Annotated in this window: 47 protein-coding genes and 2 rRNA genes (2 of these 49 cut by a window edge); 24 read left to right on the top strand and 25 right to left on the bottom strand. The window is 31.6% G+C overall.

The annotated features are described in order from the left end of the window. From VCM48_RS15110 to VCM48_RS15085, 6 genes are all read left to right on the top strand, one after another. Positions 1-261, top strand: partial view of an ABC transporter permease gene (locus VCM48_RS15110; protein WP_274641205.1) — the 3' portion only. The gene continues 588 nt to the left of window position 1, outside the view; only the last 261 of its 849 coding nucleotides appear in the window; its start codon lies beyond the left edge, outside the window; the stop codon is at positions 259-261. A 50-nt stretch (positions 262-311) separates the two neighbouring features. Continuing rightward, a complete protein-coding gene (locus tag VCM48_RS15105) occupies positions 312-3,161 on the top strand; it encodes a T9SS type B sorting domain-containing protein (RefSeq protein WP_482271047.1) in 2,850 nt (949 codons plus the stop codon). 10 nt (positions 3,162-3,171) lie between these two features. Continuing rightward, positions 3,172-5,784, top strand: a complete 2,613-nt coding sequence (locus VCM48_RS15100; protein ID WP_482271046.1) for a T9SS type B sorting domain-containing protein — start codon at positions 3,172-3,174, stop codon at positions 5,782-5,784. Between the two features lie 81 nt (positions 5,785-5,865). Continuing rightward, positions 5,866-8,583 carry a T9SS type B sorting domain-containing protein gene (locus VCM48_RS15095; protein ID WP_482271045.1) on the top strand — a complete coding sequence of 906 codons (2,718 nt, stop codon included), beginning with the start codon at positions 5,866-5,868 and terminating at the stop codon, positions 8,581-8,583. Positions 8,584-8,620: 37 nt separating this feature from the next. Next, complete coding sequence (gene uvrB, locus VCM48_RS15090; RefSeq protein ID WP_482271044.1) at positions 8,621-10,609, top strand: excinuclease ABC subunit UvrB; 1,989 nt, start codon at positions 8,621-8,623, stop codon at positions 10,607-10,609. A 99-nt stretch (positions 10,610-10,708) separates the two neighbouring features. Then, entirely contained in the window at positions 10,709-11,461 is a 753-nt protein-coding gene (locus VCM48_RS15085; protein ID WP_482271043.1) for a hypothetical protein, read from the top strand. 213 nt (positions 11,462-11,674) lie between these two features. On the opposite strand, the gene sucC is transcribed toward VCM48_RS15085, so the two are convergent. Further along, positions 11,675-12,871 (bottom strand): ADP-forming succinate--CoA ligase subunit beta, encoded by a 1,197-nt coding sequence (sucC, locus tag VCM48_RS15080; RefSeq protein WP_099216529.1) that lies wholly within the window; start codon positions 12,869-12,871, stop codon positions 11,675-11,677. A gap of 243 nt (positions 12,872-13,114) precedes the next feature. Here sucC and VCM48_RS15075 point away from each other — a divergent pair, with 243 nt between their 5' ends. The 6 genes from VCM48_RS15075 (at position 13,115) to VCM48_RS15050 (ending at position 18,751) form a co-directional block, all read left to right on the top strand. Next, the gene (locus VCM48_RS15075) at positions 13,115-15,649 is read left to right on the top strand and encodes a DUF5916 domain-containing protein (protein ID WP_482271042.1); all 2,535 of its coding nucleotides are present in this window, start codon (positions 13,115-13,117) and stop codon (positions 15,647-15,649) included. 89 nt (positions 15,650-15,738) lie between these two features. Beyond that, positions 15,739-16,401, top strand: coding sequence for an ABC transporter ATP-binding protein (locus VCM48_RS15070; RefSeq protein WP_121147041.1), 663 nt, complete (start codon positions 15,739-15,741; stop codon positions 16,399-16,401). Positions 16,402-16,446: 45 nt separating this feature from the next. After that, entirely contained in the window at positions 16,447-16,998 is a 552-nt protein-coding gene (locus VCM48_RS15065; protein ID WP_482271041.1) for a CPBP family intramembrane glutamic endopeptidase, read from the top strand. Between the two features lies 1 nt (position 16,999). Continuing rightward, complete coding sequence (locus VCM48_RS15060; protein WP_482271040.1) at positions 17,000-17,764, top strand: TIGR02757 family protein; 765 nt, start codon at positions 17,000-17,002, stop codon at positions 17,762-17,764. Positions 17,765-17,795: 31 nt separating this feature from the next. After that, positions 17,796-18,356: a PAS domain-containing protein gene (locus VCM48_RS15055; RefSeq protein WP_482271039.1), complete on the top strand. Its 561-nt coding sequence runs from the start codon at positions 17,796-17,798 to the stop codon at positions 18,354-18,356. A gap of 11 nt (positions 18,357-18,367) precedes the next feature. Further along, positions 18,368-18,751: a DUF6122 family protein gene (locus VCM48_RS15050; protein ID WP_482271038.1), complete on the top strand. Its 384-nt coding sequence runs from the start codon at positions 18,368-18,370 to the stop codon at positions 18,749-18,751. On the opposite strand, the gene VCM48_RS15045 is transcribed toward VCM48_RS15050, so the two are convergent. Together VCM48_RS15045 and rimO are read right to left on the bottom strand one after the other, a co-directional pair. Then, positions 18,740-19,498, bottom strand: a complete 759-nt coding sequence (locus VCM48_RS15045; protein ID WP_482271037.1) for a Dph6-related ATP pyrophosphatase — start codon at positions 19,496-19,498, stop codon at positions 18,740-18,742. The genes VCM48_RS15050 and VCM48_RS15045 overlap by 12 nt on opposite strands. 44 nt (positions 19,499-19,542) lie before the next feature. After that, positions 19,543-20,895, bottom strand: coding sequence for a 30S ribosomal protein S12 methylthiotransferase RimO (gene rimO / locus VCM48_RS15040; RefSeq protein ID WP_482271036.1), 1,353 nt, complete (start codon positions 20,893-20,895; stop codon positions 19,543-19,545). A gap of 128 nt (positions 20,896-21,023) precedes the next feature. Here rimO and VCM48_RS15035 point away from each other — a divergent pair, with 128 nt between their 5' ends. Both VCM48_RS15035 and VCM48_RS15030 read left to right on the top strand, forming a co-directional pair. Beyond that, positions 21,024-21,599: a Crp/Fnr family transcriptional regulator gene (locus VCM48_RS15035; protein WP_482271035.1), complete on the top strand. Its 576-nt coding sequence runs from the start codon at positions 21,024-21,026 to the stop codon at positions 21,597-21,599. 67 nt (positions 21,600-21,666) lie between these two features. After that, entirely contained in the window at positions 21,667-22,770 is a 1,104-nt protein-coding gene (locus VCM48_RS15030) for an SMP-30/gluconolactonase/LRE family protein (protein WP_482271034.1), read from the top strand. A gap of 45 nt (positions 22,771-22,815) precedes the next feature. On the opposite strand, the gene VCM48_RS15025 is transcribed toward VCM48_RS15030, so the two are convergent. Continuing rightward, positions 22,816-24,462, bottom strand: coding sequence for an amidase family protein (locus tag VCM48_RS15025; RefSeq protein WP_482271033.1), 1,647 nt, complete (start codon positions 24,460-24,462; stop codon positions 22,816-22,818). A gap of 111 nt (positions 24,463-24,573) precedes the next feature. Beyond that, a complete protein-coding gene (locus VCM48_RS15020) occupies positions 24,574-24,930 on the bottom strand; it encodes a winged helix-turn-helix transcriptional regulator (RefSeq protein ID WP_274641188.1) in 357 nt (118 codons plus the stop codon). Positions 24,931-25,025: 95 nt separating this feature from the next. Here VCM48_RS15020 and VCM48_RS15015 point away from each other — a divergent pair, with 95 nt between their 5' ends. Next, the gene (locus VCM48_RS15015; protein WP_482271032.1) at positions 25,026-25,625 is read left to right on the top strand and encodes a nitroreductase family protein; all 600 of its coding nucleotides are present in this window, start codon (positions 25,026-25,028) and stop codon (positions 25,623-25,625) included. Between the two features lie 65 nt (positions 25,626-25,690). Here the strand turns inward: VCM48_RS15015 and ftsY are convergent, their stop codons facing one another. The 7 genes from ftsY to VCM48_RS14980 all read right to left on the bottom strand — a co-directional run bounded on the left by ftsY (position 25,691) and on the right by VCM48_RS14980 (position 30,529). After that, positions 25,691-26,644: a signal recognition particle-docking protein FtsY gene (ftsY, locus tag VCM48_RS15010; protein ID WP_482271031.1), complete on the bottom strand. Its 954-nt coding sequence runs from the start codon at positions 26,642-26,644 to the stop codon at positions 25,691-25,693. 253 nt (positions 26,645-26,897) lie between these two features. Continuing rightward, positions 26,898-27,050, bottom strand: a complete 153-nt coding sequence (locus VCM48_RS15005; protein WP_274641185.1) for a DUF4295 domain-containing protein — start codon at positions 27,048-27,050, stop codon at positions 26,898-26,900. A gap of 28 nt (positions 27,051-27,078) precedes the next feature. Further along, positions 27,079-27,261 carry a 50S ribosomal protein L33 gene (gene rpmG, locus VCM48_RS15000; RefSeq protein WP_013070733.1) on the bottom strand — a complete coding sequence of 61 codons (183 nt, stop codon included), beginning with the start codon at positions 27,259-27,261 and terminating at the stop codon, positions 27,079-27,081. Positions 27,262-27,288: 27 nt separating this feature from the next. Beyond that, a complete protein-coding gene (gene rpmB / locus VCM48_RS14995; protein WP_047790661.1) occupies positions 27,289-27,528 on the bottom strand; it encodes a 50S ribosomal protein L28 in 240 nt (79 codons plus the stop codon). 166 nt (positions 27,529-27,694) lie between these two features. After that, entirely contained in the window at positions 27,695-28,939 is a 1,245-nt protein-coding gene (locus VCM48_RS14990) for a competence/damage-inducible protein A (RefSeq protein WP_482271030.1), read from the bottom strand. A gap of 41 nt (positions 28,940-28,980) precedes the next feature. Further along, positions 28,981-29,589, bottom strand: coding sequence for a fumarylacetoacetate hydrolase family protein (locus VCM48_RS14985; RefSeq protein WP_274641183.1), 609 nt, complete (start codon positions 29,587-29,589; stop codon positions 28,981-28,983). A 100-nt stretch (positions 29,590-29,689) separates the two neighbouring features. After that, positions 29,690-30,529, bottom strand: coding sequence for a 1,4-dihydroxy-2-naphthoyl-CoA synthase (locus VCM48_RS14980; protein WP_047790629.1), 840 nt, complete (start codon positions 30,527-30,529; stop codon positions 29,690-29,692). A 94-nt stretch (positions 30,530-30,623) separates the two neighbouring features. Here VCM48_RS14980 and VCM48_RS14975 point away from each other — a divergent pair, with 94 nt between their 5' ends. Continuing rightward, the gene (locus VCM48_RS14975; RefSeq protein ID WP_482271029.1) at positions 30,624-31,862 is read left to right on the top strand and encodes an alpha/beta hydrolase-fold protein; all 1,239 of its coding nucleotides are present in this window, start codon (positions 30,624-30,626) and stop codon (positions 31,860-31,862) included. Between the two features lies 1 nt (position 31,863). On the opposite strand, the gene VCM48_RS14970 is transcribed toward VCM48_RS14975, so the two are convergent. The 4 genes from VCM48_RS14970 to VCM48_RS14955 all read right to left on the bottom strand — a co-directional run bounded on the left by VCM48_RS14970 (position 31,864) and on the right by VCM48_RS14955 (position 35,617). Beyond that, positions 31,864-32,274 (bottom strand): S1 RNA-binding domain-containing protein, encoded by a 411-nt coding sequence (locus VCM48_RS14970; RefSeq protein WP_274641181.1) that lies wholly within the window; start codon positions 32,272-32,274, stop codon positions 31,864-31,866. Between the two features lies 1 nt (position 32,275). Further along, a complete protein-coding gene (menD, locus tag VCM48_RS14965; protein ID WP_482271028.1) occupies positions 32,276-33,928 on the bottom strand; it encodes a 2-succinyl-5-enolpyruvyl-6-hydroxy-3-cyclohexene-1-carboxylic-acid synthase in 1,653 nt (550 codons plus the stop codon). A 109-nt stretch (positions 33,929-34,037) separates the two neighbouring features. After that, the gene (fsa, locus tag VCM48_RS14960; protein ID WP_440121116.1) at positions 34,038-34,691 is read right to left on the bottom strand and encodes a fructose-6-phosphate aldolase; all 654 of its coding nucleotides are present in this window, start codon (positions 34,689-34,691) and stop codon (positions 34,038-34,040) included. 125 nt (positions 34,692-34,816) lie between these two features. Beyond that, the gene (locus VCM48_RS14955) at positions 34,817-35,617 is read right to left on the bottom strand and encodes an SDR family oxidoreductase (protein ID WP_482271027.1); all 801 of its coding nucleotides are present in this window, start codon (positions 35,615-35,617) and stop codon (positions 34,817-34,819) included. Positions 35,618-35,708: 91 nt separating this feature from the next. Between VCM48_RS14955 and VCM48_RS14950 the strand changes: the two genes are divergently transcribed. Both VCM48_RS14950 and VCM48_RS14945 read left to right on the top strand, forming a co-directional pair. Continuing rightward, positions 35,709-37,379: a M1 family metallopeptidase gene (locus VCM48_RS14950; protein ID WP_482271026.1), complete on the top strand. Its 1,671-nt coding sequence runs from the start codon at positions 35,709-35,711 to the stop codon at positions 37,377-37,379. A gap of 20 nt (positions 37,380-37,399) precedes the next feature. Then, positions 37,400-37,807, top strand: coding sequence for a hypothetical protein (locus VCM48_RS14945; protein ID WP_482271025.1), 408 nt, complete (start codon positions 37,400-37,402; stop codon positions 37,805-37,807). A gap of 56 nt (positions 37,808-37,863) precedes the next feature. On the opposite strand, the gene VCM48_RS14940 is transcribed toward VCM48_RS14945, so the two are convergent. The 5 genes from VCM48_RS14940 to VCM48_RS14920 all read right to left on the bottom strand — a co-directional run bounded on the left by VCM48_RS14940 (position 37,864) and on the right by VCM48_RS14920 (position 46,897). Continuing rightward, complete coding sequence (locus VCM48_RS14940; protein ID WP_440121112.1) at positions 37,864-39,708, bottom strand: DUF349 domain-containing protein; 1,845 nt, start codon at positions 39,706-39,708, stop codon at positions 37,864-37,866. 81 nt (positions 39,709-39,789) lie between these two features. Continuing rightward, positions 39,790-40,551: a shikimate dehydrogenase family protein gene (locus VCM48_RS14935; protein WP_482271024.1), complete on the bottom strand. Its 762-nt coding sequence runs from the start codon at positions 40,549-40,551 to the stop codon at positions 39,790-39,792. Then, the gene (locus tag VCM48_RS14930; RefSeq protein WP_274641173.1) at positions 40,532-41,539 is read right to left on the bottom strand and encodes a DUF368 domain-containing protein; all 1,008 of its coding nucleotides are present in this window, start codon (positions 41,537-41,539) and stop codon (positions 40,532-40,534) included. Before VCM48_RS14930 ends, VCM48_RS14935 begins: the two co-directional genes overlap by 20 nt. A gap of 33 nt (positions 41,540-41,572) precedes the next feature. Further along, positions 41,573-42,496, bottom strand: coding sequence for a polyprenyl-phosphate transporter (locus VCM48_RS14925; protein ID WP_482271023.1), 924 nt, complete (start codon positions 42,494-42,496; stop codon positions 41,573-41,575). 12 nt (positions 42,497-42,508) lie between these two features. Next, positions 42,509-46,897, bottom strand: coding sequence for a translocation/assembly module TamB domain-containing protein (locus VCM48_RS14920; protein ID WP_482271022.1), 4,389 nt, complete (start codon positions 46,895-46,897; stop codon positions 42,509-42,511). 196 nt (positions 46,898-47,093) lie between these two features. On the opposite strand from VCM48_RS14920, the gene tsaD reads away from it, so the two are divergent. From tsaD to VCM48_RS14890, 6 genes are all read left to right on the top strand, one after another. Further along, positions 47,094-48,122 carry a tRNA (adenosine(37)-N6)-threonylcarbamoyltransferase complex transferase subunit TsaD gene (tsaD, locus tag VCM48_RS14915; protein WP_482271021.1) on the top strand — a complete coding sequence of 343 codons (1,029 nt, stop codon included), beginning with the start codon at positions 47,094-47,096 and terminating at the stop codon, positions 48,120-48,122. A gap of 66 nt (positions 48,123-48,188) precedes the next feature. Beyond that, positions 48,189-49,994, top strand: coding sequence for an LTA synthase family protein (locus tag VCM48_RS14910; RefSeq protein WP_482271020.1), 1,806 nt, complete (start codon positions 48,189-48,191; stop codon positions 49,992-49,994). Between the two features lie 57 nt (positions 49,995-50,051). After that, positions 50,052-50,717 carry a M15 family metallopeptidase gene (locus VCM48_RS14905; RefSeq protein WP_482271019.1) on the top strand — a complete coding sequence of 222 codons (666 nt, stop codon included), beginning with the start codon at positions 50,052-50,054 and terminating at the stop codon, positions 50,715-50,717. 67 nt (positions 50,718-50,784) lie between these two features. Beyond that, the gene (locus VCM48_RS14900; RefSeq protein ID WP_482271018.1) at positions 50,785-51,459 is read left to right on the top strand and encodes a hypothetical protein; all 675 of its coding nucleotides are present in this window, start codon (positions 50,785-50,787) and stop codon (positions 51,457-51,459) included. 142 nt (positions 51,460-51,601) lie between these two features. Continuing rightward, positions 51,602-52,597, top strand: coding sequence for a pyruvate dehydrogenase (acetyl-transferring) E1 component subunit alpha (pdhA, locus tag VCM48_RS14895; protein WP_099216561.1), 996 nt, complete (start codon positions 51,602-51,604; stop codon positions 52,595-52,597). A 3-nt stretch (positions 52,598-52,600) separates the two neighbouring features. After that, entirely contained in the window at positions 52,601-54,229 is a 1,629-nt protein-coding gene (locus tag VCM48_RS14890; RefSeq protein WP_482271017.1) for a pyruvate dehydrogenase complex dihydrolipoamide acetyltransferase, read from the top strand. A 74-nt stretch (positions 54,230-54,303) separates the two neighbouring features. On the opposite strand, the gene VCM48_RS14885 is transcribed toward VCM48_RS14890, so the two are convergent. From VCM48_RS14885 to VCM48_RS14870, 4 genes are all read right to left on the bottom strand, one after another. Beyond that, positions 54,304-55,557, bottom strand: coding sequence for a nuclear transport factor 2 family protein (locus VCM48_RS14885; protein WP_482271016.1), 1,254 nt, complete (start codon positions 55,555-55,557; stop codon positions 54,304-54,306). 101 nt (positions 55,558-55,658) lie between these two features. Continuing rightward, positions 55,659-56,714, bottom strand: coding sequence for a helix-turn-helix domain-containing protein (locus VCM48_RS14880; protein WP_482271015.1), 1,056 nt, complete (start codon positions 56,712-56,714; stop codon positions 55,659-55,661). Positions 56,715-57,034: 320 nt separating this feature from the next. After that, positions 57,035-57,143: ribosomal RNA gene (gene rrf, locus VCM48_RS14875) — 5S ribosomal RNA — on the bottom strand. A 99-nt stretch (positions 57,144-57,242) separates the two neighbouring features. Beyond that, positions 57,243-57,671, bottom strand: a 23S ribosomal RNA gene (locus VCM48_RS14870); it runs 2,444 nt beyond the window's last position.

Genomic DNA, 57,671 nt, shown 5'->3' with positions numbered 1-57,671 from the left:
TACTGGACATTTAGAAATGTAAAGACTGGTATTGATGAAGCTGTAAACTCAATCATGCAATTTTTTCCTCTAGAATCTATGGCTAATTTAATTAAAGAACCATTTACACGGTTAGGAGCAGTAAAATCAGTTGCTAACCAAATAGGAGAAAACTTTACTAAGGATTATTCAGTTAGTCTCTTTAACATAGCAATCGTGTTAATTTGGACAGCTATTTTTATTTATTCATCATATGCTTTGTTAAAAAAACGTGATTTATAGAGGGTTTTATGTAGTTTAGTTGTTTTATTTGTATAAATAATTTCATTTGAATGAAGAAACAACTACTTCTAGCGTTTTTTATTATTGTCTCTATATCTCTTTATAGTCAAAAAGAAGCAAATGTTTGGTATTTTGGGAACAATGCAGGGTTAGACTTTAACTCAGGTAATCCGGTAGCTTTAAATGACGGTTTATTAAGAACCGATGAAGGTTGTTCTTCCATTTCAGATGAAAATGGTAATCTATTGTTTTATTCAGACGGAATTAATGTTTGGACAAAAAACCATGAACTAATGCATTACTCTAACGGTAGTTTAGCTAATAATCTAGAAGGAAATCCATCAAGTTCACAATCTGGTTTAATTGTTCCAAACCCAGAAAATAAAAACATTTACTACATTTTTACAGTAGGTACAGATTTTATAGGTAACCTTCCTTACCCTGATAACCCAGGATTTAAGTTTTACACCATCGACATTTCTAAAGGAAATGGAGGCGAAGTTATTTCTGGACCTATTAACCTGTCTAATGGACGAGATAGAGAATGGTCTGAAAAAGTAACAGCTGTTCAAGGAAAGGACTGTAAAGAAATATGGATTTTATCTATCGTACAAGACACTTTTTATACCTATAAAATTGATATAAACGGAGTAGACTTTACAAATCCTGTCACATCATCTTCATCTTATTTTTTAAGAGATAAAAGAGGGTATTTAAAAGTATCTCCTGATGGAAAAAAAATAGCTTTAGCTGACTTTACAAATGACGAAAGTGGAAGATTAGTTTTATACGATTTTGATAATGCTACAGGTAAAGTATCTTCTAACGGACTAATTCTTACAGATGGCCCAACTGATGGTTCTCCTTATGGTGTTGAGTTCTCTCAAGAGTCTACAAAACTGTACGCTTCTTTATATCATGAAAATAGTAACTCTTTCAGAATTTTTCAATATAATCTATTAGATGCTAACATTGCACAAACCAAAACCCAGGTTCATCAAGAACAAGGCTACAGAGGTGCTTTACAACTAGCTCCTAATGGAAAAATTTATGCTTCTATTCCAGATAGGCGTTATTTAGGAGCCATAGAAAACCCAGAAGGTAATGCTGTTGACATTCAATTTACTTCAAATGCTGTAGATTTAGGAGGAGCAATATCTTCACAAGGGTTACCACCTTTTATTCAATCTTTTTTTGCTCCTGTAAAGTTAATCGACTTAAGTTCTAACGAAGTCTTAAACAATACTAATCAAGTTTTTTGTATTGGGGAAACGTATAATATAGTACCAGAAAAGAACAACCCTAACGACACGTATACTTGGTTTAAAGATGGAAAAGTAATAGCGAATACTAGGGCTCTAACAGTTGATTATACTAATTATGGTAGTGGTTTATATGAAATACAAATAGAATCAAACTCCTATTGTAAAAAAACATTCACTGGTAAAGTCCAAATAACATTTGAACCAAAACCAACAATTAATACGATTCAACCATACATACAATGTGATTTTGATAATACACCTATTGATGGTTTTACAACTTTTAACCTTGAAGTACTAGAAAATGCTTTAGTAAATAACCTTTCCGAAGTTACAATTGAGTTTTTTGAAACATCTGACACTAATTTTTCTTCACCTATTAACAAAAATAACTACACAAATTTAGTGGCTATAAATCACTCTATTATAGTTAGAGTTACTAATAACACAACAAAATGTTATCAAACTGACTTAATTAACTTACAGGTAAACCCTACTGGGTTAACTAGATATAGTGATGAATACATTCATGAATTAGATCAAAACGCATCTAACCCTGATGCTAAATTTAGCATTGGTACTAATAACGATTTTCTTGACTTCTCTTTGAAGACACAACAAATAATTAATAATTCAGGAGGTTCGTTATCTGAAGTTACTCACGATTTTCAATATTATAGAACAACAGAAGATGCTGCCCTACAAACAAACCAAATTATACCTCCTTACGAAGATGATTTATTTACCAATAATTCGGATGTATATGTTAGAATTTCAAATAAGGGAGCTGCATCTTGTGAATCTGTTGGTAACTTTAAAATTTTTGTAGAAAAAATTCCAGTTCCTCAAGGAAACCTTAATGACATTATTTTATGTGTTGATAACCCAAGGTTAAATCCTCAACCAAATACAGTTGCATTAAATGCCGATACAGGAAATGCTATAGACACTTACAAATGGTATCTAAACGGAAGTATAATTTCAGGTGAAAACTCTTCAGTTCTAAACGCAAGCTCTACAGGTGAATATAAAGTTGAAGCCTATAGAACTCATCCAAACATCAATTCCCCTTTTATGGGATATAATACATTTTTTGTTAAAGAATCTAACCAAGCATTGATTGTAAATATTAAATCAGTAGACGATCAAGATAATCCAGACAGTAATAGAATTGAAATTACTGTTGATGGGTTAGGAGACTACGAATACGCTTTAAATAGTACAAATCTCAGTGATTTTGTCAAAGGAGATGAAAACCTTACATACACTTTTGCTAATATTCCACCTGGACTAAACTCAATTTCTATTAGAGACAGAAATGGATGTGGAGTTACTACATCTAACAAAATTTCAATTATCTATTTTCAACGTCATTTTACTCCAAATGGAGATGGACATTTTGATACTTGGAAAGTTTTAGGAGTTAATAATGATTATTATGATGTTATTAAAGTTCAAATTTTTAATCGCTTTGGAAAAATAATTAGTGAAATTACCGACAAAAATCATCCAGGATGGAATGGCATATATAATGGAACTACATTACCTTCAAACGACTATTGGTATAATGCTGAGTTAATTGATTCTAATGGAAAAGTGAGAAAAAAAACAGGGCATTTCTCTTTACTAAAAAAATAAATTACACGCTATGAAAAAGTTAATCATACTAAGTTTATTATTTGCTTGTGCACCAGTATTTACTCAAAATGATTGTTCTGATGCAATTGTTGTATGTGGTAATAGTGGCTTTCAAAACTTAAATGCTACTGGGGTAGGTGTTCAAGAACTTTCAGGTTCTAATACCTGTTCTAGTCAGGAAAATAATAGTTTATGGATTAAAATTAAAATTGACCAAGGAGGAACATTAGGCTTCACCTTAACTCCAACTAACCCTGATGGCAGTCATAATACTGATATTAACATCGATTTTGACTTTTTTATCTTTGGCCCAAATGTAAGTTGTGGAAACATCGGTCAAGCCATACGCTGTTCTACTACAAACCCAGCAGCAAGTAACCAAGGAAATAACCTAACAGGTATTAAAGCATCTGAAACAGATGTCTCTGAAGGTCCAGGTGCACTAGGTAATAGTTTTGTTAGTTCTTTAAACGTTAATGATAATGATTCTTATTTTCTTGTTATTGATAGACCTATAGGCAGCAGTAGTTTTAAAATTGATTGGACTGGTAGTGCTACTTTTAACAAGCCTCCAACAATCAATCTTCCGACAGTTGGTCAATCGTACGATTTGCAAGAATGTGACAGTGATGGTACTTTCGATAATAGTACTAATTTTGACCTAACTGCCAATGACAACCTAATATTAAATAGTCAAACAGATATTAAAATTAGCTATCATTTGAGTAATAATGATGCTCAAACTAACACAAACCCTATTCCAAATCCAAATACCTTTAAAAACACAAGTAATCCTCAAAAAATTTTTATACGGTTAACAAATATAAGCTCTGAATGTTTTTCTGTAACCGATTTTAATGTTATCGTAAATAATAATGTAAACATCACTCAACCTATTAACTATATTGTCTGTGACGATATCAATAGTGGAAGTAACACAGATGGTTTATACAGTTCTTTTCTACTATCTTCTAAAGACAATGAAGTTTTAGGAACTTTAGATCCAAATACACATACTGTGAATTACTATTTAAGCCTTAATGAGGCTCAAAATAATTTAAACTCTATAAACAAAAACACTTTTTTTACTAATACTAAAAAAAACTCTCAAGAAATTTTTATTAGAGTAGAAAACAACTTCGGATGCCTAAATACCTCTACTAGTTTTAATTTAGAGATAAATCCTACTCCTGATTTTATTCCAATACAGCCATATCAACAATGTGATTTTGATAGCAATCCTACTGACGGAATTACGACATTTAATTTGGAAAGTAAAGTAGCTGAAATATCAAATAACAATACAAATGTGACTGTTCTCTTTTTTAAAAATCAAACTGATTTTGACAATAACATATCAATAACATCACCACAAAACTACACTAACACTTCACCTTTCAACCAAACACTACTTGTAAAAATTATAAATAATACAACACAGTGTTTTAATACAGGAAGCATAGATTTAACTGTTAATTCATCTGGTCTAGATACTTTTGACGACATGTATTCATGTGAATTAGACATTAATGCCTCAAATCCTAATGCTATCCAAAGTATAGGCAGTCAAAATGCTTTTTTTGATTTTGATACAAAAAGAAGTGATATTATTACTAAATCTAATGGAGCTTTAACAACCGCTACACATTCTATTGAATTTTACAAAACAGCTAGCGACGCTTCTTTACAAATAAATAAAATTCTACCTCCATACGACGACGATTTATTTACTAATGATTCAGAAATATTTGTAAGAATTATATCCAAAACCAATAATGCTTGTGAAAGTGTAGGAAAATTTAACCTACATGTTGAAAATCTTCCTATACCTCAAGGCAATTTAAACGATATCATTTTATGTATAGACAACCCAAGATCTAGCCCTCAACCACATACAGTTCCTTTAAATGCCTATACTGGAAATCCAACAGATACTTACAAGTGGTATTTAAACGGTAGTTTACTCGCTGGAGAAACATTAGCAATTCACAACGCTAATACTGAAGGAGAATACAAAGTTGAAGTTTATAGGAGTCACCTTAATATCTCTGAAGATTGTATGGGGTATAATACCTTTTTTGTAAAAGAATCGAATCACGCATTAATTGTTAACATACAATCTGTCGATGATCAAGATAACCCTCTTAACAATAAAATTGATATTGTAATAGACGGAATAGGCGACTATGAATATGCTTTAAACAGTATCGATCTTAGCGATTTTGTGAAAGGCACTAAAAACCTCTCATATACTTTTACGGATATTCCTCCAGGACTAAACACCATTTCAATTAGAGATAGAAATGGTTGTGGTGTCGTTACTTCTGATAAAATTTCTACCATATATTTTCAACGTCACTTTACTCCTAACGGAGACGGACATTTTGATACTTGGAAAGTTTTAGGGATTGATAACGATTATTATGATGTTGTTAAAGTTCAAATTTTTAATCGTTTTGGAAAACTAATTAATGAAATTACAAATAAAAACAACTCTGGATGGAATGGGCTTTACAATGGTACTATTCTACCTTCAAACGATTATTGGTACAATGCTAAATTAATTGATAAAAATGGTAGAACCCGAAAAAAGACAGGGCATTTTTCTTTACTGAGGAAATAACTCCCTTCTTTTAAAAAAAACTTTAACATATAAATTCCATAGTTTTCCCTAAATTGCAGGTTAAGAAACAATTAACTAGCTATGGATAAATTATTCTTTTTACTGTTATGTTTTTTCTCCTTTTTTTGTTTTTCCCAAAGAGAAGCAGATAACTGGTTATTCGGAAACAATGCAGGACTCACCTTTAATAAAGGTATAGTTAACATTCGTGAAGATAGTCAAATGGTAACTCCAGCTGGATGTACGTCTATCTCTGACTCACAAGGAAAACTCCTGTTTTATTCAGACGGTAAAACAATTTGGAATAAAAAACATCAAATCATAGAAGGAGGAGATAGTTTAGGTGATAAAAAAGAATTGTTTCAAAACTCCTTAATAATACCTAAACCAAACTCTAATGAAGTTTATTACTTTTTATACATGAAAAGTACTTTACCAAAAGGAACCTTTGCTCTTTTTTTAGCAGAGATAGAAATATCTGTAAACTTTCCTGATGGAGTTGTCAAACGAAAAAATGCTTTAGTTAAAAACCTTACTACAGAAAGGTTAACCGCTGTTCATCACAAAGATGGAAAGTCAATTTGGGTTATAACCTTGAATAGAGGCTCTTCACTTGATTCTCCTATAGAGAATATTTCTGCTTTTAAAATTGATGAGACAGGATTAATTAGACCTCAAGTAAACAATACTATTGAAGAGCCTATCAATGCTATTGGTGCTATGAAGGTTTCACCTGATGGTAGCAAACTAGCTATTACAGATTATAACAGCTCTTATATTTATGTTTATAACTTTGATAATTCAACAGGTAATGTTAGTTTCTTACAAAGAATTTTTACAGATATAGCTCTTTTATCACCAACTTACCCATATGGTGTTGAATTCTCTCCAAACTCTAAAATACTATATTATACTGCAAGACAAAGAACTGACTCCAGTATTTTAGTTCAATACCTTTTTGAAAGCCCTTTTCCTTCCAACCCCATATATGATAAAAAGACTCCTATTTTTGAATCGTATGACTATTCTTTTGGTTCTTTACAGTTGGCTAGTAATGGAAAAATATATGTTACTACATATGATAAAAAAAATCCCGTAGATGAAATTAACAACTTATCCCCTCTTAAAAACATTGGTTTTATAAACTCTCCCAATAAATATAAACTTGAATCTGATTATAAAAACATGGCTATTCAACTTAATCAAAGTGAATCTATTAAAGGCCTTCCTATTTTTATTCAATCTTACTTTAGAAATAGAATTATTACTGAAAATCAATGTGTTTTTGACTCGTTTGACTTTAATCTAGATTCTTACGCTCCTATAAACAGCGTAGTGTGGGATTTTGGAGACGGGAACTCTAGTACTGAAATAGCTCCTAAACATACATACACAATTTCTGGTGAATATACTGTAACAGCTACGATCAATATTAATAACAAAAATATTCCCCTCTACAAAAGAGTTACTGTATTTCCAGCACCTAAATTAATCCCCAATCAAGAAATTGTTCAGTGTGATGATGATAATGATGGTGTAAATTTATTTAATTTATATACTATTACTGATAAGATATCTAATGACAATACACATACCTATAAATTTTATAGAAGTTTAATCGACGCTCAAAATAACACAAATCAAATATCTGATCCTGAAAACTTCTATAACGAAACTAATCCACAAACTATTTACACAAAGGCCACTTCTATAAATGGTTGCTCTGATATCGAAAGCTTTTCTATTGAAGCATTATTTAGACCTGCACTTATTATTAATCCTATAACTGTTTGTAGAGATTCTGAAAATAGTACAGATGAAAATAAGGGGTCATTTGATTTAAGAGTTAAAAGAAGTCAAATAATAAGTGATTTAGGTTTAAGTAAACTTGAAAAAGTATCTTTTTTCTCTTCCTTAGATAACGCTAAAAAATCAATTGCTCCTCTTCCTTTTGAATATATTTCAGGTTCTACTACTATTTGGGTAAAAATAGAAAATGAAAACGGATGCTTTGGTATATCTCCTATTGATTTAATTGTTAATCATCCTCAAATTAATTTACAAGACAATTATACTATTTGCATTAGTCCTTCTGAGCATCCTCCTGTTGTCTTAAATGCAGATGCTTCAAACGATCGGTTTGAATGGAAAGATGAAAATAATAATACCATTAGCACCAGTAATAATTTTCCCTTAACTAGAGAAGGAACGTTTTCTTTAACCACATACAAAACAGTAAACAGTGTAGAATGTGCTAACACTAAAAAATTTACCGTTAACTACCCTCCCCCTCCTAATATTTTAAACGTCGAAGTAAATGTTCAAAGCGAAACCGACAACAGTGTTTATATTAGTATTGATGGTGATAGTAGTTATGAATTTTCTTTAGATGATACTACTTATGTTGGAAGTGGGACTTATCACTCTTTTAACAATGTACAACCTGGTATTGCCACTATTTACATAAGAGACCTTAACAAATGCGAAAGTCCTACTAAAGCCTCTGCTAGCATAATTGGCTACCCTAAGTTTTTAACTCCCAATGCCGATGGATTCAACGATTATTGGAAAGTTTATGGAGTTAGCTCTAACTTCTTTAAAGAAATAGATATTAAAATATTTAATCGCTTTGGTAAAATTCTATACGTCATAAACGATAATAACTCAGAATTTGGTTGGGATGGAACTTATAACAATATTAAACTTCCTTCTAACGACTACTGGTTCCATGCCAAACTAAAAGATCTTAACGATAATATAATTGATAAAAAAGGGCATTTTACACTCAGAAGAAATTAAAATTCATCACATAAATAACTATCCGTATTTTTGTTGAATGAACTTTGAATTAAACTCAGAATTTAAACCAACGGGGGATCAACCTCAAGCAATTAAGCAACTCTCAAATGGTATTTTAGCAGATGAAAAGTACCAAACACTTTTGGGTGTTACAGGGTCTGGTAAAACGTTTTCAGTTGCCAATGTTGTAGCTGAAGTTAACCGTCCAACATTAGTATTGGCTCATAACAAAACCTTAGCTGCTCAATTGTATTCTGAGTTCAAGCAGTTCTTCCCAAACAATGCTGTAGAGTATTTCGTTTCATATTATGATTACTACCAACCGGAAGCTTATATTCCTGTAACAGGAACGTATATTGAGAAAGATTTATCCATAAATGATGAAATAGAACGTTTACGAATTAGCACCTCTTCTTCCCTACTTTCAGGACGTCGAGATGTGTTAGTAGTAGCCTCGGTATCTTGTTTGTATGGTATTGGAAATCCGACTGAGTTCAAAAAAAATGTCATCACCATTGAAGTTGATCAACAAATTTCTCGTACCAAATTTTTACATCGCTTAGTAACAAGTTTATATGCACGTACTGAAGTTGAAGTAAAAAGCGGAACGTTTAAAGTAAAAGGTGATGTAGTTACAATTTATCCATCTTATGGAGATAACGGATATAGAGTTCACTTTTTTGGAGATGAAATAGAAGAGATAGAAACCTTCGATATTGAAACTAACGAAGTTATTACCCGATTAGAAAAACTCAATATTTATCCTGCAAACCTTTTTGTAACCTCTCCAGATATACTACAAAACGCCATTCATCAAATTCAGGAGGATATGGTAAAACAGGTAGATTATTTTAAAGAAATAGGAAAACATTTAGAAGCAAAACGTTTACAAGAGCGCACTGAGTTTGACTTAGAGATGATTCGTGAGTTAGGCTATTGCTCTGGAATTGAAAACTACTCTCGTTATTTAGACGGACGAGAAGCAGGTACGCGTCCTTTCTGTTTGTTAGATTATTTTCCTGATGACTACTTGATGGTGATTGATGAAAGTCATGTTACTGTACCACAAGTTCACGCGATGTATGGCGGAGATAGAAGTCGTAAAGAAAACTTGGTAGAGTACGGATTCCGTTTACCTGCTGCAATGGATAACCGTCCATTAAAATTTGAAGAGTTCGAAGCTTTACAAAACCAAGTAATCTACGTTTCTGCAACACCAGCAGACTACGAGCTACAAAAAACAGAAGGTTTATTTGTAGAACAAGTTATTAGACCAACAGGACTATTAGATCCTGAAATTGAAATCCGTCCGAGTTTAAATCAAATAGATGATTTAATTGAAGAAATTCAAGTGCGTGTAGAAAAAGATGAACGTACTTTAGTTACAACCTTAACAAAACGTATGGCTGAAGAATTAGCTAAATACTTAACTAGAATTCAAGTACGTTGCCGTTATATACACTCAGATGTAGACACCTTAGAACGCGTAGAAATTATGCAAGATTTACGTAAAGGATTGTTTGATGTATTGATTGGAGTAAATCTACTTCGTGAAGGATTAGACTTACCAGAAGTTTCCTTAGTCGCTATTTTAGATGCTGACAAAGAAGGTTTTTTACGTTCACACCGTTCGTTAACACAAACCGTAGGTCGTGCTGCACGTAACGTAAATGGTAAGGCAATTATGTATGCGGACAAAATTACGAATAGCATGCAACTCACTATTGATGAGACCAATCGCAGACGTGAAAAGCAAATTAATTACAATACTGCTCATGGAATTACTCCAACACAGATCAATAAAAAGATAGACAATACGCTTTCTAAAAATGCAATTACCTCCTATCATTATGATAATGTGGCGCAAAAAGCTGCCGAACAAGAGTTGGAATACCTACCTAAGCAAGAAATAGAAAAACGTATTCGTACCAAACGTAAGCAAATGGAAGAAGCTGCCAAAGCTTTAGACTTTTTAGTTGCAGCACAATTACGTGATGAGATTGAAGTTTTGAAAGAAAATTTGTAATTTACAAGTATTTATTATCATAATAATTCAAAAACATTGTAAAAAGCCAAAAACTGTTTGGTGTAATTTATGAAAAATAAAATACGATACTTTACATTAATGGCAATAATGCTTGGAACTATATTAATTAATCAAGCTATTATACAATATTTTCTTTTTGATAAAAAAAATGACTCTCATTTAATAGATATCGGTGGTAAACAAAGAATGTTAAGCCAACGTATTAATCAACTTTCTTTTCGAAATGTTATCTTACAAAATGACAATCGTGATCAGTTAATTTCAACTTTAAATAATTGGAAAACTGCTCAATTAGCTATCATGAATGGAAGTGAAGACTTAAAAACTTCAAAAATTACTAATAGAGATACATATTCAAAATTAAATACTGGACTTAAAATAATTAACAACACCGATTCTATTATTAGAAAAGGAAATCTAAACAATGCTTCATTAATACTTATAAATAAAAATGTCGATGAGTTTTTACCTTTAATGGAAAGTATTGTTGTTGATTTAACAGAAATAACAGATCAAAAACTTTCAAATATTGTCATAATAGAAATCGTATTAGCTCTTATAACTATAATTATAATTTTTGTAGAGTTTCAATTGATTATAAAACCCTCTTATAATAAAATAGTATCTCAAAATAACAGATTACGAGAAATTGCTTGGAAACAATCTCATGAAGTACGAAAACCAATTGCTACTATACTAGGAATCTCAAATGCTATACAAAATAACGCATCGATGTCTGCTGAAGAAAAAAATAAATGTTTAAGCTATTTATTTGAAGCAACAGACGAATTAGACCAAGTTATTAATGAAATAGTAAATAAAACAAATTAAACAATTAATAGAAGCTACAAGAGTTTTAAACTTTTTTAGTTGCTGCCCAAATGCGAAATGAAATTATTTTTTTTTAAAGAAAAACTAAATTCGTTACCGAACTATATCAATCATTAAAACAAAGGATACTCTAACCAATAGTGAAACAAAAAAACCTCACTGTAACAGTGAGGTTTTTTTAAATATATTACTAAGAATTAATTAAAAAAAGTTTTAAGCGCTTAAAACTTCTCCTACTTTATCAGCAGCTTCTTGGAACTCAGTAGCTGAGATAATTTCCATTCCGCTGTTGTCAATTAATTCTTTTGCTTCTTTAGCGTTTGTTCCTTGTAAACGACAAATAATAGGCACATTAATTTTATCTCCCATATTTTTATAAGCATCTACAACACCTTGAGCAACACGGTCACAACGAACGATTCCTCCAAAAATGTTTACTAAGATAGCTTTTACGTTAGGATCTTTTAAGATAATTCCGAAAGCAGTTTCAACACGTTGTGCATCTGCAGTACCACCAACATCTAAGAAGTTAGCTGGATCACCACCTGCTTGCTTAATTAAATCCATAGTTCCCATTGCTAAACCAGCTCCGTTTACCATACATCCAACGTTACCATCTAAATCTACATAGTTTAATCCTGCAGCTTTAGCCTCTACCTCAATTGGGTTTTCTTCACGTAAATCACGCATTGCAGCATAATCTTTATGACGGTATAATGCATTCTCATCTAACGATACTTTAGCATCTACTGCCATAATTTTATCATCAGATGTTTTTAATACTGGGTTAATTTCAAACATCGAAGAATCAGACTTGATGTATGCTGTATATAAAGCAGTAACAAACTTTACCATTTCTTTTAAAGCCCCACCGCTTAAACCTAAGTTAAAAGCAATTTTACGAGCTTGGAAAGGTAATAATCCTGTTCCTGGATCAATTTCTTCTGTAAAAATTAAGTGTGGAGTTTCTTCTGCCACAGTTTCAATATCCATACCTCCTTCAGTAGAGTACATAATCATGTTTCTACCTGTAGCACGGTTTAATAAAACTGACATATAAAATTCATCTGGCTCACTATCACCAGGATAATATACATCCTCAGCAATTAACACTTGGTTAACTAACTTACCTTCTGCCGAAGTTTGAGGAGTTACTAACATCATTCCTAAAATGTCATCAGCAATACTTTTTACCTCATCTAAGTTTTTAGCTAACTTAACACCACCACCTTTTCCACGACCACCTGCGTGTACTTGAGCTTTGATTACATGCCAACCAGTACCTGTTTCTTCTGTTAATTTCTTCGCTGCTTCAACAGCTTCTTCTGGAGTATTTGCAACAATTCCACGTTGAATACGAACGCCAAAACTGCTTAATATTTCTTTACCTTGATATTCGTGTAAGTTCATTAGATATGAATTTTTAAAGTCGAACAAAAATACAAATTCAATTTATAATACCTTATAAATTGTACTTTAATTTATGATTAAAATCAATTTTATTATAATTTTCATTTTTGCATTTTTTTAACATTTTAACGTGTCACATTCTTTTTTTTAACAGGTCTTTACCGTAATTAACATGATTTTGTGATTTATTTATCCTAATCATAATAATTTAGCCCAACAACTAATACTATATCTCAATCAACTATGCTTAAAGTTTTAGCATTTATTACAACCTGTTTCTTCTTTATAGGAGTTACAAATGCCCAAACAATTAACCAAAATAGAAAAAAACTAGACGTAATACGTGTAGATTCACCTCCAAAAATTGACGGAAAATTAGATGATGCTGCTTGGAAAAATGTTCCTACCGCAAAAGACTTTGTAATGATGCGTCCTGATAACGGAAAAGCAGAACCTGACACCCATAAAACAGTAGTAAAATTAGTGTACGATGATAATGCTATTTACATCAGTGCTAAAATGTACGATCCTGAACCATCTAAAATACCTGCTGAGTATACTAACAGAGACAATATTGGTAACAGTGATTTCTTTTTAATAACCATTAACCCTAACGATGATGGACAAAATCCTTTTGAATTTATTGTAACCAGTTCTGGTGCGCAAGCAGATTCAAAAGTATCAAACGGAAATGAAGATTTTAACTGGAGTGCTGTATGGGATAGTGATTTTAGTATTAATGAAGACTCTTGGGTTGTAGAAATGAAGATTCCTTACAGAGCTTTACGTTTTGCCAATGTTCCGGTTCAATCATGGGGAATTAACTTCCACAGAAAAGCATTGAATTTAAATGCTCAATTTACATGGAATCATATTGATAACCAACAAGGAAACTGGACACAATATGATGGTTTATATGAAAACTTCACCAACATAAAACCTCCTACTCGATTAAACTTTTACCCATACGCATCCGCTACTACCACCACTAAAGATGGTAATACTGATTTTGACTGGAGTGTAGGTATGGATGTAAAATATGGAATTACCGAAAACTTTACTTTAGACGCTACTTTAATTCCTGATTTTAGCCAAGTAGGTTTTGATAATGTTACCTTAAACCTTGGTCCTTTTGAACAACAATTTACAGAACAACGTCAGTTTTTTACTGAAGGAACTGAACTATTTAGTAAAGGACGCCTATTTTATTCAAGAAGAATTGGAGGAAGACCAATAGATCAATTTTCTGGTGAACGAAGAGACGATGAAGAATTTACTGATGGGAAAAAAGTTAACGATGAAGTTATAGATGTTCCTGATAAAGTTCAAATGCTAAACGCCATAAAAATATCTGGAAGAACCAAAGGAGGTTTAGGTGTAGGTTTTTTTAACGCTATTACCGAAAAAACAGAAGCTACTGTTGAAAGAACTGAGCAAACAATTAATGGATTAGACACTATTACGAATGTTAGTACCTATAAAACTACAGTAAACCCTTTTTCTAACTACAATATTATGGTACTAGATCAGCAATTTAATCAAAACTCTGCGATAACCTTAATCAATACCAATGTAACTCGTGATGGAAGGTTTAGAGATGCAAATGTTACTGGATTGATTTGGCATGTTGAAGACAAAGAAAGTAAGTATAATATAGATGGTAGCTTTAAAATGAGTAATATTTCTGATGATGAAGACAACCCTAATACAGGATACGCTTTTGATACCAGTATAGGTAAACAATCTGGAAATTGGCGTGGAGAAATTGGATACAATTTTGAAAACAAAGACTACAACCCTAATGATATGGGGATTCTTTTTAGTAATAATGAACAAACTATTTATGGTTTTGTTGGTTACCGTTTATTAAAACCTAAAGGAATATTTAATAATTACGGGGCCAACATATACTATAACTTTAACTTTTTGCACAACCCAGGAACTTATGTTGGTACCAATGCTGGCCTATCTTTTTGGGCTGATACCAAAAATCGATTCAGCTTTGGAGGAAACTTAAATTATAGCACAGAACGAAAAGACTTTTTTGAACCAAGACAAGGAACAACAAGTGGCATCTACTTTAACAAACCTGAAAGGCTGAATGTGAACCATTGGGGTTCTACCGATTATAGAAAAAAGTTTGCAATAGATTATAATTGGTATTATACCTTTTATAACTACAACCCTAAAGAAGACTACGGATTCAGAATTTCACCAAGATATCGTTTTACAAACAAATTTTCTTTAATTTATGGTTTCAGGTACGGAAAAACCAATAACGATCAAGGATATGTTACAAAAGTTAGTGAAGACGATGTGCAAGAAAAACCTTCTTTAGCACCATTAAAAGATCATATTATTTTTGGTCAACGAGATTGGGCTACATACGACAATTCTTTAACAGGAAAATATACCTTTAGTACAAAATCTGCAGTATCATTATCATTTAGACATAACTGGAGTAAAGTTCCATATCAAGGAAAGTATTTTAGTTTAAATGAAGAAAATGGAGAACTTACAGAAAACAACTACCAAGGAGAGCACGATAAAAACTTTAATAGTTGGAACTTAGATCTAAACTATCAATGGCAATTTGCTCCGGGTAGCCAATTAATATTTTTTTACAGAAATTCTATAAGGCCAGATCATGATTTTGCTCCTGCAAACATTGATTTTAAAAACAACATCTCAAAACTTTTTGATCAAAGTATGCAGCATAGGTTTTCAGTTCGATTAGTTTATTTTATCGATTACAACAACATTAAAAACATAATTTAAATACACGTTTATGTATTGTTTGAAATCAGATAAGCATTAAAGCTTATCTGATTTCTTTTTTATACTTTCGTTACTTAGAAAATAATACTATGATTGTTGCTAAAAACATCCACAAACATTACGGAGAGGTAGAAATATTAAAAGGCGTTGATCTTCATATAAAAAAAGGAGAAATTGTAGCTATTGTTGGTCCTTCAGGAGCAGGAAAAACAACCTTACTGCAAATTTTAGGAACCTTAGATAAACCATTAAAAGATCAGAGCTACGAATTATTGGTAGATGGTGTTTCTATCAAAGATTTAAACGACACAAAAGTTTCTGCGTTCCGAAATAAACACATCGGATTCATTTTTCAATTTCATCAGTTATTACCAGAGTTTACAGCCTTAGAAAACGTTTGTATTCCTGCATTTATAGGAGGAAAAGGAAAAGTAGAAACCGAAAAAAGAGCCAAAGAATTACTAGCCTTTTTAGGATTATCGCATAGAGAAAATCATAAACCTAACGAGCTTTCTGGAGGAGAACAACAACGTGTTGCTGTTGCCAGAGCTTTAATTAATGAGCCTTCTGTTATTTTTGCTGACGAACCTTCAGGAAACCTAGATTCTACCTCAGCAAAAAACTTACATGAATTGTTTTTTAAATTACGTGATGAGTTTGGACAAACGTTTGTATTAGTTACACACAACAAAGAATTAGCAAAAATGGCTGATAGAACGCTTACAATGAAAGACGGAATTATTGTTGAATGATGTAACTATTTAAAGTTTCTTGCTACTAATTAATAAATCACTCCCATGAAAGAAACTTTTCAAGAACTTGTTACCTATTTAAAAAATCCTGTTTTAGAAGAAGATACCAACCAAGATATTTCATATCGGTTTCAAAAATTCTTTCACCTCCTTTTCATAAGCATTATTACAGGTGCAATATTATCACCTCTTTTTCTTCTTGTTCAAGAATTAGGTTTGATAAACATGAATGAACATGCTATGGAAGAATTACTAAAAGCGCATACCAAATGGTTTATTGCTTTTCTTACAATCATTTTAGCTCCTTTGTTTGAAGAGTTATTTTTTAGAGCACCAATTACTTTATTTCATGGTAAAAAAACTTTTAAAGTAGCCTTTTATGTATTTGCGCTACTTTTTGGTTTGGTACATTTAACTAACTTTAATATTACCACCAACGTACTTTTATTAGCTCCAATACTAGTAGCTCCGCAAACTATTTTAGGTGGTTATTTAGGGTTTATCAGGGTTCGTTTTGGTTTACAATGGAGCATCTTATTACACGCTTGTTACAATGCTTTTTTTGTTTTGCTTAGTTTTGCAGGAGATTTAGCATAAAATGAACAAAAAGGAGCTCAAAGAATTTTTAGACGAAAAAGTAATACAATACAATAATCCAGATTTTATTGATAGTGACCCCATTCAAATTCCACACCAATTTTCGGTAAAAGAAGATATTGAAATCGCTGGTTTTTTAGCTGCAACTATTGCTTGGGGAAACCGTAAAATGATTATTAACAACTCCCATAAAATGATGGATTTAATGGGAAATTCTCCGTACGATTTTGTCCTCAATCATTCTGAAGAAGATTTAGTTAATTTTGACGGATTTGTACACAGAACGTTTAATGCTGATGATTTTAAACTCTTTGTTCAATCGTTAAAAAACATCTACCAAAATCATGGCGGATTAGAGGCTGTGTTACAACCAAAAGATAATGCCGATAATTATCAGCATGCTATTCATAACTTTAAACAAGTGTTTTTTGAAATTCCACACCAATCAAGAACTTTAAAACATGTTTCTGACCCTTTAAAAGGTTCTGCATCCAAAAGAATTAACATGTTTTTACGTTGGATGGTTCGTAACAATACAACTGGAGTCGATTTAGGTATTTGGAAAACACATTCTCCAGCACATTTACATTGTCCGCTAGATGTACATACAGGAAATATTGCTCGAAAATTAAAAATTCTTACTAGAAAGCAAAACGATTGGAAAGCCATTCAAGAACTTGATGTAACTCTAAGAAAGTTTGATAAAAAAGATCCTGTTAAATATGATTTTGCCTTATTTGGTCTAGGTGTTTTTGAAAAATTTTAGTTTTACTAAAAAAAGTAGTTATTTAGTAGATATGAAAAATAGTTTTGATAAAATGATGTCTTTAGATATTTATGTATCAAATTTAGACAAAGAAGAATACGTTAAAATTGCTGATGACCTTAATCCTTCATCTAAAAAAAGTATAAATCTTTTAAGTTGGGGAATTCAAGACTTGTTTATTGAAAAAGAACTATACAGTGACTTAAAACTTATAAAAACATTTTCAAAAAGCTTCAACTGGAAAAATAACATTACATCTATTATAAAAGAAAACGATTATGAATCGTTAGTTCTTACCGATATACAAAAGAAAATAATTTGGGTAAGTGATGGTTTTACCAAAATGACGGGCTACAAAAAAGAATTTGCATTAAACAAAACCCCACGCTTTTTACAAGGAGAAAAAACAAAGGAAACTACTAGAAAAAGGATTCAAACAAAACTTTTAAAGGGAAAACCATTTAAAGATGTAATCATTAATTACAGAAAAGATAAATCTACCTATAAATGTGAACTATACATAATCCCACTACATAACAATAACAACTCGGAAATCACACATTTTTTAGCTTTAGAAAAAGAAGTGGTTTAAGCTTTAAGCAAATGCAAACATTTATTCACTACTTTTTACATTTTGGTTTCCCTGTAATTATAGCCTATCTATTTTTTAAAAATAACTGGAAAAAAATTGCACTATTACTACTTGCTACCATGTTGGTAGATGTAGATCACTTATTAGCAAGTCCTATATTTGACCCCAATCGATGTAGTTTTGGTTTTCATATATTCCACTCTTACTATGCAATAGGACTGTATATTATCTTACTTTTTTTGAAAAGACCTTATAACATTATCGGTTTAGGACTCTTACTACACATGCTAACCGATTTTATCGACTGCTTATTTATGTACAATACATGTAGCTCTTGCTTAGAAAATTCCCCAGCAAAAAATTTATTAGAACCAATAAGCAAATTACTTTTTTAACAGTAAATCACAGTACCAAAAACTTCTATCATAGTTTTTAGTGGAGCTTTCCTCTGTTTTCTTAGTTTTCTTTGAATCTTGATAACAATTGTCATCATCACTTTTATGCAAAGTATACGATTTCAACACCTTCTCTCCTATTTCAAACTCCACAGGTTTCTTAAAAATAGGTCCGTCATAACAAAAGGTATGAAACTCACCATTTTCTCCGCAAACATCTACCCCTTCAGGAAGTTCATTAATAAAATCTTCATCAATAACTCTCCCTACAAATTCTTCTCCTAACAATTTTGCATTCACACAAACAGTTATTGTTTTAAAACCTAGGGCTAAAAACTCACGAAGTAACTCTTTTGTATCTTGTTTCCATAACGGATACACACCTGTAATTCCTACTTCTTGCAGTTTCGAATCACGATAAGCTCTTAAATCCTCCAAAAAAATATCTCCAAAAATACCATTTACAAGCCCTGCTTCTTTTAACTCAGCTGTTTTCTCCTTCATTCTCTGATTGTACAAATCCATTGTAACCTCAGCAGGAAAATATATTTTTTCTAAAGGAATCCCTATACTTTCAGCCTGTGCATCTAACAAATCTTCATGCAAACCATGCATTGAAACACGTTGATAGTCTTGATTTACATTCGTTATCAACTTTTGCACATCGTATTCTTTTTGCTGTAATATTTTGTATAATGCTAATGAAGAGTCTTTTCCAGAACTCCAGTTAAAATAAGCTTTTTTCATACAGCAAATATGCATAAAAAAACCTGCTTTTAGCAGGTTTGATTTTATTTCTTCTTTTGATTTAAAGGAACTGGCCTTTCTTGTTTTACTACTGGTTTTCCGTGTAAATCAAAATCACCAGCATCAAAAATTTCAACATCTATAAATTCTCCTAATTTGATATAATGCTCGCGAGCATCCACAATTACATCATTATCTACATCTGGAGAATCAAACTCAGTACGTCCGTAATAGTATTCTCCATCTTTTCTATCGAATAAACATTTGAACGTCTTTCCTATTTTCTCTTGATTCAATTCCCAAGAAATTTGAGACTGTACTTCCATAATTTCGTTTACACGTCTGAACTTTACATCAGCAGGAACATCATCTTCTAAAACATACGCTCCAGTATTTTCTTCATGCGAATATTCAAAAGCACCTAAACGCTCAAAACGCATCTCTTCTACCCAATCTTTCAATTCTTGAAACTGTTCTTCAGTTTCTCCTGGATATCCAACAATTAACGTTGTACGAATTGCCATATTTGGCACTGCTTCTCGGAATTTGTGAATCAATGAAGTCGTTTTTTCATGCGTTGTACCACGCTTCATCGATTTTAAAATCTCCGTATTGATATGCTGTAATGGAATGTCTAAATAATTACAAACTTTTGGCTCATCCTTCATTACTTCTAACACATCCATTGGAAAACCAGTTGGAAAGGCATAGTGTAAACGAATCCATTCAATTCCATCAACTCTTGCCAATTCTTTTAATAAATCTGCTAAAGCGCGCTTTTTATAGATATCCAATCCGTAATAAGTTAAATCTTGTGCTATTAACATGATTTCCTTGATACCTTTTTCAGCCAACTTCGTAGCTTCTGTAACCAGATCTTCTATAGGAGTAGAAACATGTTTACCTCTCATTAATGGAATAGCACAAAACGAACACGGACGATCGCAACCTTCTGCTATTTTCAAATAGGCATAGTGCTCTGGAGTTGTAGTTAAACGCTCACCTATTAACTCATGCTTATAATCAGCTTCTAAAACTTTTAATAAGTTTGGTAAATCGTGTGTACCAAAATACTGATCTACATTGGTAATTTCAGCTTCTAAATCTGGTTTGTAACGTTCACTTAAACACCCCGTAACAAATACTTTATCTACTTCACCTTCTTCTTTCTTCTGTGCGTAGTGTAAAATAGTTTCTACACTTTCTTCTTTGGCTTTACCGATAAAACCACATGTATTAATTACTACAATATTACCATCGTCATTTTCATCTTCATGAACCACTTCTTTACCATTGGCTTTTAACTGCCCCATTAACACTTCACTATCGTAAACGTTTTTTGAGCAACCTAAAGTAACTACGTTAATTTTGTTTTGTTTTGTTGTTTTGGTACGCATACTATAAAAATTCGGTGTGCAAAGATACGTTTTAATTGAACTTCTTTAACTTTAAACCCTTAAAAATTAGTTTGATTCTTAGCCTTACTTTAGATAACTTCGCTGTTAATTGAACTTTATATTAAAAAATGGACGAACTCAAAAGATTGCTACATGACTTAATTGGACTTACTGAGAATGAGTTTCAAATATTTTATAATCGATTAGAAAGAAAAGAATACAAAGCAAAAACATTAGTTATTAAAGAAGGGAGAAAAGCGAAAGATTTATACTTTATTGAATCTGGTTTTTTTAGAACATTTAAAAATATAGAAGGTAAAGAGTTTACAACCTATTTTTCTTGTGATAACCAGTTTATAACAATTTTTGATAGTTTTATATACCAAACTCCTTCCCTTGAGTTTCTAGAGGCTATTGAAGACAGCGTAGTTTATAAAATTTCTTTTGATAGTTTAACTCAATTATATAAAGAATCTCCCAATTTTGAGAAGTTTGGTAGAGTTTTAGCTGAGAGAAATCACCTTTGTGCACAACAAAGAGCTCTAACTATGCAAACAAAATCGGCTAAGAAAAAGTATTTAGACTTTATTAAAAACTATGATAAAAAAATTGTTTTAAGAGCTCCTCAATATCAAATTGCTAGTTTTCTTGGTATAGCTGCTGAATCTTTGAGTAGAATTCGAAAAGAAGTTACCATTTCCTAACATTTGTCAAGATAGAAATAAATTGCTGTCATTTTCTTTGTCTTTGTAAATTATAAAAACAAATACAATGAAAATTACATCATTATTAAAATACGCTACATTATTAATCTTACTCATTTTTATAACCAGTGTTACTTTTAAATCGTGTTCAATTAATCCAGAAGCTTGGTCTCCTCCCACACCTCCTAAGTTAGTAGGCGCACTTATTGAAAATGAGCTCTTAAGCTCAACTCAACACATCGATTTAGAAGGTTGGTATGGGCCTGAGGATATTGCCGTAGACAAACAAGGAAACTTATATTGTGGGGTACACATTTCTGAAACAGACTTTTCAGATGGTAGAATTTTAAAAATTGACACATCGGGAAAAGTTTCTGTGTTTTGTAATACTGAATCTTGGGTTGCTGGTTTACATTTTGACAGCAATCAAAATCTAATTGCTTGCGACTTAGAAAGAGGTTTAATCAGTGTAGATAAAAAAGGGGAAATTAACACTTTAGCAAGTGAAGATGAAAACGGAAACAAGTTTTTAATTCCGAATGATGTAGACATTGCTTCTGATGGAACTATCTACTTTACTAATACTTCTTCTAAAATTCCTTTTAGCAGAACACATATTTGGAAACTTTTAATGGAAGCGAAACCCGATGGAGGTCTTTATAGTTACAATCCTAAAACTAAAGAAGTAAAAACACTCATAGATGGCACTTATTTTGGAAACGGTGTCGCGGTTTCTAAGAATGATGATTTTGTGTTAATGGTAGATTTGGCTAAATATAGAATTCTTAGATACTGGTTAAAAGGTAGTAATAAAGGAACAACAGATATTTTTCTAGACAACCTACCTGGTTTTCCTAATGGAGTCTCTAGAAGAACCGATGGTAGCTTTTGGCTTGGTTTTTCAACTAAAAGAGATCCTTCTTTAGATGAAATACATTCTAAACCTCTTGTAAAAAAGTTAGTTTATGGTCTTCCTCTATTTTTACAACCTAAAGTAGCTCGCTATGGAATGATTATGCATTTGAGTGCTGATGGAGAGATTTTAAAAGCTTATTATGACACAACTGGTAAAGTTGTGTCAGAAGCTAGTTCAGTTGAAGAGCATGAAGGATATATTTATCTCGGCGGAGATGTGTCTGGTTATATTGGAAAATATAAATTAGAAGATTAAAATAAAAACTCCCGAATTGGGAGTTTTTATTTTATATATTGTCAATTAATGATAATCAACTGGAGTCTTTCTTACTTTCGTTAGTTGTTCAAATGTATATCCTAGCTGTAATAATTCTTTTTCAGTAAAAGGCTTCCCTATAAACGTTAAACTAACAGGTTCTCCTGAGTTTTTATATCCCATAGGAACTGTTAATGTCGGGTACTTAGCTACTGCTGCAATACCAGAATGATAATTATTAATAGATAGAATAATATCTAAATTTTGAGTTTTTAAATCTTGTAAAAACTTTTTACCATTAAAACTTAAACTATCTTTTACGACTTCTAACTGTGCTAAAGTTGTTGTGTCTTTTACTATTCCTTCAAATAGCTGTTGTCCGTAAGGAGCTCTTTTAATAGAATCTTTTTTGTTGTATGCAACTACATCTTCTATACCTTTTACTGTTAGCTCTTTGTTTGCATAAGTAGATAGGTATTTAGGTAAATCATGTTTCATATCTATATTTAACAGCGTAATAAATCCATCAAATGAAATTTCTGGTGGAGTTATCTCTATAATTTCTGCACCAGCTTCTTGTAACTTTTCTACACTTGCTTTATAGATAGAATCTGTTAGAATAGGTTTTAGTACTCCTATTCTTTTTCCTTTAATTGTGTAGCTTTCATTAAGCAATTCTTTGGGTTTAAAATCTTCTATTTCTAAAGAAGCAGCATCTTCGTTATCTTTCCCAAACATTGCTTCAAATAAAATAGCATTATCTACTATGCTTTTAGTCATCGGTCCAGGTGTATCTAACGTACTTGAAATCGGAACAATTCCTGAGCGACTTAAAACACCAATTGTTGGTTTTAACCCAACTACTGAGTTTTGGCTTGATGGTGAAGTTATAGACCCTGCTGTTTCTGTACCTACAGCAGCTACTGCATAGTTTGCAGCTACAGAAACTCCACTTCCTGAGCTTGAGCCTCCTGTTTCAAAAATTTTTCTTCCATAAGGGTTTAAGGTCTGTCCCCCAGTAGCGCTATAACCTAACGGGCAATCTTCACAAAAGAAATATGCCCATTCACTTAAGTTTACTTTTCCTAAAATCAACGCTCCTGCTTCTTTTAATTTTTTGACAATAAAAGCATCGTTATCGGTTAAATTGTTTTGTAAGGCTACTGCTCCTGCTGTAGTTATCATTCCTTCTGCATCAATATTATCTTTTATTAAAATAGGAATTCCACTAAGCGAATATTCATTAACCTCTTTAGCCTCTTTATCTTTTGCTCTCGCTTCTTCTAGAACCTTTGGATTTAGTGATATGATTGCATTCAAATACTTTGTACTATCACTTTCATATTTTCGAATTCTATATAAATAGAATAATGTTAGTTTTTCGTAGGTGAGTTTTTTATTTGTTATGCTTTTTTGAATAGTTGGAATATCTTTTTCTAAAATTAATGATTTTAGTTGTTGATATTCTTCTTCTGAAAATTTTGATAACTCCTTTTCAAAAGGTTTAAATTCTTTATTTAAATCTAAAAAATGAGACTGTAGTAGTTTAAACTGCATTCTCTTCTTTTCATGCTTTTGCTGTGCTTCTATTTCTGAAGATTCATCATACTTTTTAAAGTACAATTTACTAGATGTTTGTTTGCATGAATAAATAAATAAAGTGATTAATAGTAATAGTAGTATTTTTCTCATGGAGTCAAGTATTTGATTATCAAATGTAATTATAAAAAACGAAAAGTTACTTTTACCTTAAAAAGAAGCTTTCCCGTATATGAATTCAAATAGCTTGCGGTTTACTAATTTTTACTTGGAGTAGTTGTTTACTACAAAATCTCCCCAATCTGCAATAGACTGCACTACTGGAATCAATGTTTTTCCTAAATCAGTTAAAGAATATTCTACTTTTAAAGGAGGTTTTGATGTGTACACCTTTCTTTTAATTACTCCGTCCTCTTCCAACGACTTTAACTGCAAACTGAGCGTTCGTTCTGTAACCATTGGAATTTCTTTTCTTAATTCACTATAACGAAGTGTTCCTTTTATTAAATGAAAAAGAATGACAGTTTTCCATTTCCCTCCAATAATTCCCATGGTAAGACTTGTGCAACAAGGAAACTCTTTTCCTTTAAATTTAAGTGTTTTAGATGTTTGTACCTCCATAACTTATACTATCCTTTTTGACCGTTATTGCAAAGATAAAATACTATAATTACTTTTGCTACTATAATTTTTATAGTTTGATTAAAAAATAGAATATGAGCTTTATAACATCAATGCAGCAACGTTATACTACCAAAAAATACAATGCTTCAAAAAAAATTGAATCGGAAAAAATTAAAGAGTTGCAACAGGTTTTACAACTAAGTCCTTCATCAATAAATAGTCAACCTTGGAAATTTATTTTTGTTTCTGATGCTGATACTAAGCAACAACTTTCAGAGGTATCTTGGCTAAACACTAGTAAGGTTCTTGAAAGCGATACTGTTGTGGTGTTTAACAGAATTAATGACGTAGCATTATTTGAAAAACAAATTGAGAAAGAACTACCAGAAGGAGCTGTAAACTATTATAAAGAGTTTATAAAACCAAAACCTGAAGAAGAGATTAAAGCTTGGTTTGATAAGCAGGTATATTTAGCTTTAGGAGTCTTTTTAAGTGCTTGTGCTGAAATGGGAATTGATGCTACTCCAATGGAAGGTATTGAACCTGAAAATTATGACAAAATTTTGAATAACGAAGGTTATAACACTCTTGTTGCTGTAGCTATAGGCTATAGAGATGTAGAGGACTCTAACCAACCTGATAGAAAACCTAAATCGAGATTAGCTCTTGATAAGGTTATTGAGACAATTTAAAAAATAAAAAAACTCCCAAATTGGGAGTTTTTCTATGATTGTTTCCTGTCTTTTCTGGTATTATATTACTTAAAGAAAGAATCTACAAATTCGTGTTTATTAAACACTTGTAAATCATCAATACCTTCTCCTACTCCGATATATTTAACTGGAATTTGGAATTGATCTGAAATACCAATTACCACTCCTCCTTTTGCTGTTCCGTCTAATTTTGTTACTGCCAATGAATTAACTTCGGTTGCTTTAGTAAATTGTTTCGCTTGTTCAAAAGCATTTTGCCCTGTTGAACCATCTAACACTAACAATACATCGTGTGGTGCATCTGGTATTACTTTTTGCATTACACGCTTTATTTTTGTTAGCTCATTCATAAGGTTTACTTTGTTATGTAAACGTCCTGCTGTATCAATAATGATTACATCTGCATCTTGGTTAACTCCTGACTGAACAGTATCAAAAGCTACAGAGGCTGGGTCTGAGCCCATTTCTTGACGTACAATTGGTACGTCTGTTCTATCTGCCCAAACTTGTAACTGGTCTATTGCTGCTGCTCTAAACGTATCAGCTGCTCCTAAAACCACTTTTAAGCCTTTCTTTTTAAATTGTGAAGCTAGCTTACCAATGGTTGTTGTTTTTCCTACTCCATTAACTCCTACAACCATCAAAACATATGGTTTTTTATTAGCCGGTATGGTAAAATCGGTTTCATCACCAGTATTTGTTTCAGATAACAAACCTGCTATTTCTTCACGTAAGATTTGGTTTAACTCATCTGTACCTAAATACTTATCTTTAGATACACGCTCTTCAATTCTATCAATAATTTTTAAGGTAGTTTCTACACCTACATCTGACGATACCAATACTTCTTCTAAATTATCTAATACATCATCATCAACCTTTGCTTTTCCTGCAACTGCTTTTGATAATTTAGAGAAAAAACTTGTTTTGGTTTTTTCTAACCCCTTATCTAAGGTTTCCTTTTTCTCTTTCGAGAAGATTTTCTTAAAAAAACTCATTCTTAAATTTTATAATCGCTTACATAGGTTAAAAACTATACCGTTTTATTAATACGGTCAAATTGTCATTACTCTTGCGTTAGGGATTGAGGCATTTGTTGAAGCTCTCCCGATACTTCGGGAAGCGACTGCCGAAAGCCCGACCCGCTAGGGGTAACGCCCAACTTATACTTATGTTGTTAATACAAACGTGTAAATATAAAAAAAGCTACTCTCTAATGAAAGTAGCTTTTCTTTAAACTGTATACAAGAATTACTTTTTTGCTAAAAAGTCGCTTACTTGTGTTGGATCCATAATAGCTTCAACAAAAGTGTAAGCTCCAGATTTAGGAGACTTTACCATTTTGATAGCTTTGGTTAATCTTTTCGAACCTGTTTGTAACGATGCTACTGATTTCTTTGCCATTTTATATTAAAGTTTACGCCGTAGCTTATTATTTAATTTCTTTATGAACTGTCATCTTCTTTAAGATTGGATTAAATTTCTTTAATTCCATTCTATCAGGAGTATTTTTTTTGTTCTTTGTTGTAATATAACGAGAAGTTCCTGGTTGACCAGAAGCTTTATGCTCAGTACACTCTAAAATTACTTGAACTCTGTTTCCTTTTTTTGCCATCTCTCTAAAATTTTATCTAGTAAGGAATTATTTAGTTAAGAAACCTTTTTCTCTAGCTTCTTTAATAACCGCAGAGATTCCTTTTTTATTAATATTTTTTAATGCAGAAGCAGATACTTTTAAAGTTACCCATTTATCTTCTTCTGGAATATAGAAACGCTTAGTCATTAAATTAGCGTTAAATCTTCTTTTAGTTCTATTTAAAGCGTGAGATACATTGTTACCTACCATCGCTTTTTTTCCTGTTAATTCACAAACTCTAGACATCTTCTTGACAGTTTTTAGTGTTATTTCTAAACGAGGTGCAAATTTATGCATTTTAATTTACTGCACAAAAATATTCTCGATTAAATTTTTAATTAATTTTAATCTTTTCAAAACTAGGTTCAGCATCTAACCTATTTGGAAGCGTAACGGGCGCAAAAATACTAATTTATTTTAATATGGCAGCCTGTAATAGTTCTAAAGATTTGGTTACCGTTCTATTAATAACTTTTTCTCTCGGTTGCCCGAAATTAAACTCATGAACTTCCACTCCGTTTTTCGTTGCTATACCAATATACACCAAGCCTACACTTTTATCATTATGATCGGTCGTTGGGCCTGCATTTCCTGTTACAGCTATAGCAAAATCTGTTTGTAATTTTTCTAAACATCCTTTAGCCATTTCCTTTGCTACCTCTTTACTTACAACGGTAAACTTATCTATTGTTTCTTTAGAAACCCCAAGTAGTTGTTGTTTTAACGCTGCTGTATACGTAACAAATCCGCCCATAAAATAAGATGATGCCCCTGAAACGGAAACAATAGTTGATGCTATCTTTCCTCCTGTTAAACTCTCTGCAGTAGCTACGGTTTTACCATATTGTTTTAACAGTTTCCCCACCTCTTTTTCTAATGAAGTTTCATTATCGTCTCCAACAATTATCTCAGAAATTAATTCATATAGTGCAGCAACCTGCTTCTCCATCTCTTTCGCTAACAAATCTTCATCGTTTCCTTTAGCTGATAATCGTAAACGAACACTTCCGTAAGATGGTAAATATGCTAATTTTATAAAATCAGGTAAATTATCTTCCCAATCAGAAATTCTTTCAGCAATAATTGTTTCACCTGTACCTACTGTCATAATGGTTCGGTGTAAAATAAATGGCAATTTAAAAGTAGACTGTAACTTTGGTAGTACATCATACTTCATTAATCCTTTCATTTCATAAGGAACTCCAGGAAGTGACACAAAAACCGTATCGTTTTCGTAAAACCACATTCCTGGTGCGGTTCCTAAACGATTCATTAATAAAGTTGCTTTTGATGGAAGCTGTGCTTGGTACTTTTGAATTTCGTTGAATGGGTGATTAACTTTTTTGAATAAATATTTAATATTATCAATCACCTCTGGATATTCAACAACCTTATCGTCTTGAAAATATTCAGCAATTGTTTTTTTTGTGATATCGTCCCTAGTAGGCCCCAAACCTCCAGTTATTATCACAATATCTGCTCTACTTTCTGCTTCTTTTAACGCATTTAATATGTGTTGTTTTTCATCCTGAATTGAGGAGATTTGATAAACCGAAATTCCAATTTTATTAAGTTCTTGACCAATCCATTGAGAATTGGTATCTACAATTTGTCCGATAAGAATTTCATCTCCTATCGTAATGATTTCTGCATTCATTTATATATCTAAAAAAGAATCCCGCCGAAGCGGGATATATTTTATTTTACTTTAATTTGAAAAGCTTGCTTTCCTTCTATAATTCCTGTTAAAATGTCATTCTCAGCCACCTTACCAACACCTGCTGGTGTTCCTGTAAAAATAATATCTCCTTTTTTCAACGTGAAATATTGCGACACATAACTAATCAATTCATCAATCTTCCACAACATACTAGATGTATTTCCATCTTGCACAACCTCATCGTTCTTCTGTAATTGAAATGACAAGTTTTCTAAGTCAAAGTCTTCTTTTGGAAAAAACTCTCCTACTATAGCACTACCATCAAAAGCTTTTGCTTTTTCCCAAGGCAATCCTTTTTCTTTACATTGCGCTTGTACATCACGAGCTGTAAAATCAATCCCTAATCCAACAGTGTCGTAATACTTGTGTGCAAATTTTGGAGAAATATGTTTTCCTACTTTGTTTATTTTTACCAATACTTCTACCTCATAATGAATATCATTTGAAAATGGTGGAATGAAAAATGGCATTTTCTTAGGAAGAATAGCCGAATCTGGCTTTAAGAAAACGACTGGGTTTTCTGGTCTTTCATTTGCTAATTCTTCTATATGTTTTGCGTAATTACGCCCTATACAAATTATTTTCATAAGCCCCTTTTAATTTCCCCAAAGGGGAAAAATCATACTCTTTTATTTTTATAATTTACTCAAACTAATTCCTTCCCTTTGAGAGGGTTAGGATGGGCTTTTAAGGTATCCAAGTTTTTGGGAAATTTGGCTTACGTTTTTCTAAAAACGCATCACGTCCTTCTTTAGCTTCATCCGTCATATATGCTAAACGAGTTACTTCTCCTGCAAATACTTGTTGTCCTACCATTCCATCATCCGTTAAATTCATTGCGAACTTTAACATTTTAATAGAGGTTGGTGATTTTGCTAAAATTTCTTGTGCCCAATCAAAAGCTGTTTGCTCTAACTCGTCATGAGGAATTACTGCATTTACCATTCCCATTTCATAAGCTTCTTGTGCTGAGTAATTTCTTCCTAAGAAAAAGATTTCACGAGCTTTTTTTTGTCCCACCATTTTAGCTAAATAAGCAGAACCATATCCTGCATCAAACGAAGTTACATCTGCATCAGTTTGTTTAAAAATAGCATGTTCTTTACTTGCTAAGGTTAAATCACAAGTTACATGCAAACTATGTCCTCCACCTACTGCCCAACCTGGAACTACACAGATTACTGCTTTAGGCATAAAACGTATTAAACGTTGTACTTCTAAAATATTCAAACGGTGGTAACCATCATCTCCAACATATCCTTGATGTCCACGTGCATTTTGATCTCCTCCAGAACAGAAACTCCAAACTCCATCTTTTGTTGATGGTCCTTCAGCTGATAATAATACAACTCCGATATTGGTATCTTCATGTGCGTCATGAAATGCATCTAATAACTCTGAAGTAGTTTTTGGTCGAAACGCATTACGTACATTTGGTCTGTTAAATGCTATTCTTGCAACGTTGTGTGACTTTTTATAGGTAATATCTTCGTACTCTTTGGCAACTTTCCAGTCTGGTTGTATCATAATTTTAAAATATTGTCGTTATTTAGTTGTACAAAAATAACATAATAACTTTATTTTTCTTTTCTATATTTGAACGATATAATTTACCCCTAATATGAAACAAGTTTATTTATTATTTACCTTATTAATTAGTACTAGTCTTTTCTCTCAAAAAGTTGTTACTCAAAATGTCAATTCAAAAGAGCTAGGAAAAGATAGAAACATAAAAGTCTACCTTCCTAAAGGATATGATGTAGATGAAACCACTAATTATCCTCTAGCTATTGTTTTAGGTGATGAGTACCTTTTTGATTTATATGTAGGAAATGCTAAGCTTTATGCAAATGTAGATAAAGCGCCAAGACAAATTGTGGTAGGAATTGATATGAAGAGTACTTATGGAAAAGATATTTCTATTATACCTTCTAATAATTCCTTAACAAGTACTGGTGTACATTTTTTTAATTTTATTAAACATGAATTGATTCCTTTTATGGAAGGGAATTTTAGAACTTCTCCTTTTATGACAATTGTTGGTGAAGGAAAGGCTGCTAATTTTATCACTCATTATTTAAAGGATGAAAAGCCTGTTTTTAATTCTTATATCTGTATTACACCTGATTTTCCTCAGTTTGCTCCTGCAATAATGGAGTCGTATTCTCTTAACAGACTAGGTTCTATAGATAACACTTACTTCTTGTATACAAGTAATAACAAAAAGTATATTGATGCTAAACAATATAATAGATTTAGTGATATTAGAACTTTGTTAACATCTTATGAAGCTAAAAACTTTAATGTTACTTTTGATGAATTTGATTCTTCTCCTAGCTATTTAGCTATGATTGGAGAAACTATTCCAAGAGCTTTTACACAAATGTTTAGTTTATATTCTAAGATTACTAAAGAGGAATATGAAGCTAATGTAAAAGATCTAGCTCCTTTAGATGCTATTAAGTACGTTGAGAAAAAATATTTAGACATTCAATATTTATACGGTTCTAACTTAAATGTTCGTTTGGATGATATTTTTGTTATTGAAGATATTGTAATTGACAGACAAGATGGTGATTACCTTAGAGTTTTAGGCGACTTTGTAATGATAAAGTATCCTGATTCTCACATGGGTGATTTTTACATAGGTAAGTATTACGAGTTAGGAAAGGATTATGAAAAGGCTGATTTTTACTATAAAGCTGCTTATGGTAAGATGGATCCTTCTGACCCTAATGCAAATGCTTTTTACGAAAATATTAAGCGTGTAAACGATTTAATGGGAAGTAAGAAGAAAGAAGAAATTAAAAATAATGACGAGGAAATTATTGAAGAACAAGAGGAAGAAGGACAAGAATAGGTTATTTTAACACTATTCTGTCTTCTTGTAATTCTATTTTTTTACTCTTATACAAGCTGCCAATAGCTCTCTTGAATGCTTTTTTACTCATTTGTAAGTGAAATTTAATTGATTCAGGAGAGCTTTTATCTGTTAATAATAAAAAGCCTTTTTCTTCTAACTTTTTAAGTATTTTTTCTACATCTGAATCAATTACATTTTTAAATCCTTGTGGGCGTAATGATACATCTACCTTTTCATCCTCACGTATCTTTTTAATGTACCCTACTGTTCGCATTCCTTCTTCTACATCACTAAAAACTTCATTATTATATAGCAAACCTTCGTAAGCTTCATTAATCAAAACCGTATAACCTAACGCGGTTTGAACTCCGATAACTAAATCTACCTTATCACCTTCTTTTAATTCCATCTTATAAGTTTTTAAAATAGTTTTTTAAAACTACATCATTTATTTCTTTTGGAGTAAAAACCTCCATTATTTTTGGTTGATTCGATTCTGAATAAAACGAAGTCAAACTTGTTTGCAAACTCTTTAAATCTTTTACTTGAACATATTCAAAACCATACGTTTTTGACAAGTACTCTGCTGTTAAATTATGTGGTGTTTCAAAATACTCAGTCGCATTTGTTGTTAACGGTCCCGGGATATATCTAAAAATACCGCCTCCTGCATTGTTTAAAATAATAATTCTAAAATTCTTCGGAATATTTGTATTCCATAACGCATTGCTATCGTAAAAGAAACTTAGATCCCCTGTAATAAATACTGTTTGATTTTTTGAAGCAAATGCAGCTCCTACAGCTGTACTAGTACTCCCATCAATTCCACTTGTTCCTCTATTACAAAATACTTGTAGTGTGGAGTTCACATCAAACAATTGCGAGTATCTGATTATAGAACTGTTACTAATTTGTACTTGTGAATTATCAGGAATATTATTTAAAATGATTTCAAAAGATTTTAAATCCGAATATTCACAATTTTTCAAATATTCTTCATGCTTAATAGCTCTAAGTTTTTTCTCTTCCAGCCATCTTGTTTGATAATTACTTTCAACATTTCTCTTTTCCTCAGAGAGTTCTGTTAAAAATGTAACTGGTTTTATCTGCATAAACTCAGACAAACAATGATAGGTATCCATTGCCTTTAACTCATCAACATGCCAATGATGTTTTGGTTGTAACTTTCGTAAGAATTGTTTTATTCTTTTTGATATTACCATTCCTCCTAAAGTAACTAATACTTCAGGTTGTAGTTCTTTATACTCGTCTTCAGTTAGCTTAGATATTAATTTATCAATACTATTAATAAATTTTGAATGGTATATATTTGATGTTGTTTCTGTAAACACTAAAACAGAAGTATCTTCAGCGTACACATTCAATATTTTTTGAAGTTCAGCATCTGGAAAACTACTTCCTACCAAAATCATTTTTTTAGTTGAAGTATTCCATATAGAAGTTAATTTGTTTAAATCAACAAACTGCTTCTTTTTGCTAGCAATAACACTTGAAAAATCAAAAGGTGTTAGTTCTTCTACCGTTTCGTATAAAGGCTCATCAAACGGAACATTTATATGAACTGGTCCTTTTTGAGTGATTGAAGTTTGCAATGCTTCAATTAATAAACTAATGTTATTTTTTAACTGACTTTCTTCTTCAATCAAATTAGCAGAAAACAAAATATGGTTTTCAAACACATTTTCTTGACGAATAGTTTGTCCGTCACCAATATCAATTAAATGTTTAGGTCTGTCTGCTGAAATTACAACTAATGGAATGTTACTATAAAAAGCTTCTGCTATCGCAGGATAATAATTCAACAAAGCTGACCCTGAAGAACACACAATAGCTACAGGTTGCTGCTTTTGTTGTGCTATTCCCATTGCAAAAAAGGCTGCACAACGCTCATCTACTACACTTAATGTTTTTATTTCTGGATGATTTGAAAATCCAACTGTAAGTGGTGCATTACGAGAGCCTGGAGAAATTACAACAGTATCAATATTAAATTGATTACATGCTGAAACTACTAATTGCGCGAGTTCTTTTTTTGGGAACATTTATTTTTAAGTTAAAAAATGTCATTTCGAAAAAACGAAAAACCTTTTTGATTAAGTAGATTTTTCACTTCTGTCGAAATGACATTGTATTTTTTCCAACTAAAGTTGGTTAGTTTCCTTTTTTATAATCTGCTAAAAATTTAGCTAAACCTATATCTGTTAAAGGGTGTTTTAATAATCCTTCAATAGCACTTAAAGGTCCAGTCATAACATCAGCACCAATCTTAGCACAATCAATAATGTGCATAGTATGACGTACAGATGCTGCTAAAATCTCTGTTTCAAATGCGTAATTATCAAAAATCTGACGAATTTCAGCAATTAGATTTAAACCATCTGTAGAAATATCGTCTAAACGACCAATAAACGGGGATACATACGTTGCTCCTGCTTTTGCAGCCAATAATGCTTGACCTGCAGAGAATACTAATGTTACATTGGTTTTTATTCCTTTATCAGAAAAATATTTACACGCTTTAATACCATCTTTAATCATAGGTAATTTTACTACTATTTGAGGGTTTAAAGCAGCTAACGCTTCACCTTCCTTCACCATACCGTCAAAATCAGTAGAGATTACCTCAGCAGAAACATCTCCTTCTACTATTTCGCAAATTGCTTTGTAGTGATTGATAATGTTATCTTCTCCTGTTATTCCTTCTTTAGCCATTAATGACGGGTTTGTTGTTACTCCGTCTAAAATACCTAAAGCCTGTGCTTCTCTAATTTGATCTAAGTTAGCTGTATCAATAAAAAATTTCATCTTTATATTTATTATGTAGTTGTGTTCTAATTCTTGAATTTTACGAGAGTTCAACTCTCTATAAAACAATGCATAAAATGATGTTTTATGCCGTAATTTTCTTTAATTACTAATCTTCTGCGAATTTACAATTTATAATGATTCATTAGTAATTTTTCATAAACTTTATCGGGCAATATTCTTTTTAATACAATTGAAAATTTCTCCATAAATCCTCCTACTTTATAGTGGATTTTAGGGTTCTTGTTTTCAATGATTTTATAGATTGCTTCTGCCATTAGTATTGGGTCTGCTCCTGAATCAACATGAGCATCCATTAAAGCTAAATTTTCAGCATATTTTTCTTTGTAAGCAGAGTTTTCAAAAACAGGTGTGTGGTATCTTCCCGCAGCAATATTCGTAGCAAAATCTCCTGGAGCTACGTTTACAACTTTAATACCAAAACTTTTTACCTCCATACTCAACGCTTCTGTTACTAACTCTAATGCTCCTTTACTTGCAGAATAAATCCCTCTAAAAGGTAACCCCATGTAACCTGCTATTGAGGTTGTATTAATAATCGTTCCTGATTGTTGCTTTCGCATATGAGGTAACACTTCTTTAACTACATCAATTACTCCAAAAAAATTTGTATTAAAGTTATCTTTCATTTCTTCTGTTGGAGTATCTTCAATAGGACCTGTAATTCCTTTTCCTGCATTATTTATTAACACATCAATCTTTCCTTCAGCAGTAATTACTTCTTCTACAGCTTTCTTTATCGACTCTTGATTAGTTACATCTAATGCTACCATTTGAAACGGAGTAGTTACTTTTTGAGGATTTCTACTTGTTCCGTAAATTTTAAATCCTCTATCATGTAAATAAGTAGCAATTGATTTTCCTATTCCTGAAGAAGCTCCTGTTATGAAAACTATTTTTGACATTCTTGTAATTTTAAGCAAATATCTTAAAGTTAACTTCAATAAAAAAACTTTAAAACTTATCTTAGCACTTTATCTTTCAAGAACAAATACTATGTATAAAAAAACATTTTCTTTATCTGTTTTTATGACATCTTTAGCAATTTTAATTGCTGGATGTTCCTCTTCTACTGCTCAAAAAAACACGTCATTATTTTCTAAAAATGAAACATTTACACGCCAAGATTCTTTACGTGGTTCTATAACTCCAGAAAGATCGTGGTGGGACTTAACGTATTACCATCTTAATGTAGCCGTTAATCCTGACAAAAAGTTTATTAAAGGAAAAAACACTGTACAATATAAAGTTTTAAAACCTCATCAAGTTTTACAAATAGATTTACAACCTCCATTAAAAATTACCAAAGCAACTCAAAACAACGAAGAGCTAAAAGTTGTTTCTGAAGGCAATGCTCATTTTATTCAGTTGAAATCTCCTCAAAAAAAAGGAGCTATAAATTCTGTTGATGTGTATTATGAAGGAAACCCTAAAGAAGCAATTAGAGCTCCTTGGGATGGTGGTTTTTCTTGGAAAAAAGATAGTAATGGAAATCATTTTGTTGCTACTTCATGTCAAGGATTAGGCGCAAGTGTTTGGTGGCCAAATAAAGACCACATGTACGACGAGGTGGATAGTATGGCAATTAGTGTTCGTGTACCTAAAAACTTAATGGATGTTTCTAATGGGCGTTTACGTAATATTGAACAACACAATGATAACACAACTACCTACCATTGGTTTGTTGATAATCCGATTAACAACTACGGAGTAAATGTAAATATTGGAGATTACGTGCATTTTTCTGAGAAGTACCAAGGTGAAGATGGAGAGTTAGACATGAATTATTATGTGTTACGTGATAATCTTAAAAAAGCCAAAAAGCAGTTTAAAGATGCTCCTAAAATGATGAAAGCATTCGAACATTGGTTTGGTAAATATCCTTTTTATGAAGACGGTTTTAAGCTAGTAGAAGTTCCGTATTTAGGAATGGAACATCAAAGCTCAGTAACCTATGGAAATCAATATAAAAATGGATATTTAGGTAGAGATTTATCTGGAACTGGCTGGGGATTAAAATTTGATTTTATTATTATTCACGAAGCTGGTCATGAATGGTTTGCTAACAATATTACCAATGCAGACATTGCTGATATGTGGATCCATGAAAGTTTTACGGCTTACTCTGAAAACTTGTTCTTAGATTACTATTACGGAAAAAAAGCGTCTGCTGAATATGTTATAGGAACACGAAGTTCTATCCAAAATGACAAACCTATTATTGGTCATTACGATGTTAATAATGAAGGTTCTGGAGATATGTATTACAAAGGAGCTAATATGTTACACACCATTCGTCAATTGGTAAACGATGATGAAAAATGGCGTCAAATTTTACGTGGTTTAAATGCTGATTTTTACCATAAAACAGTAACAACTCAAGAAATTGAACAATACATGATTGAGAAATCTGGAATTGATTTAAGTAAAGTATTCGATCAATATTTACGAACGGTTAAAATTCCAGAATTTGAGTACACAATCAAGAACAAAGAATTAAAATATCGTTGGAATAATGTTGTGGAAGGATTTGATATGCCTTTAAGAATAAACGTTAACGGAAAATCTATACTATTAACTCCAACAGAAAATTGGCAAACAAAAACTATCAAAGCAAGTTCTATTAAAATTGACAAGAACTATTACATAAACTCTAAATCCGTTTAAAACTTCATTCTTTCTTTTTTATGATTAAACGGTTATTAAAAAGTTTTACACTTAATCCTAAAAAGCTGTTCTTAATTGATGGATTAGGAGCAGTTTTATCTGCTTTTTTATTGGGTATTATATTAGTAAAGTTTGAAAGCATCATAGGAATTCCTCCTTCTACTCTCTATTTCCTAGCGGTTTTCCCTTTGTTGTTTGCTATCTATGATTTTTACTGTTACCAAAAAAAGCACAATAACCTTAAATCTTTTTTAAAAGGAATTGCAATTATAAACCTACTATACTGCTGTCTTTCTATTGGAATAGCATTCTATCACAGAAAAACTATTAGCAACTTAGGATGGACTTATATTATCGTTGAAATCTTTATTATTATCATTCTATCAAATTTTGAACTTACAGTAGCCAAACAACTTGCTAAAAATTAAACATAAAAAAACTCGAACTTTTCAAAGTTCGAGTTTTTTTTTATTACTGAATTACCTTAGTAATCTAATCTTTTTAAGTAGTCTAGTTTTTCTTGCCAAAGGTCTAATTGGTCTTTAAACTCTTGGATTCCCTTACGAACATTTTGTACTAAAGGATTATCTTCTGTAGCGTTTGAGATAAAACTTAAATTGTTTTCTAACTGTTGCATTTCGCGTACAGTTTCATCTATTTTCTTTCTAATAAAGAACTGTTCGCTATCTAACTTTCTATAGTCTTCTTGCGATAAATACGTATCAACAACACCTTTAAACTTCATCATTTCAATATCAATTCTGCCCATATCTAATTTATCTAGATGTGCATCCATTGCTTTGTTGAATTTTTCGTCCAAGTAACGTGCATTTCTTGGTAAAGCTCCTAGCGCCCTCCAATCTGCTAATGTTTTTTCTACATCTTCTTCTGTAGATATTTCAGCAGTTTTAATTTGTTCTATAAATTCTTTTTTAGCTTCTACTACAGCTAACTGCTCTTTATTCTCTTCATTTTTACGTGCGTGTAACCTATCGAAATAATGATTACATGCATTCTTAAATCGCTTCCAAATATCATCAGAAAACTTTCTTGGCACATGCCCTATTTTTTTCCAATCAGATTGAATACGTTTCATTGTATTGGTAGTTTCACTCCAGTCTTCACTATCTTTTAAGCTTTCAGCAAGCTCTACCAATTCCATTTTCCTTTTTAAGTTCTCATTTTGTGCACTTTTTTCATGCTTATAAAAAGCATTTTTTGCTGAATTAAACTTTTTGGTAGCTGCCTTAAACTCTTGCCAAACTGCTTCGCTTTTACTGTAAGGTAACTTTCCTATGTCAAAGTATTTTTTACGTAGCTTTTCTATTTCTACAATACTTTTTTGCCAGTCGTTATGTGTTTTATTGTTTGATGTGTCGTACGCATTAATCTCTGCCGCAACCGCCAGTTTTGCATCAATCATTTCTTGATGTTTAGACTTCAGCTCTCTATAGTGTTGATGGCGTCTATCATGAATTTTTTTAGTAGCTTCACTAAATCTACCCCAAACATCTTCTCTATGTTCTCTTGACACAGGTCCAATGTCTTCTTTCCACATACGATGCAATTCTTGTAACTCTTTAAAAGCCACATTAACATCTTCTACATCACTTAAAGCTTCTGCTCTTTCTATTAATCGTAATTTTTCTTCTAAATTATGTTTGAAGTCTAACTCTCTAAAATCTTTATTTAAGTGTAGTAAATCGTAAAAGCGTTCTACATGATGATGGTATGTTCTCCAAGTATCGTTGTACTTTGTTTTTGGCACTGCTCCTACACTCTTCCAACGATTTTGAATTTCTTGAAAATCATTATACATCGTTTTAGGGTCAGCATCTTTAATTAAAGTCTTTAACTCTTCAATTAAATTATTTCTTCTCTCTAAATTTTCTTTTAGTTGTTTTTCTAACTGAGAATAGTAAGCATCGCGTTTCGCTTTATACTCACCTAATAAATTATTGTATTCTGTTTTTACTGGGCTAGAAAACTGGAAGTCTATAGAATTTCCTCCATCTGCTAAAAACGCTTCTTTTTTCTTTGCTAATAAAGCTCCAAACTTTGAGTTAAATGCTGTTTTGATAGCATCTACGTTTGATTTTAATTGTTGTATTGGGTGGCTTTTTAGCAGTTTTTTTAATTCATCAACCAATTTCTCTAACTCCATTGAAGCGTAGTCTAGCATTGGAATTTCATGCTTTTCATCTGCTTTTTCAGACTCATTGGCTACTTCATTTTCAACCTCATTAACAGCATTTTCAGTATCGTTATTTGCCTTCGTTTGCTCTTCTGTAATTGGTTTTTCTACTTTCTCTTCGTTATTTTCTAACATATCTACAATGTTTAAGTTCCTTTGATTTAGATTATAAAGATAAGGATTCTTAGAGAATAGCAAATTTTAGTTTTTAAAATTTTAGCTATCGTTCCATATTTTCCAAGCTTTTTCTGCTTGAAGCTGTAACATCTCTAATCCATTTTTAATAGTTGCTCCTTGCTCTCTCCCTTTTCTTAAAAAAGTGGTTTCTGGTGGGTTGTATATTAAATCATATAATAAATGTTTGCTTGATAAAAACTCATATGGAATATCAGGAGAATTCTCCACATTTGGGTGTGTACCTAAAGGAGTGCAATTTACAATAACGGTGTACGACTCTATAAGTTCTTTATTAATATCTTGATACGAAATTTGTTTTTTTCCTTCAGGGGTTCTAGAAACATATTTATACTTTATCCCCAAACCTTCAAGTACATAAGCTACTGCTTTTGATGCTCCTCCTGTTCCTAATATCAAGGCTTTTTTATGTCGTTTCTTTAATAATGGTTTTAATGATTTTTTAAACCCATATACATCCGTATTATACCCTTTTAATCTTCCTTTTTTAGTTATTTTAATAGTGTTTACTGCACCTACTTTTAAAGCTTTTTTATCTATTCTATCTAAAAAATTAAAAACATCTAGTTTATATGGAATGGTTACATTCATTCCTTTTAGCTGTTTTTTATTTTCTTTTATTTTTTGAGGAAGCTCATGTATTGATTGAATATCAAAATTGATATACTCATGATTTTTTAAGTCTAGTTTATCAAACTTTTCGGTAAAGTATCCACGAGAAAATGAGTACGAAATATTCTTTCCTACTAAAGCATATAAATGCTTATTTTCTTTTTTGGTCATAAAAATCAATAATTAGTATTAATGCGATTCCAATAATAATGAATCCTATAGAAATCCATGTTTCTTGACTGTTAAAATTGGGAATAAATCTCTGGTAGTTTTCTATAATTTTATTTCCGCTTTGATCAAGCAAAAACACACCTTCTTCTTTTTTATAAATAGTTTCTTTCCATGGCCAAACAACTCCAAGCGATCCAGTGATAAAACCTATAATAATTGCGGTTACAATTTGATGCCATCTTTTTAATACATAACCTAAAACATGTGAAATAGATACAAGTCCAAAGGCTGACCCTGCTGTAAAAACACCTATTATTTTTAAGTAACGAACTTTTGCTTGATCGTTTAAAACTTCAAAGTTTCCAGACAATAGGTTTGTGATTACACTTCCTAACACGTTTACACTATCTACCAACAACAGTACATAGTTCCCTAGTAATATAAGGATAAATGAGCCTGAAAGTCCTGGTAATGTCATTCCAGAAACTCCTATAATTCCACATAAAAACACAAACCACAGATTATCATTTTCTGTAGCTGGTGTCATAAAACTAATAGAGATTCCTACTGAAGCTCCAATAAGTAATCCTAAAATAGTTTTAGGTTTCCAGTCTCCGAAATCTTTTGATATATAGTAAATAGAGCCTATAATCATTCCGAAGAACCATGACCATACATATAATTGATAATTTCTTAAGAAGTAATCTAAAACAAGGGACACACTGAAGTAGCTAAACATACTTCCAGCCATTACCCATACTAAAAATTGTAAGTTGGTATAACTAGCGAAACTTTTAAAACGCCCGTTAAATAACAGCTTAAAAGCTTTGCCGTTAATTCTTTGAAAAGTATAAATAAGTTCTTCATAAAACCCCATCACAAAAGCCACCATACCGCCTGAAACTCCTGGTACTTTATTAGCTCCTCCCATTATTAATCCTTTTAAAAAAAGGTTTATTCTTTGTGATAGCGTGCGCTCTTTATACATGCGGTTTGATTAGAACGCTAAGTTAGTTATTTTCTAGTGCTTTTTTACCGCTAATTTTTCTAATAATAAAATAAGTCCGAAACCAATTATAGCTAACACTGTTGCATACATTAATTGAGGGTTTCCGTCGTAAGAAAATGGGGAAATAGATAACTCATTAAAAGGTACTTGTTCTCCATGTGAATTGATTCTGTATGTCAAAACTTTTTTCCAAGGCCAAATTTTATTTAGTGAACCTATTATAAATCCTGTTAACACAACTAGAGTATGGTTTTTATAGTTTTCGAACAGGTATTTTAAAATTCTTGAAAACGTTAACAAACCTACTATTGCTCCTAAACCAACAAATGCAATAGTTGTAAAATCACGGTTATTTACAGCCGCTAAAACTGGTTTATAAGCTCCTAATAAAACCAAAATAAAAGACCCTGAAATACCTGGTAAAATCATAGCACAAATGGCTATAGCTCCTGCTAAAAACATAAACGACATTGAGGAATGTTCAGAGACTAACGGGTTTAAAGTTGTGATATAATAAGCTAATATAGCTCCTAATATTAGTAAAATTCCTGAAGCTAAATTCCATTGAGTAACTTGTTTTGCTATATAAATAACACTTGCTAATACTAATCCAAAGAAAAAAGACCATACTAAAATTGGATGATGTACTAATAACCAGGAAATCATTTTTGCTAATGAAACAATACTAATAAAAATTCCAACAAAAAGAGCTGCTAAGAAATTACCATTTACTTGTTTCCAAGCTGATTTAAGACCTTCATTTTTTAAAGTTTTAAGCAGCTTTAAATTAATATTACTAATAGAACCTAATAGCTCTTCATAAATTCCTGAAATGAATGCAATAGTACCTCCTGAGACACCTGGAACTACATCAGCAGCTCCCATAGCCATTCCTTTCAATGTGATTACAAGGTAATCCTTATTTGTTCTATTCATAAAATAGTTTGGTTATTTTTCTTCTTTAGATTTAAAGTTTATCAGTCCTTTTTTCTTTGGTTTCAACGTATCTTTTTTAACTTCTTTCTTCTTTTCTTTTTTATTTAAACCTAATTTTTTTCCTAAATCGCGCAAGTTATTAAAATTAACCTGATAAGAAATACCTATTCCTTGTGTATATCCTTCTTCTTCGGTAGAATACTGTACTTCATTTTGACGGTTAAATACTGTCCCCCTTAAATTACCTTCTTCATTTAAAAGCACCTCTACTTTTACCTCTCCAACAACACTGGTTTGTGTGTTAGTTCCTACTGGTACTCCTACTTTTCCATTTACCAATACTCTATCACTTAATTGCGTTGATACAGATACATCTACCTGATCGTCTGAATTAAGGTTGTCTACATTTCCTCTATCTCCTTGTGTATACCCAACTCCTAATTGAAATTTATTTCCATCACTATTTAACATGTTTGTTAAAATGCTTGAAGCAATTTCAGAGGCTGTTCCTGTAATTCCTGAACTGGCACTACTACCAATAGCATCTGGATTATAAAATGTACCAAAGGCTAACAAGAACGAGAAGTGTTGCATTTTGGTATTTAAATCATTCTCATTCAAAATAAACTCTAACTCTGAACTAACTGTTGAATTTGCATTTGGTATTTTAATATCAAATTCTTGTTTTGAACTAAATAACCCTCCTGTAATTTTCGTGTATAGGTCAATTGGAATTTTACGATTTGAATTGATATTATCTAATAACTGTGCTGGGTTTGCTTTAGTTCTATATACTGCGGTAATATCTAAATCTGCTTCATATGGATCTCCGTTCCAAGAAATAGTTCCTCCTTTTTGTACAATAAAAGGCTTGGTTATTCCTGCATATTTAAAATTATAAAAACCATTGTCTACGGTAAAATCTCCAAACATATTAAACTTACCTCGTGTATCAATATCAATTCTAAGGTTTCCTTCTCCACTTCCTTTTAACTCACTCCCCGAAACTTTATCAATTACCACCTGAGCTACTGCATCTTTAGTTACAGCTAAATTTAATCTTAAGTCAAGACCTTTAATATCTCCAATAACCTTTCCTTTTGTTCCCTCCTCTTCTTCTCCTGTTTTAAATCGGATTAACTTATAATTATCTATCGTTTTAACATCACTTAGCGGAATTACAAATAGGGTTCCTTTGTTTGTTTTTCCGTTAACCTCAATATCTAAATAACTTGTAAGTCCTCTGATTTTTGCTTCTCCATTTAAAAAGCCTGTTCCATAATACTGAGACTCTTCAGTTTCTTGTGTATCTAAAATCAATAAATTTTGAGTGTTAATGTCAAAATTCAAAAACCAGTCTTTAAAATTTTGGTGCACAATACTTCCTGATAAATCCCCTTGTGTTAAGTACTTTGTGTCTTCTAGAATTATGTCTTGAAAAATAAATTCTTGTTTATCTAAAACAACACTTGTATTTCCTTTTAAGTCAAAATCCACATTTAAATATGGAAAAGCTAATCCTGCATTCTCAAAATTTAAGATTCCTTTAAAATCAGGATTTCTCAAATACCCTTTTGCAGTAAAGTCTCCTGTTACTTTTCCTCTTAATTTAGACAAAACATCTTCTCCTAATGGACTGAAAGCAGCAATATCATATTCTTTCAGATAAATATCTAGGTCAATAACTGGTCTCTCTGTAGAAAAGTCAATTCCTCCAGTAGCGGATATATTCTTTGCGTTTTCATTTTCTAAAGATAAATTGACATTATATTTTTCGTAAGAGTTATCTCCCGTAACATTCAGTGCTAAATTTCCTTGTGAATAATCGTTTATGTAAAAATCTTCTACATATAAGTTTCCTTCTGGAGCTACAATTTCATTTTCTTGTTTAAACTCTAGTCTCCCGTTCAGTTTTCCATCTAACTTTAAACTATCCACTGGTGGTAAAAAACTAGCTAGTTTTACTTTATTAAAGTTTGCTTGTATGTCTTTATAAGTACTGTCTCTTACAATTCCTTTAAAATCTATTCTTTGTTCTCCTGATTTAAAAACAAACGGACTAATTGTAAAATCATCTTTTTGTAAATCAAATGTTACTTTATTATTTCTGTCATCACTAGGGTTTATTAACCAATCAAAACCTTTATAGTGTAATTTAGATTTTTGAATTCCCACAACAGATTTTTGAAATTCATTAATTGTATAAAAGAAATCTAAACTAAAGCTCTCTGCATAATCTTTTCCTCCCTTAAATAGAGATTTAAAAAACAATGTATCATTCTGAGTACGGTTTAACAGATTTAATTTTTCAATATTATAATACTTTGTATTAACCTTATTAGCTGTTAAGTGAGTATTATACAAAGGGTTTTTATTATCTAACCTCAGTACTACTCCTTCAATTATATTTTTATATGCATTTATTTCAGGAGACTCAAATGTAAGTTTTAACGAGTTTTTATCTGAATTAATACGACCTTTTAATCGTGTATTTTTTCCTATTGAAATGTTTGGTAAAAAAACATCTATAATTTGATTATAAATTGTGAAATCAAAATCTAAAAACTGATTTGGTGCTACTTCATGCGGACGATAGTTTGTATACACACTACCCAAAGCATTCTGTGTAATTGGTAGTAATTCTTCAAAAGAAAATTTTCCTTTTACGTATCCTTTTACAATATCTTCCGAGTTTACTTCAATATTTTTAATACTATCTTTTACCGATGAGTTTACTTCAAAACTCTTAAAAGGGTAACTTTGTTTTTGATTTCTGTATACTAAATTTTTAAAGGTTGCTTTCCCTACAATATCATCAAATGTGTTTCCAGAAATGTTTAAGTTAATATTTCCTTTTAACTCAGAAATGCTATCACGAGTAAATAAGTTTGTTTTCTTCAAATCAATTCTATCAACATCAGCAATAAAATCAAATTTGTTTATCTCTGATGAAAAATCTGCTAGTCCTTCAAATTTTAACTTGAAGTTATCATCGTCTGCATTTAGTAAACCGTCAAATTTTTTATTTTGGAACTGTCCGTTTACTTGTAAGTTTTTATATTCATATTTATTAAAAAACAGACTACTTATTCTCCCTATAATTATGGTATTGACATTATCAACATTAAATCCACTTCCATTAACATCTGCTTTTAACGAAACGGTTCCCAGTACAGGGTCGTTAGCAAAAACACCAAGGTCAAAATCTTTAAACTCTACCTCTCCTGTGTACTCTGCTTTATCTATATTATCAATATTTGTTAATTGAAGATCTGAAATTGCAGTTCCGATTTCTGATTTTACTGATACAGTAGCATCCATTTGTTGTGGAGTTACTCTCACTATCCCATTCAAAGTAAAATTCCCAAGTCTTTGAAATTCTGTTGGTAATGTTCTCCCTAATAAGTTTGGTAGTACATTTCTTAATTGGAAGTAATTTGCTGTAAGATTATCCAAATCTGCATCAAACACAAAACCTCTACTGGTTTTAACGGCATTAACAAACCCCATATTTCCAATAATTCTCATACCTCCCCTTGAATGTACTCTTACATTATTGGCACTAAAATTATTTAGAACTCCATCAATATCTCCGCTTATATATAAAAAATCATGCCCACCAATTTCATTGTATAGCTTATTTAAATCTTTTACTGAAACTACACTTTCTTGGAACTTAGCTTTTATTCTTACCTTATCATTAAAGTTTACAAAGTCTTTTCGGTTGTAAGTAAACTTAACTTTAGCTTGGAGTTTAGTTTTATTATCTGTTTCTAACGTTGTATTTTTAAAATCCATGTAGGATCTTGTATACGTGAAGTCTGTCGATAAATTTGACACGTTAACCCCTCTGTTTCCTGTGAAAAACATATTTCTTATTTTCATAGAAACATCAGGACCTATAATCGAGAAATCGTTTAATTCCGCTCCTGCTTTATATGCTGCAAACTCAAGTGGATCTTGCTTATTTTCATCCATTAACTTAAAAGTTAAATCTTCTAAAGTAATTTTATCACTTTTAAGAATAAATGGTGCAGCTAAACTGTCTCTGGGCTTTCCATCTTCAAAACTGTCTACAAAAATAGACATGTTATCATTCTTTTCTCCTTTATAGGTTTTCATATAAAAATGAACTCCACTTAAAGAGGCTTCACCTAAATCTACTTTATTTTCTAATATTCGTTTGGCGTTCTGTAAGGAAGTAGTTAGGTTATTTACAAATATTAAGGTGTCTTTATGATGGTCCCTAATCTCAATTTCTTTTAACTGAACACTTCCTAACCAGGATAAATCAATTTTTTTTACAACAATATTGGTATTAAACTCTTTGTTTACCCAATTCGTTGCTTGTTTGGCAAGTTGACTTTGTACAAAAGGTAATGATAGTAAAAGAAAAAGCAAGAGCAGAAAAAGTACTGCGTACTTTATTATTCTACCTATTATGTTCCCTAATCTTTTAATAACTTCCCTTATTTATAATCCTATTAACAAAAGTAATCAGCAAACTGCAAAAATGCTGCCTTATTTTAAAGAAATGTTATTTTTAACGAAAATCTAACGTAATATCAATATTTTTGTAACCTAAATCCGAAAAGATTTGAGTAGAGAAAACATCTATATTTTAGGTATTGAAAGTTCTTGTGATGACACAAGTGCTTCGGTAATTTGTAACGGAAAAGTGTTGAGTAACGTTGTGGCAAACCAAGAAGTTCATGCCAAATATGGCGGTGTGGTTCCTGAGTTAGCTTCAAGGGCACATCAACAAAACATTGTTCCTGTTTTACAACAAGCTATTGAACAAGCTGGTATAACTAAAAACAATTTAAATGCAATTGCTTTTACTCGTGGCCCAGGGTTAATGGGCTCATTATTAGTTGGTACTTCATTTGCTAAATCTTTAGCCTTAGGGTTAAACATTCCTTTAATAGATGTTAACCACATGCAAGCACATATTTTAGCTCATTTTATTAAAGAAGAAGAAAGTAAAATACCTCCATTTCCTTTTGTTTGCTTAACTATTAGTGGTGGGCACACACAAATTGTAAAAATCACCAGTCATTTTGAAATGGAAATTTTGGGTGAAACAATTGATGATGCAGTTGGTGAAGCCTTTGATAAATCTGCTAAAATTTTAGGTTTGCCTTATCCAGGAGGGCCTCTAATTGATAAATATGCTCAATTAGGAAATCCCAAAGCTTTTAAATTTACGAAACCTAAGGTTGGTGATTTGGAGTTTAGTTTTAGTGGCTTAAAAACTGGAATCTTATATTTTATCCAAAAAAACGTAAAAGAGAATCCTAATTTTATTAAAGAAAATCTTAACGACATCTGTGCTTCCATTCAATATACTATTATTGAAATTTTGATGGATAAGCTTAAAAACACTGTAAAACAAACTGGTATTAAACATATAGCAATTGCTGGTGGTGTTTCTGCCAATTCAGAAATAAGAAAACGTTTAACTTTAGCAGAAAAACACTGGGGGTGGACAACTTACATTCCAAAGTTTGAATACACTACTGATAATGCTGCAATGATTGCTATAGCTGGATATTTAAAATATTTAAACAATGATTATTCTGATATTTCTGTAACTGCTAAAGCTCGTTTAAAAGTTACTGAATAAATCTCTTTATATACTACAATGACTAACTTTAAAAACAGATTTCTTTTTAGTATTACATATTATTTTTTGTGGGTAGTATATTTTTTACTCGCTCGCTTTTTGTTCTTATTGTATTACTTCGATAAAACTTCTGAATTAAGTTTTTTTACTACGTTAAAAACGTTTGTATATGGTATTCAATTAGACTTTTCTTTTGCGGCTTACTTAGCTGCTATTCCTTTTTTAGTTATTTTACTCTCAATATGGATTCCTAAAAAAGTTATCGGTTACATTATTAAAGGATACACTTTTCCTATTCTTTCAGTAATTAACTTGTTTATGTTAACAGATATTTCTTTGTATAAGTTCTGGGGAGTTCGTATAGACGTAACTGTCTTAAATTACATTAACACTCCTAAAGCAATGCTGGCTTCAGTAAGCACTTTACAATTGATTAGCGGTTTATTTGCTTGGATTTTACTTTCTGCGATTGCTATTTACTTATTTAATAAAGTTTTAAATAAAGCACTAGATAAATTAAATAAGAAACATTTTTTAGAAGCCCCGGTGTTTTTATTACTAATAGGAAGTTTAATTATCCCTATGCGAGGTGGTTTTGCCAATATTCCTATTAACCAAAGTAATGTATACTTCTCCAAAAACATGTTTGCTAATCACGCTGCGGTAAATTTCATCTGGAACTTTGCTAATACGATTAGTCATAAAACTGATGGTAAAAATCCTTATATGCACTATAAGAATAATATTGCTAAAGACATCATCAATAAAACTAAGAATCAACTTTTAACAGCACATACAGACTCTATTTTAAATATTAAAAAGCCTAATGTTATTATTCTTATTTGGGAAAGCCTTTCAGCAAAAGCTGTGGGTGCTCTAGGTGGTGAGCCTGATGTTACTGTAAACCTAAATAAACTAGCTAAAGAAGGTATTTTGTTTACTAATTTCTATGGAAATGGGGACAGAACAGACAAAGGGGTTCCTGCTATTTTAAGTGGTTATTACCCTCAGCCAACAAAAAGCATCATGAAAATCCCATATAAAGCAAGAAAACTACCAATGCTTACCAAGGAAATGAAAAAATTAGGGTACAATACTAGTTTCTACTATGGTGGTGATAGTAATTTTGGAAACATGATTACTTATTTACGCAATGGTAGAATTGATAAAATTGTAGATGGAACTGAGTTTGACAAAGAAAACTGGAACTCAAAATGGGGAGCACATGATCATATCTTTTTAGATCGATTTATGAAAGATTTATCTTCACCTACCCTTAAAGAACCTTTTTTTGAAGTAGCTCTTACATTAACTAGTCATGAACCTTATGAATTTCCTGGAGAATATAAATTTGGTAAAAATTCTGTAGAAAATTTATACAGAAGTGCTCAAGCTTATACAGACAAAGCTATAGGTAAGTTTATTGACGAAGCTAAAAAACAATCTTGGTGGGATAATACATTAATTGTTATTTTATCTGATCACGGACATCCATTACCTAAACATAAAGGATATTTTAATTCTCCTAAAAGATTTCAAATCCCAATGGTTTGGTTGGGTGGAGCTCTTAATAAAACAGGAATTACCATTGACAATTTTAGTGCTCAAAGTGATTTAGCGTATACTTTAACAGAAATGTTGGGAGGCAAACCAGAACAATTTAAGTTTGGTAAAAACATTTTTAACACTTCTGAAAATCAATATGTACATTATGTCTTTAATAAAGGATTTGGTACTGTATCTAAAAACGGAACTTTTGTTTATGATTATGTAAGCAATAAACCTGTAATACAAGAAGGCAATTATCAGCCTTTAGATTCTTTAGGAAGAGCTATCAGTCAGGATGCCTATCAAGATTTTTTAGATAAATAAAAGTTAATCTTTCATTAAGAGAGAAATTGTTAAAATCCATTTCATTACTTTTACCCTATGAAATGGATTTTATCGTTATTTTTACTTACCTCACTAGCAGTTCAATCTCAGAAATTACCAAAAGGATTTTCATATATAAAAGATATATCTCCTACCATTCAAGGCGAATTAAGATACTGTCATAACAACAACTTTATGGGAGTTCCAGTTAATGGATATGAAGAAAATACTCTTATAGCTACCACTCCTACTGCTAAAGCTTTAAAAAAAGTTCAAGATGAGTTAGCAAGTCAAAAATTAGGCTTAAAAGTTTATGATGCTTATCGTCCACAAACAGCAGTAAACCATTTTGTAAAATGGGCTCGAGTAATGAACGATACATTAATGAAGCAACAATACTATCCTGAGATTAATAAACGTCATTTATTTAAAAAAGGATATATTTCTTCAAAATCTGGACATTCTAGAGGAAGTACTGTCGATTTAACAATTATACATCTAGAAACAGGTAAAGAACTAGACATGGGGAGTCCATATGACTTTTTTGGAGTTTCTTCTCACATTACTTATCATAATCTTACTAAACAACAAAAAAAGAACAGACAATTACTACAAAAAGTAATGCGTAAACATGGTTTTAGATCTTATAGTAAAGAATGGTGGCATTTTACCTTAAGAGGAGAACCATTTCCTAAAACCTTTTTTGATTTTCCTGTAAAATAATTAGTTTTAACTCTAAATTTTAAAAACACTTAAAAATCGGCATTATATTTGCTTTGACTTATTTGTAATGATAAAAATAGTACCAACACTTGTAATCGTTTTTTTATGTAGCGTAACATCCAATGTTTTTGCACAGATGGATGGTACAATTGGTGGTAAAAAAAAGGGGAATTCTTCTTTTGGTGTTATTACTGCGCCTGCTAAAGAAGTAAAAAAACCTAAAACGCTAGATTTTGATAATAATAACGGGTTTAAAACCGCTCATCAAAAACAACAAAAAGAACTCCAAAAAAAGCAAGCTCAAAAAGATTTAGAAAATAAAGGGATTTTAACCAAAGCTAAAATTGCAGAAGAACAATACTTAAAAGCCTTCAAACAAATTAATGGTATGTATCAATACCCTGTTATTGATCAAGATTTAGGAAGTTTTAGTACTAAGTCAAAAAGTGTTAATATTATTTGTAGAGATTATCAATATCCAGATGGAGACAAAGTTACTATCTATATAAATGATGTTCCAGTTGTTAGTAACCTTACACTAAAACAACGTTATCAATCTTTTAACCTTCCCCTAGATAAAGGAATAAATACTATAAAGATTGTTGCTTTAAATCAAGGAACCTCAGGCCCTAATACAGCTGCTTTTAAAATATATAATGACGCTGGTATGTTAATTTCATCTAATGAATGGAATTTGGCTACAGGTGCAAAAGCCACAATTATTGTAGCCAAGGAGCAGTAATTATCGCCTTTTTTTTGTCTAAAACCTTTCTTCAACTTTTAGTAATAAGTTTTTTTAAATTACTAAAAACTACTTATTTTTGTAGCTACGTTTTGCTATAGGTAAAACAAACAAACATTTAAATAAACAACTAAAGTATATAATGAAGAAAATCACCAAAGAAACCTATATCAACTGGTATAGAGATATGCTATTTTGGAGAAAGTTTGAAGACAAGCTAGCAGCAGTTTACATTCAACAAAAAGTTAGAGGTTTTTTACACTTATATAACGGTCAAGAGGCTGTTTTAGCAGGTTCATTACATGCAATGGATTTGACTAAAGATAAAATGATTACTGCTTATCGTAATCACGTTCAACCAATTGGTATGGGTGAAGACCCAAAACGTGTAATGGCAGAGTTATATGGTAAAGCTACAGGTACTTCTCATGGTATGGGAGGTTCAATGCATATCTTTTCTAAAGAATACCGTTTCTATGGTGGTCACGGAATTGTAGGAGGACAAATTCCTTTAGGTGCTGGTATCGCTTTTGGAGATAAATACAAAGGTAGCGATGCTGTTACTTTATGTTATTTTGGTGATGGAGCTGCACGTCAAGGTTCTTTACATGAAACTTTTAACATGGCAATGAACTGGAAGTTACCAGTAGTATTTATTGTTGAAAACAACGGATACGCAATGGGAACTTCTGTTGAAAGAACTGCAAACCATACTGACATTTGGAAGTTAGGATTAGGGTATGAAATGCCTTGTGGACCAGTTGATGGTATGAATCCTATCAAAGTTGCTGAAGCTGTAGATGAAGCTATTCAAAGAGCTCGTCGTGGCGACGGCCCTACTTTCTTAGAAATGAAAACTTACCGATATAGAGGTCATTCTATGTCTGATGCTCAACACTATCGTACTAAAGACGAGGTTGAAGAGTACAAAAAAATAGATCCAATTACTCAAGTTTTAGAGGTCATCAAAGAAAAGGAATATGCTACAGAAGATGAAATCAAAACAATTGATAAAGAAGTAAAAGATATGGTTAAAGAATGTGAGAAATTCGCAGAAGAATCTCCATATCCAGAGCTAAATCAATTATATGATATGGTATACGAACAAGAAGATTATCCATTTATAAAATCTAAGTAAACTATGGCTACAATTATAAACATGCCTCGCTTAAGCGATACGATGGAAGAAGGAGTGGTAGCTTCTTGGTTAAAAAAAGTAGGAGATAAAGTTGAAGAAGGAGATATTTTAGCTGAAATTGAAACTGATAAAGCTACAATGGAGTTTGAGTCTTTTCACGAAGGAACTTTATTACATATTGGTGTTCAAGAAGGTGAAACAGCACCTGTTGATAGCTTATTAGCTATTATTGGTGAAGAGGGAGAAGATTTTTCTGCATTATTAAATGGAAATACTTCTGAGCCTGCTAAAACAGAAACAGAAGCTCCTAAAACTGAAGAGCCAAAAACAGAATCTACTAACACAACTGTTCCTGAAGGAGTAAAAGTGGTAACAATGCCTCGTTTAAGTGATACTATGACTGAAGGTACTGTTGCTTCTTGGTTAAAAAAAGTAGGTGACAATGTTGAGGAAGGTGATATTTTAGCTGAAATTGAAACCGATAAAGCTACAATGGAATTCGAATCTTTTAACGAAGGAACCTTATTACATATTGGTGTTCAAGAAGGTGAAAGTGCTCCTGTAGATAGTTTGTTAGCTATTATTGGTGAAGCTGGAACTGATGTTTCTTCCTTAGTAGAAGCTCACAAAGCTGGCACTTTAACTAGTGGAGAAACTTCAGAAAAACAAGAAGAAGCTCCTAAAGCAGTAGAAAATAAAACAGAAACAGTTGCTACCCCAGTAGAGACTGTATCAAATAATAAAGGTGGACGAATTTTTGCATCTCCTTTAGCAAAAAAAATTGCTAAAGACAAAGGAATCAATTTAGCAGACATTAAAGGTTCTGGTGAAAATGGTCGTATCATCAAAAAAGATGTTGAAAACTATACTCCAGCTGCTAAAGTTGAAGCTCCAGTAGCTACTAGTAGTGCTACTCCATCAGCAGTAACTAATTTTGCGATTGCTGGAGAAGAAAACACTTCTGAAGTTAAAAACTCTCAAATGCGTAAAGCTATTGCTAAGGCATTGGGTAATTCTAAATTCTCTGCACCTCACTTCTACTTAAATATTGAAGTAGATATGGACAATGCAATGGCTTCTCGTAAAACTATCAATGCAATTCCTGATACTAAAATATCATTTAACGATATGGTAGTAAAAGCATGTGCAATGGCATTAAAAAAGCATCCACAAGTAAACACTACCTGGACCGATGATAATACTTTATTCCATAGTCATATTAACGTAGGTGTTGCTGTAGCTGTAGATGAAGGTTTAGTCGTTCCTGTTGTAAAACATACTGATGCATTAAGTTTAACACAAATTGGCGCTGCTGTTCGTGATTTAGCGGGTAAAGCTAGAAACAAAAAAATCACTCCAGCTGAAATGCAAGGAAGTACATTTACGGTTTCTAACTTAGGGATGTTTGGTATTGAAAGCTTTACTTCAATTATCAATCAACCTAATTCTGCAATTTTATCGGTAGGTGCAATTGTACAAAAGCCAGTAGTTAAAAACGGAGAAATAGTAGTTGGAAACACTATGAAGTTAACTTTAGCATGTGACCACAGAACTGTTGACGGTGCTGTTGGTGCTCAGTTTTTACAAACATTAAAAACCTATATTGAAAACCCAGTTACTATGTTAGCTTAGTTTTTAATAAAATCATAAATAAAAAAAGCTCGCAGTTTGCGAGCTTTTTTTATTTACTGAATCAGACATCAGCATTATTTTGAGTTAACAATTTTGATTACTTCATTTACCAATTTAGGAACTGACGCAGGATTTTGTCCTGTTACTAATCTTCCATCAACCTCTACATGCGCTTCAAGAGGAGAACTTGAATAAAAGAATTTCCCACCATGTTTTTCTATCGTGTTTCTAATTAAAAATGGGAAACTTTTAAAATATGCTCTGTCTTTCTTTTCATGATCTTCTGGAAAACCATTTACACGTTTATTTTTCACTAAATATTCTCCATTACTTTTCTTTAAATAAACAATTCCTGCTGTACCATGACAAACAGCGCTTATGACACCTTTTTGCTTTTCATAAATATCTATTGCTATCTTTTGAATTTCTTTATTCTTAGGTACATTAAACATAGCACTTCCTCCTCCTACATAATAAATCGCTTTATAATCTGTCGAATGAACTTGTGTTGGCTTTTTTGTGTTTTTTAAAGCATACATAAAATCACTATCGTATAAATATTCCTTCTTCTTATTTTCTGACGTATTCAAGTATTTTAAAGGAATTGCTCCTCCTTTAGGGCTTATAACATCTATATTAAAGCCAGCATCTTTAAACATTTCATAAGCTAATATTATTTCATCAAAACTATTACCTGTGGGAATATCGGTTCCTAAATAATAATCTGTGTTAGAAACTACAAATAAAATTTTATTTCCAGTTTCATTAGATGATTCTCTCGTTGCTGTTTTACTTATAATTTTCCATTGATTAGTAAATTTCTTCAATAAAAAAAGATCAATAAATCTCCATTTACGGTTAGGTATTAAAATTTCAACTTTAGCAGTGGCAATATCATTAGTGATATCGATAGATATTATTTCTCCTATTCTACCATTAAATTTTCCTTTTTTACCAGGAGAAAAAAAGTTTGCATACTCATCAGGACTGTATTGTTTAAAACCATTTTTTCCTGTTAAATAAAGAGTTGCATCTTTTGAAAAAGATTCTTTTAAAATATTAAGTTTATTATAAGAACTTCCTTCAATATAATTATTAAGTGTTTGCTCTATTAACTCTTTATCTGAAAGTGTTAAATTTACTTCTGGACGATCTATACTTTCATAAAGCAACTTATCATCTGACACAAAACTCTTGTCATAATTAATTACTTTTTGTTGTTTACTTCCATAGATATTAACAAGAAGTTTTTCTTTAATATCTTCTTTATCTTGTGAAAAACTAGAGATAAAAAAGAAAGCTGAAATTAACGTAGATATAATTTTCATTTTTTAAAAGATTTAAATTTTACTTCAAACCTCTTAAAACAATATTCTATTTCGATGATATGTTATAATTTAGGTGTACTAAATTATAATTCTGCACTAACTTAGTCTTCCAAAAACTGCTTTTGATACTGAGCAGGTGTTTGTCCAACTACTTTTTTAAAAGTCGCATAAAAGTTTGATTTTGAAGAAAAGCCAGCTTCAAAACCAATACTTTCTAAAGTAATTTTATGATTCTCTTTTAATAGTTTCTTCGCTTCCTCAATTCTATATTCATTCAAGAATGTTGCAAAGCTTTTTCCAAGATTATCATTTAGAAATTGCGATAATTTATGAGAAGACACCCCTATTTTAACAGAAATATCAGACAGTTTTATAGCCGTATTTTTATACAACTCTTCTTCTCTCATAAAAGCATCTAATTGAAATTTTAAAGAATCAGCTTCTTTACTTTCAATCTTTTTTGCAGAGTATTTTTCTGGTAAGTCTCTAAAAATAGATTCTCTATTTTTCTTAGAAAGAAACAACAACACTAATCCATAAAAAACAATAGAAAAAGTAACAGTTCCCACAAAATAGAAATAAAAATAACCAATAATATATGCCAAATAAATTAGCAAATTACTCATATAAACAGCTACCAACCATACTTCTGAAGTAGTACAAATTTCTTTTTTTGAAAATAGTTTTTTGAAAATATCTTTTAAGACTACCCCTGATAACACAACATAAATACCCCAAACCAAATAAATAAACTTAACAAAGTATGTGTTCCAAAAAAGGGTATCTGTTGAATAAGGTTTTACAATTCCGACTACAGTTATCAATAGAAATAATATCGAGAAATGAACTTTCCAGTTTAACGGAATTTTCTTCGTTTTTGTAACAGATGATTTTAAATAGTAATACAACGAAATTCCTATTAAAAAACAAGCCGATAGTCCTATTTGGATAATCCATAAATTTCTCTCTTCCCTAGGAGTAAATATTGTGTAAACTGATTTACCAATTCTAACAGTTAAAAAGAAAGTTAACAGCCCAAACAAAAAATTAGGGACTCTTTTTGTTTTATCTAGCAATAAAAAATAGATACTCACCAAGAGACCATTAAAAACACCTAAAGAACAAATAAAAAATAAAACTGCGTTATCCAAACTCATTTCGTATTTATAAAACGTAAATATTAAAAAACAAATTTCAATGTACAAATCTTATTTACAGTAAAAATAGTATTACCTAGTAACATATTATAATCCATTTTAAGACAACAAAACTCTAGAGCTATTAACTAGTTAGTATATTTTATAGTATCTAAAAAAAAGCTTATTCTTCCGTATAATTGATAGTAATATAGGATAAGAGTTTGTTTTATATAACACTATATAAATTCAAGTGGTTGCTGCTCATCAGCAAAAAAGAATTTTCATTAAAATATAGAGTAAAAAAAAACCTCAATCTACTAAAAGATTGAGGTTTAAAAGAAAGGCAACGACCTACTCTCCCACCAGTGGCAGTACCATCGGCGCTAATGGGCTTAACTTCTCTGTTCGGAATGGTAAGAGGTGAGCCCCATTGCGATAATCACCTTAAATCGTTGCAGTATATTTCAACTGTAATAGTTAACATATTAGTAAAATCATATCCTAAATCATCAAAGAGTTTGCTCCCGGCCACTAGGACCGGGATACGTACATAAGCCTATGGGTTATTAGTACTACTCAGCTACATACATTACTGCACTTACACTTATAGCCTATCAACGTGGTGATCTTCCACGACCCTTTAAAGAAATCTCATCTTGTGGTGGGTTTCGCGCTTATATGCTTTCAGCGCTTATCCCTTCCCGACGTAGCTACTCTGCAGTGCCCCTGGCGAGACAACAGATACACTAGAGGTCAGTCCAACTCGGTCCTCTCGTACTAAAGTCAGATCCACTCAAATTTCTAACGCCCACAGCAGATAGAGACCGAACTGTCTCACGACGTTCTGAACCCAGCTCGCGTGCCACTTTAATGGGCGAACAGCCCAACCCTTGGGACCTTCTCCAGCCCCAGGATGTGACGAGCCGACATCGAGGTGCCAAACCCCCCCGTCGATGTGAGCTCTTGGGGGAGATC

The organism is Tenacibaculum sp. DPLXC6 (genome assembly GCF_056815515.1).
Note: the sequence above shows the minus strand (reverse complement) of the source record. Positions and strands in the feature narration are given on the sequence as shown.

Coding starts and splice junctions, on each gene's coding strand:
- VCM48_RS15005 (WP_274641185.1), bottom strand. CDS start 27,050: ATGGCAAAGAAATCAGTAGCATCGTTACAAACAGGTTCGAAAAGATTA.
- VCM48_RS14985 (WP_274641183.1), bottom strand. CDS start 29,589: ATGAAAATAATTTGTATAGGGCGTAATTACGCAAAACATATAGAAGAA.
- VCM48_RS14940 (WP_440121112.1), bottom strand. CDS start 39,708: ATGTTAGAAAATAACGAAGAGAAAGTAGAAAAACCAATTACAGAAGAG.
- uvrB (WP_482271044.1), top strand. CDS start 8,621: ATGAACTTTGAATTAAACTCAGAATTTAAACCAACGGGGGATCAACCT.
- VCM48_RS15020 (WP_274641188.1), bottom strand. CDS start 24,930: ATGGAGGTACAAACATCTAAAACACTTAAATTTAAAGGAAAAGAGTTT.
- VCM48_RS14950 (WP_482271026.1), top strand. CDS start 35,709: ATGTATAAAAAAACATTTTCTTTATCTGTTTTTATGACATCTTTAGCA.
- VCM48_RS15045 (WP_482271037.1), bottom strand. CDS start 19,498: ATGAAAAAAGCTTATTTTAACTGGAGTTCTGGAAAAGACTCTTCATTA.
- menD (WP_482271028.1), bottom strand. CDS start 33,928: ATGTTCCCAAAAAAAGAACTCGCGCAATTAGTAGTTTCAGCATGTAAT.
- VCM48_RS14955 (WP_482271027.1), bottom strand. CDS start 35,617: ATGTCAAAAATAGTTTTCATAACAGGAGCTTCTTCAGGAATAGGAAAA.
- VCM48_RS14885 (WP_482271016.1), bottom strand. CDS start 55,557: ATGAAAATTATATCTACGTTAATTTCAGCTTTCTTTTTTATCTCTAGT.
- VCM48_RS15095 (WP_482271045.1), top strand. CDS start 5,866: ATGGATAAATTATTCTTTTTACTGTTATGTTTTTTCTCCTTTTTTTGT.
- VCM48_RS14930 (WP_274641173.1), bottom strand. CDS start 41,539: ATGTATAAAGAGCGCACGCTATCACAAAGAATAAACCTTTTTTTAAAA.
- VCM48_RS15050 (WP_482271038.1), top strand. CDS start 18,368: ATGCAAACATTTATTCACTACTTTTTACATTTTGGTTTCCCTGTAATT.
- VCM48_RS14905 (WP_482271019.1), top strand. CDS start 50,052: ATGAAATGGATTTTATCGTTATTTTTACTTACCTCACTAGCAGTTCAA.
- VCM48_RS14880 (WP_482271015.1), bottom strand. CDS start 56,714: ATGAGTTTGGATAACGCAGTTTTATTTTTTATTTGTTCTTTAGGTGTT.
- VCM48_RS14900 (WP_482271018.1), top strand. CDS start 50,785: ATGATAAAAATAGTACCAACACTTGTAATCGTTTTTTTATGTAGCGTA.
- VCM48_RS15100 (WP_482271046.1), top strand. CDS start 3,172: ATGAAAAAGTTAATCATACTAAGTTTATTATTTGCTTGTGCACCAGTA.
- VCM48_RS14890 (WP_482271017.1), top strand. CDS start 52,601: ATGGCTACAATTATAAACATGCCTCGCTTAAGCGATACGATGGAAGAA.
- VCM48_RS15025 (WP_482271033.1), bottom strand. CDS start 24,462: ATGAGAAAAATACTACTATTACTATTAATCACTTTATTTATTTATTCA.
- VCM48_RS14990 (WP_482271030.1), bottom strand. CDS start 28,939: ATGAATGCAGAAATCATTACGATAGGAGATGAAATTCTTATCGGACAA.
- rpmG (WP_013070733.1), bottom strand. CDS start 27,261: ATGGCAAAAAAAGGAAACAGAGTTCAAGTAATTTTAGAGTGTACTGAG.
- VCM48_RS14980 (WP_047790629.1), bottom strand. CDS start 30,529: ATGATACAACCAGACTGGAAAGTTGCCAAAGAGTACGAAGATATTACC.
- VCM48_RS14970 (WP_274641181.1), bottom strand. CDS start 32,274: ATGGAATTAAAAGAAGGTGATAAGGTAGATTTAGTTATCGGAGTTCAA.
- rpmB (WP_047790661.1), bottom strand. CDS start 27,528: ATGTCTAGAGTTTGTGAATTAACAGGAAAAAAAGCGATGGTAGGTAAC.
- VCM48_RS15065 (WP_482271041.1), top strand. CDS start 16,447: ATGAAAGAAACTTTTCAAGAACTTGTTACCTATTTAAAAAATCCTGTT.
- VCM48_RS14935 (WP_482271024.1), bottom strand. CDS start 40,551: ATGACCAAAAAAGAAAATAAGCATTTATATGCTTTAGTAGGAAAGAAT.
- VCM48_RS15035 (WP_482271035.1), top strand. CDS start 21,024: ATGGACGAACTCAAAAGATTGCTACATGACTTAATTGGACTTACTGAG.
- VCM48_RS15070 (WP_121147041.1), top strand. CDS start 15,739: ATGATTGTTGCTAAAAACATCCACAAACATTACGGAGAGGTAGAAATA.
- VCM48_RS15060 (WP_482271040.1), top strand. CDS start 17,000: ATGAACAAAAAGGAGCTCAAAGAATTTTTAGACGAAAAAGTAATACAA.
- VCM48_RS14945 (WP_482271025.1), top strand. CDS start 37,400: ATGATTAAACGGTTATTAAAAAGTTTTACACTTAATCCTAAAAAGCTG.
- fsa (WP_440121116.1), bottom strand. CDS start 34,691: ATGAAATTTTTTATTGATACAGCTAACTTAGATCAAATTAGAGAAGCA.
- ftsY (WP_482271031.1), bottom strand. CDS start 26,644: ATGAGTTTTTTTAAGAAAATCTTCTCGAAAGAGAAAAAGGAAACCTTA.
- rimO (WP_482271036.1), bottom strand. CDS start 20,895: ATGCGTACCAAAACAACAAAACAAAACAAAATTAACGTAGTTACTTTA.
- VCM48_RS15105 (WP_482271047.1), top strand. CDS start 312: ATGAAGAAACAACTACTTCTAGCGTTTTTTATTATTGTCTCTATATCT.
- sucC (WP_099216529.1), bottom strand. CDS start 12,871: ATGAACTTACACGAATATCAAGGTAAAGAAATATTAAGCAGTTTTGGC.
- VCM48_RS15015 (WP_482271032.1), top strand. CDS start 25,026: ATGAGCTTTATAACATCAATGCAGCAACGTTATACTACCAAAAAATAC.
- VCM48_RS15075 (WP_482271042.1), top strand. CDS start 13,115: ATGCTTAAAGTTTTAGCATTTATTACAACCTGTTTCTTCTTTATAGGA.
- VCM48_RS15055 (WP_482271039.1), top strand. CDS start 17,796: ATGAAAAATAGTTTTGATAAAATGATGTCTTTAGATATTTATGTATCA.
- VCM48_RS14925 (WP_482271023.1), bottom strand. CDS start 42,496: ATGAATAGAACAAATAAGGATTACCTTGTAATCACATTGAAAGGAATG.
- pdhA (WP_099216561.1), top strand. CDS start 51,602: ATGAAGAAAATCACCAAAGAAACCTATATCAACTGGTATAGAGATATG.
- VCM48_RS15030 (WP_482271034.1), top strand. CDS start 21,667: ATGAAAATTACATCATTATTAAAATACGCTACATTATTAATCTTACTC.
- VCM48_RS14975 (WP_482271029.1), top strand. CDS start 30,624: ATGAAACAAGTTTATTTATTATTTACCTTATTAATTAGTACTAGTCTT.
- VCM48_RS15085 (WP_482271043.1), top strand. CDS start 10,709: ATGGCAATAATGCTTGGAACTATATTAATTAATCAAGCTATTATACAA.